Below are 57,671 nucleotides of genomic sequence, written 5' to 3'. Positions count from 1 at the left end.
CTGCACAAGCCTGAAGTCATCGGAAACACGGGCAAAAAGCTTCGGTGGCTGGAGATTGGCTCCCAGTACATGGCGGCCGACGAAAAGCGAAGGATCCGGGAGCTGTTTCCCAATGCCCGCATCGTCCAGCACTATGGACTGACCGAGGCCTCTCGCACCACCTTCCTGCAGATCTCGGACGCACCCGATGAATTGCTCGAGTCCGTGGGCCGTGCGGTTGGCAAAACCGAAGTAGGTATCTCTGCAGAGGGTCGCATCCGGATCCGCGGTCCTCATGTTTCGCAATGGCGCATCGACGGAGACCGGTTGCAACCGTTGACCGATTCGGACGGCTGGCTGGTGACAAGTGATCTGGGCCACCTGAAGGACGGATATCTCTTCTACGATGGCCGAGCGGACGACCTGATCAATACCGGCGGTGTCAAGATCAACCCCGATATCCTGGGTGAGCACATCAGCAAACACCTGCTGCACGGCGAAAAGGTGGTTGTGTCCAAGGTACCGGATGCGCTCCGCGGGGAAGGCGTATTGGTGGTGGCGGAATCACCGGACCTTGACCTAGCGAGCCTAAGGAGGGCGTCGACCGATGCGCTGAAGTTGCTGGGCCTGGATGTCGGAGATGCCCTGCATGTGAGAGCCATGCCGTCGATTCCCCAGACCGCCACGGGAAAGCCGTTGCGGCGGATTCTCACGGAGCAATTCGTTCTTGAGCGCGAAACAGTCCGCTCTGCGCCCGACAAAGCCCATGAAAACCATGAGTCGGAGGCGAGCGATGTCCTGGGGTTTTTCCAGCAGTTTTTCCCCGGACGCAAGATCACAGAAGACTCAAGCTTCGATGCACTGGGCGGTGACTCTTTGGGCTATATCCAGTTCTCCATGGGGTACGAGGATCGCTTTGGACCCTTGCCCAGTGGATGGGAGTCGCTGACTGTCGCGCAATTGCAGCGCAGCGTTCCGGAGACAGCAAACAAGAAGTCCCTCGTTCACCTGGAATCCGCGACATTGACGCGTGCATTCTTCATGATCTGCATTCTGGCCCTGCATCTGGACACCTTTGTCTACAGCAAAAACTGGGGGGCCGCCTATTTCCTTTTCCTGCTGGCCGGCTACAGCTTCATGCGATTTCAGTGGCCCGAAATCAGCCGCAGCGGAAAGGTCGGCGCAGTATTTGGAACCATCACAAGAATTGCTATACCGACCGTCTTGGTCGTTGTTGCCATGCAGCTGTGGGCACACGAAAGCGAATTGAAGCCATTGCTGCTGATCTCAAACCTGTTTGACCCCAAGCAATACCACGTTGCATATTTCTATTTTGCAGAAATATACATGCAGCTTTTGCTGCTGGTGGCAATTATTTTCTCTTTCACTGCCGTTCGAGATTCCTTTCGGCGAAGCCCGCTGGTCAGCGGCACGGTGCTGATGGTCCTGTCGATGGGATTCAGCTATATGATTGAGCTGTTCTGGGACACCAACTACATCTATCACAGGACGCCAATCTGGTATTTGTGGACCGTGGCCTGCGGAATGCTCATTGCCAGTTCCGCCTCACGGGATCTGTCAACCCAATTGAAGGTAATGGCGATTGTTTCCATCGCAGTCGTGATGCATCATGGGCTGACATCTGCCAGCTACTACATCTGCGCTGGTTGTGCCCTGTTGCTGTTCTGGCAGGAGATATCTGTGCCAGTTCCCGTGAAAAGAGTGGTTGGCGAAATCGCCGGGGCATCCATGTTCATGTACCTCAGCCACTACCAGGTGAAGTCGATCGTCACTCGCCTGTTTCACACCCCGATGCCATGGGTGGCGTTGCTCATGGCCATTGCCGTTGGCATCGGTTTTGCCCGAACCTATTACTGGGTGGAAAGCCAGGCATTGGCCTTGGGCAAAAAGAACGCTTGGTGGGGCCGACAATAGCAACCCTCAACCGCACCAGGAACAACAGTCGCCACAAGGGTCAGCGGCCGGTTCAGCGCCGCCTGATCAGGGGATACAGCAGCTTGAAAAGCAAGGGCGCGAACAACGCCGAAACCAGGATGCCCAGCACCGCGAGTTGCAGCACCGGGTGCAGTTTGGCCATCGGCCCGAACTGATACACCAAGATGAGACCAAGGGTGGATGAAGTGATCAGCATCAGAAGCATGGCCCCTTCGATGCGAAGATTTTTCAGCCCCAGCTTCCATCCCAGATAGCGGGTCACAAACGCCGAAATCAGTTCGCTCACCGAAACCGCCACGGTCGCAAACACGATCGAGCTTTCGAAATGGGACAGCAAAGCGATCAGCCCAAGGAACGACAGCACTTTCACGGCACTGACCATTGCAAGCCATCTGGGCAGGCCTTTGGCAAGAAATGCCGAACCGTACAAGCCACCGAGAATGTTGAACCAGACACCAAGGGCCAGTATGGGCAAGAACACGGCAGCCTGCGCGTAGCGGTTATCGTAGGCCAGCGAGAAGAAGCTCTTTGCTCCGACGATCAGCAAAACGATCACAAAGGTCGACACGACCAGCACAGGCTTCTTGGCCTTGTGAAAGGCTTCGGGGAGGTCCATGCCGTCCTCCAGCATGCGCGTGTACCAGGGAAAGACAATGGCAGCCTGCAAACTCCCGACCAGGCTGGGAACCATCATCGCCAGGCCTGCGGCAATGGAATAGACCCCCACCTCCGACAGCGGGTACAAGGCTGCAAATGCCAGACGATCGATCTGCATCGCAAAAAAGTACAGCAGTGTGGACAGGAAGATCCACTTCCCGAAGGAGAAGATCGAGTGCACCGCGGTTGGCTCCAGCACGAAGCGGGCCGGCGGGCCTGGCAAGAACCAGTAGGTCAATAAGGTGTGCAGTACCGAAGACACCACCACGGCGATAGCGAGGGCGTATACCGAGCGCAAGTACCAGGCCAATCCAAGCAGCACGGTTGTGTGAACGATCGTCACCGCGATTTCTATGCGGGTGATCTGGGCCACATGCATGTGTCTGGCCGCAGTTAGTACGCGGGGCGACCTCAATCCTTCGGTGAAGGCGGTCAATGCGACCAGGGAAATCAACCACCGCAACTCCAGCGCAGCGGGATCATTGGCACCGTAGAAAACGGCCATAGGCCACGCCAGCAGCGCTGCCAACAAGGCGAGAACTCCTCCCCTGATGACCTGCATGGTCCACGCCGTATCGAGGAAATCAGGCTCATCACCGCGTGGGCTCTGGGTCACGTTCTGCTGAAGTCCGATGTCCGAGAACATCGCCAGACCGGTCATGACCGCCGTGACCAGTCCCATGAGGGCAAAAGCCTCCTCGAACAGCAATCTCGCCAGCACAATGTTCATGCCCAGGCGAACCACTTGTCCGGACCCGAATGCAATCACGATCCAGGTCGTGCCGGAGCGGGCTTTCGCATTCAGCGCCGCCCGGTTTTGAGCTGGCACGGTCGCAGTCGTTGGATCGGTCACGTGGTTCCTCAAGAAACTGGAGTTTCTTTGGAGATGCGAGCCTGCTCGGCCACGAAGCCGGCATAGGCCACACTCAGTCCCAGCACCGCCCAATACACCACAGGAACGGCCGAAATGCTGCTGACCGTGTAGATGATGAACATGATGGTCAACAAAGTCGCAAACAGCGCGCGCCCAAGGAGAACGACCTTCGAACCCTGCTTCTTCGCGACGCGCACGGATTTTCGGACCTGATGGAGCGCAAACAGGAACGCACCCAGAAACAGCAGCAGACCGGTCATGCCCGAATACAGTGCCACGCTGACATAGGTATTCACCAGATCGATGATGCCCTCCCCTTGCATCATGACTTGCAACTCGGGTGCCTCGAGATAATTGTTTGAGCCAAACAACAGATTGCGTTCGATGACCGGCATGGCCGCTGTCAGGAGGCTGGCGCGGTACTCCACATTTCCCTGCTCAGCGGTACCAAAGATGGGCAGCATGTCGATCAGGAGTTGCCCGCTGGGCAGCTGACTCAGAAGGAGAAAGGACGCCCCGGCCCAAAAGCCAAGGACGAACAATTGCTTGATGGGTTTTGGTCCTGTCAACACGAAGGCAATCACCAGAAGTACCGCCCCTACCCATGGCCCCCGGGACAAAGAGGCCGTAATCCCACCAATCAGCAGAGATACCCCCAGATACCGGTGAATGCGCTTTGGAAGAAACTCCTTGAGATAGAAAAAGAATCCCAAAGCAACAACGACAACATAGCCAAGAACAATGGAATTACCCACAGATGCATTGGGCCTCAACAGGCCGGATCGCGTCAGGTAGCCTCCAAAAATGCCTTGATTGACTCCGATGGCTCCAAGTACTGCCGAATAGAGCTTCCAGCTGCGAAGCACTTCAAAGATCGCAACGATGGACAGGATCATTGCCGAGATCATGAAACCAGTCATGGCGTGCTTCAGACCATCTTCGGAGCGAATGCTTCTGCTCGCCACGTAATACGGCAGGAAGATATCGACCCAGCGCGACAAGACCGACCGCAAGCCATCGGTGACGTTGCCATCGCGAAATGCGAGCAACGACATGAGGACGAGGTAGCCCATCACCATCCAGTCAACAGGCGAACTGCCCAGGCGGGCCGTGGTGTTTCGCTGGAAAAGAGACAGCGCGGCAGGCAGCAACAAGGCCACGCCCAGCAGCCGGTAGTGGTTGACCACCCATAGGTGGTCGATGATGCCCAGGCCAGAGATCTCTGCCGGCGCTGGCGGCGCCACAAAGAGCAGGACAAAGTACATGCCCATCAGATGCGCCTCGCGGCGCCGATAGGCCAGCACGATGATGCCCAGGATCAGGAAGTACAGCAGGATGCCGTGGGAGAGGAACAGGACGAGCGTGGCCACCAGCCACAAGGCTCTCCAGCGCTTGAAGGTCTCTTCGCTCAGCAGCGGCGACAGAGCACCACGCGCCACATAGAAATAGCCGATACCGATGACCATCAACACCAGCAGAGCGCGCAAGTACTCAGCCATGGCAGTCAGACGCCATGCCAGGCTCGACAGAGCGGCACAAGGGTTGAATGTCAGTCACAGCCGTGCACCGCCGTCAATCTGGTGCATGACTAGTAGTAAGCGTTCTGGGCAGGTACCTCGTCCTTGTTCAGGACAACGCCCAGCAGGTTGGCCTTTGAGAGGCGGGTCATGGCCTCCTCGACCTCGCTCTGCGTCGACACCCCGCTGCCCACCACCATCAACACACAGTCGATGCGCGGGAGCACGGTCATCACGTCGTCGGCCGCCAGAACCGGCGGCAGGTCAAAGATGACGATGCGGTCAGCGTACCGCTCGCGCAAATCGCCAATCAGGTTGCCAACCTTGGAAGACGACAGAACCTCTGAGGCACCAGTAACCGGTTGGTTGGTCGGCAGGACAACAAATCGCTCGATGCCCGGATTGACAAGGGCTTCACCAAGGTCGACCCGGTCGCTCAGGTAGTCGTTCAGCGACAGGGGGCGGTCTAATCCAAGCGATCGGGCAACGCTGGGGCGGCGCAGATCAAAGTCAACCAGCAGGGACGTCCGGTTGGTCAGCTGAGCAATGCTGATGGCCAGGTTGATGGAGACCACCGTCTTGCCAGACTCGACGCTTGGCGATGTCACCGCCAGCGTCCTCCAGCCGTTTTCGTCCATCTTCTGCAGCACCTGGGTGCGCAGCACGTCAAAAGCCCAGCTGTCCGGATGGGACTTCTGATGCGAGATCACCCGGTGACTCTCGAGGTGCGCAGCGTCCAGCGATACCACCGTCGTCTGCAAATACCGCATGGAACCGAGATCGGCAGAGGCACCCTCACGTCTGGTCGACCCCTTGGCTGATGCTTCCGGGTCGTTGGCGTCGTGCAACTGCGACGCACCAGACCAGCCCGAATCTCCTTCCGCTGCCTTGGCCTTCTCAATCGCGAGCTTGATGCGTTCCATGTGGCAAGGGGCCTTTAGTCCAGACGGGAGAACACTGAGATCAGCAGGGTATGCAAGGGCACAACCAGGGTATGGATCAGCACCAGACCCAACAGGACCAGCCCCGCCGAGAGTGCGATCAGTCGTATGCGCAGCACCTGGGTTGCGTGGAGCTCGCTGGCCGTGGTGATGTACGGGATGACCACCATAGGCCGCAGGCCGGTGACTGCAGTCAACGAGTTGACACCCCGGACGCGCGCAAAGATCACTTCAAGCAACACCACGACGCCCGCAGCAGCGGCCAGCGCCAGAAAGAAACCCAGGGCAACGACCTTCTTGCGGCTTGGCTTGATCGGGTATTCCGGCATCAGTGCAGGCTCAAGCAGGGTGAAGCGCTCTCCTTGCTGACCGCCCTCAAGGTTCTGAACCACCTGCGCAGACATCTGCTTGGACCGCAGGTCCTCGTACTTTGCTTGAGCCGCATCGTGATCCCGCTGGAGCGCGGCCAGGTCACGCTCCACCTGCGGAGCCCGTGTCACTCTGGATCGCTGGAGGTTGATGGCATTGCGCAGGCTCGCTTGCTGGTTCGCCAGCAGGTCGGCGCGCGCACGCGCGGTGCTGAGTTGGGCCTCCAGGCGGGAAACCGCCAGCTTCGCCTGGGCAGCGGCAGCGTCCCGCGCCGGGCTGCTGGCTGAAGAATCCGACCGCAAAGAGCGCTCCAGCAGTTCGATCTTCCGTCTCTGCGCCAGCACATCGGGATGATCTTCGGTGTACACGCCACGGATGCGTGCCAATTCAGATCGAGCACGTTCCAGATCCTGCTCCGCAATGCTCGGCCCTGGCGCGGTCACGGTTCCAGGCATCAGCACACCCGCCCGGGCGCCTGCCAGTTCAACCGTCAGAGTCTGCAACTGGTCCAGTGCCAGCCGATGGTCCCTCTCGGTGGCACGGAGATCACTTTCCAGCGTCTGAATGTTTGCCAGTGCCACCGCCTGCCCGTCTTCCGTCGCACTGCCCTGTGTCCGCTTGTAGGTCTCGATGCGGCGCTCCAACTCTTCCAGCTGCGCCTTGACGCGGTCTGCTTCCTGGCTCAGAAACTGATTGGCCTGGGACGCCTTCTCCACGCGCTCCCGAACACTGCTCTCCAGGAACAATCGGAGCAGTGCATTGGTGACTTCCAGCGCCTTTTTCGGTTCTCCGTGCTGAAACGACACGTTGAACGCGAAGTTGCCAGTCGGCCGCTCCCCGTTTTGCAAGCCTCCGTTCTGCACATGAACTTCAATGCTCGCCCGCATGGCGTTTGCCACGTCGGTGTCCTTCATCACCACCCCGGACTTCGGGTCAAACACCTGATGCTCCGCAGCGATGCGCAAGAGGCTCTCCCGCGTCATGATGCGCTGGCTCAAGGCCTGAACCCGCTGCTCCACGTTTCCTGGCAAGGCAGCGTTCACCACATCGCCCGAGACGTGAGGGCTCTCCACAAGCAAGGTTCCCGTCGACTGATAGACCCGCGGCAACACCATCGCCACCACCACAGAAGCAGCAACGACAGCACCGAAGGTCAGGACAATCAACAACGCCCGGCGCCGGGCAATGGACAGGTAGTCCCGGAGACTAAGTTGGTAATCGGCAGCCATGGGTTTGCAAAGTTAGAAGTTGGGGTGTGCGTACACAAACCCCACTGCCACCGAGTTTCCGCGCGCGGTGGGTCGACCGAAGGGCTTGGCTCGCCGCTGCTCCACACCCATGGTGAATGTCCAGAACCGGGTCAGCTCCGAACGGAGCCGTGCGTATACCGTGGAGCCGACATCACGATCGGCCTCCAGTGACTGCGCGCGGTTGAACCCGAGATTGAGGGAAGTGTTGGTGGTGAACGGATATGTCAACGAAGCTTCGAAGCCTTGGGAGCGCATGTAGCCACCAAGTGAAGCACCGGCACTGACTTCCCGGGACCACCCCACCTGATAACCGATCAGCTCCCCTCGATACGTAAGACGCAACCCACCAACTGGCACGGTCTTCTTGCGCGGAACGGTAGAGCGGGCAACTCCTGCCGTCGCATTCAGCGAAAGACCTTCCCTGATGTCCACTTCGTAGCCCACCCCGAGTTCTCTCCGCGATGCGCCCTCGCCGCCACCATCCGGGTTCAGGCGCGAAGCGCTCGCGGAGAGCGAATAGCGGGAAGTGGTACTCGACTCGATGCGATAGCGGGCAGAGGTGAGCGTTTCCCTGTAGTCGACAAGCAACGGTCTGTCGTAACTCAAGCGCGCGTGCGAAGCGCCAAGTTCAAGAGCGGATCCCGCCGTCAGGTTGCGGGTCCATGTGCCTCGAACGAGGGCAGTTCGCTGCGTGCTGTCCTGAGTCACTCTTCCGAACTCAGCAAATTCGGTCTCTCGGGTTGACGCTTCCTCCAACGAGGCACGCAGCACGACCACATCCACCGGACTCGAGTGTTCCCAGAGCAACCCGACGCTGGGAAGAGAGCGACTGGCACTCAGATCGGTATTGCTGGACCGTTCAATCAGAGCGCCAAGGGACAACTCAGTGCGCGAACTGTCTTGAACGCTTTGGAGCGTGTATTGCGGGTGGAATCGATAGAGCGTGACGTTGCCGCGACTTTCGGTCCTGAGGTCAGGATTGGTGACCCGAACGATTTCCACGGGCACGGTCAATGCGTTCTGTGCCGCGGCAGGCATCCATACAAATGCCTGAGACGCCAGCACCCAATAGGCAATGAGCGGGGATTTCATTTTCAAGGAACCAGAATGGTGTCACCGGGCAACAGCATCACGTTGGTGTCGAGCTGGTTGCCCTTGACCAGATCGTCGTATCGGACCGGAAGGATGCGCGTGCCTTGCGCAGAGTGGCGCAGCACCCGAATCGAATTGCCGTCGGCGAAGCGGTCAAGACCGCCCACCTGGCTGAGCATCTGCAGAACCGTGGTCTCTGGAGAAACCAGAGGCACGGCGCCGGGACGAACCACCTTGCCCAGCACATAGACCTGATTGCCATCCGCAGCCGTGATCGCCACGGTCACCACCGGATCAGGGATGTATTTCTTGAGCTTTGCCGCAACGCGGGCTTCGACCTCTGGCGTGCTCAGGCCAACGACCTCGACGCGTCCCGCCAGCGGAAAGGTGATGCTGCCATCGGGCAGCACACGTACCTGCATTCTCAGGGCGTCGTCTCGCCAGACAGACACCATCAGGGAATCACCGTGCCGCAGTTTGTAAGCCGATTCAGTTTGCGCGAGCAGCGGCCCACTGATGGTCGCCAACAAAAAAATTGCTACGAATCGCGAAAAAAAAGACATGGTCAGCCTCCAAAGACTTGCGCCCTCACAAGAGGTCTCAGCGAACCAACCATCGGCGCCCCCTTGGACAACGCCGGGTTTCATTTTTTTACAATCACATCTTACGCCATGCACGCGGTCATTTCTCCCTGACCTCCATCCACTTGGGGATGCGCATCGACACATGTTGACACACATATTGGGTCAATGCCCCGCTGATTCCGGCTCTCGCTCGGTTCCTGGATCTTGGACCACTGTGAGATGGCAGACATGTCAGAATATTTGCAATGCTGTGGGCCTCGGACCCGGCGGCGGGAAGACAGAACAATGTCCTCTTGCGCGTTGCTTGCAACTCTATCGAGGAACTGCTTCGCATGCATGACTACAAGCTGGGTGTGGTGGCGATCGGGCGCAACGAGGGCGATCGCCTGCGGCGTTGCCTGAGTTCGGTCCTGCCCGTGGTCCCGGCCACGGTCTACGTGGACTCTGGCTCCAGCGATGGCTCGAAACAGATGGCGACAGAAATGGGCGCCGAGGTGGTCGACCTCGATATTTCGCGCCCCTTCACCGCGGCACGGGCCAGAAACGAAGGCCTTCGAAGACTGCTGCTGGCGCATCCCGACATCGACTTTGTGCAGTTTGTGGACGGTGACTGTGAGGTCGTCGAGGGCTGGCTGGATGCCGCAGGCAAGTTTCTCGAAGATCATCCCTCTTACGCGGTGGTGTGTGGCAGACGTCGGGAGCGGTATCCCGAACGCTCCATCTACAACTGGCTGTGCGACGAGGAGTGGAACACGCCGGTCGGCGACGCCCTTGCCTGTGGCGGTGACGCGATGATGAGAACCACTGCCCTGAAGGCTGTCGACGGCTACCGGGACAGCATGATTGCGGGTGAAGAGCCTGAGTTGTGCCTTCGCTTCCGCCAGAAAGGCTGGCGAATTCATCGGCTGGACCAGGAGATGACCTTGCATGACGCAGCCATGACCCGTTTCAGCCAGTGGTGGAGGCGCACCATTCGATCAGGTCACGCCTACGCGGCCGGTGCCTGGCTGCACGGCGCCACACCGGAACGGCACTGGGTCCGAGAAACGCGACGGACCTGGTTCTGGGGAATTCTTCTGCCGCTCTCGATCGCCATCGCAATGGCGATCCTGGGACCTTGGGCCGCCCTGCTGGCCTTGACCTACCCCCTTCAATGGCTGCGCCTGCTGCGGCGCAATGGTTCTGCCCGATCAAGCACTTTCCTGGTGATCGGCAAGTTTGCCGAGGCCTTGGGAGTCCTGAAATTCCACAGCAGCCGACTCCGGGGTGCGGCGGACACCATCATCGAGTACAAGTAGCTGGCCACAGCCCTGCACCCATGCACTGCCACAACGGATCCCGAACGTGAACGACCACTGCATCCTGTGCGGCCTGCCTGTTTCCCGCGCAACGACCAAACAAGCGCTGGATGGCCTGCTGGACCGCCTTGTCCGCGGAGAAGGCGCATGGCTGCTCACGCTCAACACCGAGATGCTCGCCCGCTTCACACGGGACCCTGGCTACTGGGACATGGTCGCCCGAGCGGACATCATCACCGCCGATGGAATGCCCCTCGTGTGGGCGTCGAAAGCAAGGGGCGCCAGCCAGGTCATCCCTGAGAGGACCACCGGCGTCGATCTGGTCGACGCCTTTCTGCGCCTTCCTGAGTTGCCTGCTTACGCCATCATTGGAGGGCAGGACCCGGCCACCACCGTGGCGACCTACGGTGGCACTGCACAGCAAGCCTGTCGATACCTGTTCAACGGCAAAGTCGACCTGAGCGACGATCAGGTGCAAGAGTTCGTTGGCAAACTGCGCGAGCATCGAGTCCGCTGGGTATTCGTGGCGCTGAACGTCCCGCGCGGGGACCGCTTGGCGCTCAAGATAAAAACACAGATGCCCGAACTGGTGATCATTGCCGTGGGCGGGAGTTTTGAAATTCTTGGGCCCCGGGGCGGTCGGGCACCGAAGTGGATGCAGAAGATGGGTCTGGAGTGGTTCTTCCGGCTGATGAAGGAGCCTGGCCGTCTCTGGAAGCGGTACCTGATTCACTACCCTGCAGGCATCGGGCTCCTGCTCAGGGACAGTTTCAGCCCCTTGCCCAGACGACCTCCCCGCTGACCCTCATCCATAGGAAGTACAGATCGCCTCGCGCATGGCGCAAACTTTCGGTCGCAGGCAAACTGTGACCATGCAGCCCTCCACAGGAAACCAAGTGACACGAGTAGACATCGGGGTTTTCGCGCACAACGAAGCGAAGGGCATTGAGCGGACCCTCGAAGCTCTGTTGCGCCAGGATGTCACCGGCATGGATGCCCGCATATTGGTGCTGGCCAACGGTTGCACGGACGACACTGCTCGACTGGCTCGCACGTTCGCGCAATCCACCACAATCGCCCCCTCCAACCTCAAGGTTGAAGTCATCGAGTTGACCCGGGGGGGAAAATCCAGAACATGGAACAGTTACGTCCATGAACTGAGCCGGCAGGATGCCGAAGTGCTGATCTTCACGGATGCCGACATCGAGCTGCCCGAGACCGACAGTCTGCTGCGCCTGGTCAAGGGATTGACGGCCAATCCCAGGCTGCATGCATTCAATTCGCATCCGATCAAAGACATTGTCTATCGTCCTGAAAACCTCAGCGCGATGGACAAAGTCATTGCCATGAGCAGCGAGACGCTCAACGATTGGAAAACCGCCATCTGTGGTTCGCTGTACGCCATGCCTGCGGCCAAAGCACGACTGCTTCATCTGCCCATTGGCCTGGCGGTGGAAGATGGCTTCCTGCGCGCAATGATTCTCACCGACGCGATGACCATGGAAGAGGACTTCTCCCGCATTGATGGCGGCGATGTCTTTCATGTGTTTGCGTCAGAGCGTTCCGTGTCGGCATTGATCCGGCACCAGACACGGATCGTCATCGGGTCGGCCATCAATACCGCTGTATTTGGTGCCTTGCACCGGCTCCCCAAAGACCAGCATTACAAGGAACTGGCAAGGGCTGCCAGCCAGGACAACTGGCTCAACGAGATGATTCGTTCGCAACTGCCGCGGTGGCCGGATGGCTGGATTCCGTTGCACTATTTGACAAAACGCATCAAATTCATTGCCCAACAGCCCAAAAAGCTGTTTCACCCCAGACACATCGTTGTGCTCGCGGTCGGTTTTGTTTTTGATCTTGTGGTCTATGTCAATGCGCAAATCAAGATGACCATCGGCGTTGGGGCTGGCCACTGGTAGCCCGCAGCTGCTGTCGGGAGGCTTGTTCCTCAGCAATCCGGATGCGATTTCATTTTTTTCAAGGTAAACCAAAGCGTGTACGAGTCTTTCTACGGCCTTCGCGAGAGGCCTTTCTCCATCCAGCCCGACCCGGCCTTCCTCTTCATGGGCAAGCGGCACTCGCTGGCCTACACGATGCTGGAGTACGCGATCCGCAGCCAGGCGGGCTTCACGGTCATTTGTGGTGACATCGGCTGCGGAAAGACCACGCTGATCCGGCGTCTGCTCAATGAATTGAACGACGAGGTCAAGGTCGGCTTGGTCACCAACACCCACCCCGACCTGGCCGATCTGACCGAATGGATCATGCTGGCCTTTGGCCTGCCCTACGATGGCCTTTCGCCCGTCGCCCGCTATGACGCCTTTCAGCGCTTCCTGATTGGCGAGTACGCCAAGAAGCACCGCGTCGTTCTCATCGTTGACGAGGCCCAGAATCTCAGCCCGGCGGCCATGGAATCGCTGCGCATGCTCTCCAACATCAACGCCGACAAAGACCTGCTGCTGCAGGTCGTGCTGGTCGGTCAGCCGCAACTGCGAGATCTGCTGCGGCGGCCGGAACTGCAACAGTTTGCCCAGCGGGTGGCCGCCGATTTCTTCATTTCGCCATTGAATTCGGTGGAGGTTGGCGACTACATCGAACACCGATTGAAGGTGGCAGGACGGGACCGTCACCTGTTCACGCCCTACGCCTCAGCCAAGATCGCCAAGGCATCGCATGGCATTCCCCGCAGCATCAACATCCTTTGCGATATGGCGCTTGTTTACGGTTTTGCTGCTGAAGCACCAGTGATCGACGTCGAAGTGGTCGATGAAGTCCTGCGCGACCGCAGTGAATATGGGGTGCTGGGCGACGTCAATTTCCGCACCGCCCCCCCCACCGACCTCCCGCCCGAAAAAGGTGCCTCTTCCACAACAGAGCATCCCCCAAAAGTGTGACCTCGCTCACGCGAAGTAACAAAATGTGGAGCCATAATGGTTTAACCGATAGGAGTTAGAACGAACAGCTCAACCGGAAGGATCCGCGTGACCATGCCTTCAGCCGCTTCGAACGACATTGCCATCGTAGGCATGGCGGCGCATTTACCGGGCGCGGCCACTCCCACCGTCTACTGGAACAACCTGCGCCAGGGCATCGAGTCCATCCGGAAATTGTCAGAAGCCGAGCTTCTGGTCAGTGGAGAAAGCCCGGAGCGCATGCGGCACCGCAACTACGTGCCGGCGGCAGCACCACTGGAAGGGTTCGAGCAATTCGACGCCGAATTCTTCGGTTTCAGTCCCAAGGAAGCGGCCATCATGGACCCGCAACACCGCCAGTTCCTGGAGGTGGCCTGGGAGGCGCTAGAAAGCGCCGGACACCCACCCGAGACTTTCGACGGCCGCATCGCGGTCTATGCCGGCTGCGGCATGGGCAGCTATTTCTATTTCAACATCTGCTCCAACCCCGACCTGGTCGCCAGCACAGGGATGTTCCTGCTGCGCCATACGGGCAACGACAAGGACTTTCTGTCCACCCGGGTCAGCCACGTTTTTGATCTCAAAGGCCCGAGCGTCAACATCCAGACGGCCTGCTCGACCTCGCTGGTGGCCACGCACCATGCCTGCCAGTCCCTGTTGCTCGGCGAGTGCGACATGGCCCTGGCCGGCGGTGTGACCATCGAATTGCCCCATGCACGCGGCTACATCTTCCAGGAAGGCGAGATCCTCTCCCCCGACGGACATTGCCATGCTTTTGACCACCGCGCCCAGGGCACGGTGTTCGGCTCTGGTGCCGGCGTGGTGGTGCTCCGCCGACTGGAGGACGCCCTCAAGGACGGCGACCACGTCTGGGCAGTGATCAAGGGAACGGCCGTCAACAACGACGGCGCGGCCAAGGCCGGCTATCTGGCGCCGAGCGTGGATGGCCAGGCCAAGGCGATCGCGGAGGCGCAGGCCATGGCCGGCGTGAGCGCGGAGACCATCGACTACGTCGAATGCCACGGGACCGGCACCTTCCTGGGTGATCCCATCGAGGTGGCTGCGCTGACACAGGCCTTCCGCGAAACCACGTCAGACACCGGTTTCTGCCGCATCGGTTCGGTCAAGACCAACATCGGCCATACCGACACCGCTGCGGGCGTGGCCAGCCTGATCAAGGTTGCCCTGGCCCTCAAGCACCAGGAGATTCCACCGAGCCTGGGCTATGAGCAGCCCAACCCGTCGATCGACTTCGACAGCAGCCCGTTCAAGGTCAACCACACCCTGAACCCTTGGCTGTCCCACAAAGGGCCGCGCCGTGCCGGTGTCAACTCGCTGGGCGTGGGGGGCACCAACGCACACGCGGTGCTGGAAGAAGCGCCTGCCCGGGAAGCCTCTGATCCGTCCGACTGGCCGTTCCAGCTGCTCGTGGTGTCGGGCCGCTCGCGCACGGCACTCGACGCCAACGCCAAGGCCCTGGCCACCCATCTGCGAGCCCATCCCGAACAGCCCCTGGCCGACGTGGCCTACACGCTCAAACAAGGGCGCCGGGCCTTCGAGCACCGGCGCGTGCTGGTCGCCGAGAGCCATGAAGAAGCCGCCGCATTGCTCGAAGGCAGCGATCCCCGCCGCGTCTTCACCCACAGCCACCTGGACGAGCCCGAAGTGGTGTTCCTGCTTCCGGGTGGCGGCGCGCAATACGCCGGCATGGCGCGTGAGCTCTACGCCACCGAACCGGTGTTCCAGGACTGGATGGACCGTGGCCTGGATGTGTTGCAGAAGCAGCTGGACTACGACATCCGGGCCTTGTGGTTGCCGGAACCCGAGCACCACGCCGCTGCCGTCGAAAAACTCCGGCAACCGTCGGTCCAGCTGCCGCTGATCATGATCGTGGAGCATGCACTGGCGCAGCTGTGGATGTCCTGGGGAGTCAAACCCGCCGCCTTGCTAGGGCACAGCATGGGCGAGAACACCGCCGCCTGCCTGGCCGGCGTCATGTCTTTCGAAGACTGCATTGGCCTCGTGCTCCTACGCGGACAGCTTTTCGACACTGTGCCTAGGGGAGGCATGCTCAGCGTGCCGCTGCCCGCGGATGAGGTGCGCGGCCTGCTGGGTCAGGAGCTGGACATGGCCAGCGTGAACGCGCCCGAGCTGTGTGTGGTGTCAGGGCCGCAGGATGCGCTGGACCGGCTGGAGGCCCGCTTGCGCGAGCGCGAGATTGAACCGCAACGCGTCCAGATCGACATCGCCGCGCACTCGCGCATGCTGGAGCCGATCCTGGGCCGTTTCGAGGCCTACCTGCGCAGCATCCGGCTGAGCGCTCCCAGGCTCCCCATCATTTCCAACCGCGACGGGAAGCCGCTGAGCGCGGCCGACGCCACCGAGCCGATGTACTGGGTACGGCACCTGCGCAGTACGGTGCATTTCGCCGAGGGTCTGGCCACGCTGAAGAAGGAAAGCCAGCGGGTGTACCTGGAGGTGGGGCCGGGCAAGGCGCTGGGGTCCCTGGCACAGGCCAACGGCGTTCCCGCCTCCCAGGTGATCAACTCGCTGCGCCACGCCGAACACGCCGTGGCCGACGACGTGTGGTTCCTGGGCACCCTGGGCCGGCTGTGGGCCACCGGGGTCAAGGTGGACTGGGAGCCCATCTGGGGAGAGGCACGACGGCACCGCGTGCCCCTGCCCACCTACGCCTTTCAGCGCAAGCCCTACTTCATCGAACCGAGCGCGGCCCGCTCCGCACCGGAAGCCGCGCACCAGCTGGTGCGCACCGACGACATCGGCGCCTGGGGCTACCAGCCGCGCTGGCGCCCGCGCCAGGCCAATGTCGAGATCGATGTCACCCAGGATCTGGCCAGCACCGCGCCGCAGTCCTGGCTGGTGTTTGCCGACGAGGCCGGCCTCGCCGACAGGCTGGTCGAGCGGCTGCGCAGCGCGTCTCACCGGGTCACGGTGGTGCGCGCGGGCGATCTTTTTGCGCGGCTGGGCGAGTTCGAATACTTGCTGGCTCCGGAGCGCGGCCGCGAAGGCTATGACGAACTGCTGCGCGATCTCGTGGCCACGGGCAACACGCCGCAGCAGATCGTTCACGCCTGGCTGGTCACGCAGGACGAGCGCTTTCGCCCTGGCAGCAGCTTCTTTCACCGCAACCTGGAGCAGGGCTTTTTCAGCCTGCTGTTCCTCGCGCAAGCCATGGCCGGCGAAAACCTGCCCAAGCCGCAGCACCTGACGGTGATCAGTTCCGGTGCCGCGCGGGTGCGCGGCGAAGCCCTGCCCTACCCTGAAAAGGCGACGCTCATGGGCCCGGCCCGGGTGGCGCCGCGCGAACTGCCCGGCCTGACCTGCTCGGTGCTCGATGTGTCGCTGCCGACCGTGGACAAGGGCTGGCGCGCCAGACCGGAAGCCAATGCGTTGAACGCGCTGACCGACCGTGTGCTGGAGGAACTCTTTGCAACGCCCGGGAATCGCGTGGCGGCGTTGCGCGCCGACAAGCGCTTCGAACTGGGATTCGCCCCGCTGCCTCTGGCACCCAGCCAGGAACTGTCCGGGCTGTCGCAGCGTTGCGTGTGCCTGATCACTGGCGGCCTGGGCGGCATTGGCCTGACGCTGGCCGAACGCCTGGCGCGTGAAAAGCAGGCCCGCCTTGTGCTGCTGGCGCGTCAGCCCCTGCCCGCACCGGCGTCCTGGGATGCGCTGCTGCGCAGTGGAAATCCGCTGGACCCGGTGGTGCAGCGGATTCTGGCGGTGCGGCGCCTCGAAAGCCTCGGGGCCGAGGTGCTGGTCGTCGCTGCCGATGTCTGCAACGTCAAGGACATGCAGGCTGCCGCCGGACAGGCGCAACAGCGTTTTGGACGCGTTGAAGTGGTGATTCACGCCGCCGGGGTGGTGGACGACGGTCCGCTGATGACCAAGACCTCGGGCGGCGTCGAAGAGGTGTTCGCGCCCAAGGTGCACGGGGTGCAGATCCTTCACGACCTGTTCCCCGACGGCAGCATCGACCGGCTGATCCTGTTCTCGTCGACCAGCACGGTGACCGCGCCCGCGGGCCAGGTCGACTATGTGGCGGCCAACGAGTACCTCAATGCCTACGCGCTCAGCCGCGCCGGGCAGCACACCAAGGTGCAGGCCATCGACTGGGGCATCTGGAACGAGGTCGGCATGGCGGCGAAGGCGATGGCCAGCCGCCTGGGTGAAGGGGCACCGCCACCCCGCCACCCGGCCGGCAGCCCGCTGCTGGATGAAGCGACCTTCGATGTCGCCGGTCACCGCCTGTTCACGGCGTCCTGGCAAACCCGGGACCGATGGATTCTCGACGGGCACCGCACCAGGGCGGGACAGGCCCTGCTGCCTGGCACCGGCTACCTCGAACTCGCCGCCGAGGCCCTGCGGGGCAACGGCGAGACAGGCGCTTTCTCGATCCGCGACCTGTATTTCTTCCGCCCCCTGGAAGTCAACGACGGCCAGACCCGCGAGGTGCGCGTGAAGCTGGCGCGCAGCGAGGAAGGCTACGCCCTCGAAGTGCGCAGCGACGTGCTGTTCGAGGGGCGCAAAGGCTTCCAGCTCAACGCCCAGGCCATGCTGGTCCCGGGGGTGCTACCCACAGCCCCGAGAGTGGACACCGCGGCCCTGCTGGCCCGTTGCACGCTCCGCCGCGCCGACGATCCCGAAGGGCTGCGCTCGCCGCAGGAGGAACACCTGAACTTCGGCCCGCGCTGGCGGGTGCTGCAGTCGGTGGCCTATGGCGACGGCGAGGGCATCGCCCGTCTGCAGCTGCCGGCGGCGTTCGACAACGACCTTGCAGCGGGCTACCTCCTGCACCCGGCGCTGCTGGATCTGGCCACCGGCTGGGCCATGCACCTGATCGACGGCTACAAGCCCGATCACCTCTGGGTGCCCGTGTCGTACCAGGCGGTGCACGTGCACCGTCCCTTGCCCGGCACGGTGTGGAGCTGGGTGCGCAATGCCCAGAGCAACCGCGCCGACGCGCCATTCGCGGTGTTCGACGTCACGTTGTGTGACGCGCAGGGCGAGGTCTGCGTGGAGGTGCAAGGATTCTCGATCAAGCGGCTGCAGGAAGGCGGGTTCTCCTCCTCTGTCAACCGGCTCGATGCGCGCGAACTGGTGTTCGAGGAATCCGGGGGAGCCGGCGCACACGCCAAGCTGTCGCAGGCGGAAGAGCAGCTGCAGTACACCGTGTCGCTGGGCATCCTGCCGCACGAAGGGGCTGATGCCTTCGGGCGCGCGCTGGCGACCGGCCTGCCGCAAGTGGTGATCACGTCGATGAACCTGGACGCGCTGGTGCGAAAAGCCGGCGAGGCTGCAGCGACCGACGCCGGGTCCGGACAGAAATTCCAGCGCCCCGACCTTGACAGCGCTTATGTGGCGCCCGGCAACGATGTCGAGCGCACGCTGGTAGGCTTCTGGGAAGAACTGCTGGGCGTCGATCAGGTGGGGGTGCAGGACAGCTTCTTTGATCTGGGCGGCCATTCGCTGATCGCGGTGCGCCTGTTCGCGATGATCAAGAAAGCCTACCGCGTCGAGTTTCCGATCTCGGTGCTGTTCGAGGCGCCGACCATCGCGCTGTGTGCCGCCCTGATCCGGGAGCGCATCGGAGACAGCGCTTCGGCCGATGCCACACCCGCCGCCAGCGGTGACACGGCGGTACCGGCCCGGCGCCGATTCGTGCATCTCGTGCCCATGCACGATGGCGAAGGCGGAGAACGGACGCCGTTCTTCCTGGTCGCGGGCATGTTCGGCAACGTGCTGAACCTGCGGCACCTGGCGCGCCTGCTGGGAACCGACCGGCCGTTTTACGGCCTGCAGGCGCGCGGACTGTACGGCGATCAGGCGCCGCACGAGACTTTTGAGGAGGCTGCCTCCGACTACATCGCGGAGATGCGTCAGGTGCAGCCGCACGGCCCTTACCTGCTGGGCGGGTTCTCGGGCGGCGGCATCACGGCCTACGAAATCGCCCGCCAGCTTGAAGCCGCGGGTGAAAAGATCAGCCTGCTGGTGATGCTGGACACGCCGCTGCCCGTGGGTCCGCGGCTCAGTCGCGTCGACAAGACCATCATCAAGCTGGCCGAAATGCGCAAGAAAGGCGCAGGGTTCCTGTGGACCTGGGCACGCGACCGTGTTCGCTGGGAGCTCGACCGGCGCCGCAACCGGAATGCGCCGCCACTGCAGCCCCGCACGAACCAGCTGAACAACGAAGCCATTCAGGCAGCCTTCCTGGCCGCGTTGCCCCGCTACCGGCTGCACGCCTGGAGCGGGCCTGCGGTGTTGTTCCGCCCTCCTCTGGACCGTCACTGGAAGGTTTCCGGCGGACGCTGGGTGACCGCGGACCGGGAATATGTCTATGCCGACAACGACTGGACCCGCTACATGCCCGCGCTTCGCGTGCTGGAGGTGCCGGGCAACCACGACTCCATGGTGCTGGAACCAAACGTGCGCGTGATGGCCAGCCTGATGAAGGCTTGCATCGAGGAAGCCGAACGACCCGGGACAGCCGCATGAACCAGCCTGCGGACGTCCGTGTCCTGACCATCGTGCTCAACTACCGGACTCCGGCGCTGACACTGAGGGCGGTCGAGGCCGCATTGAAGGAAATGGAAGGGCTGGCGGGCGCCATCACTGTGGTCGACAACGATTCGGGGGATGGTTCGTACGAGAGCCTGATCCAGGCGGTACAGGAACGGGGCTGGAGCCGCGTACGGGTGCTGCAGTCGGGCCGCAACGGAGGCTACGGCGCGGGCAACAACTTCGGCATCCGCCATGGTCTGCCCGACGGATCGGCGCCCGACTACATCTACATCCTCAACTCCGACGCCTTTCCGGAGCCTGGCGCCATCCGCTTGTTGGCCGAGTACCTGCAGGCCCATCCCACGGTGGGCTTTGCAGGCAGCCGCCTGCACGGCGAGGATGGTGTCTATCACCAGACGGCATTCCGGTTTCCCACCGTGTTCAGCGAGTTCGAGGGTGCCGCGAAAACCGGTCCCATTTCACGGCTTCTGCGCCGCTACATCGTGGCCTTGCCCGAGCCCCGGGAGGCACAGGAGGTGGACTGGATGGCGGGTGCCAGCCTGATGGTGCGCCAACGCACCTTTGAAGAAACCGGCGGCTTTGACGAGCGGTTCTTCCTCTATTTTGAAGAGACCGACCTGTGCCTTCGCGCACGCCGGGCGGGCTGGCTTTCCGTGTACCTGCCACAAAGCCGCGTCATGCACATCGGCTCTGTCTCCACCGGCATGAAGAGCTGGAAGCGCATCCCGCCCTTCTGGTTCGATTCGCGGCTGTGGTTCTTCACCAAGAACCACAGTGCTGCCTACGCTGCCGCCGCAACACTGGCCCATCTGGCCGGTGCCCTGATCTTCAGGACCCGGCGGATGTTCCGCAAGGGCAGCACGGATCAGCCCGTGAATTTCCTGAGCGATCTTGTTTCGCATGCCCTTCGCTGCGCCTGGCACCGACGGCTTGTCGGACGGCCCAGCACGGCATCGACCTGAACCCGAGCTTCTGTTTATCTCCGGAGTCTCCAATGAGCAATTTTTCCTGTGTGGTGATGGGCAATGAGTCCCTGCTGATCCAGTGCGCGGAGCGACTGCTGCAAAACGGCGACCGTGTCGGCGCGGTGGTCACCAGGAACCCGGACATCCGCTCCTGGGCGGTGGGCCGGGATCTGCGTGTTGAAGCGCCTGGTGAAGGGCTCGCCGATCGGCTCGCCGGCCTGCATTTCGACTGGCTGTTCAGCATCGCCAACCTTTCCGTGATTCCCCAGGCCGTGCTGGCCCAGGCGGCACGTGGTGCCATCAATTTCCACGACGGCCCCCTGCCTCGCCATGCCGGCCTGAACGCGCCGGTGTGGGCCATCCTGGCCCGCGAGCAGCAGCACGGGGTGACCTGGCACATGATCGAAGGCGGCATCGACGAAGGCGACATCGTCCAGCAGCAGCTGTTCGAGATGGCGCCCAATGAAACCGCTCTGACCCTGAACACCCGTTGCTACGAAGCCGCCATGGAGAGCTTCGCCGGCTTGCTGGCGGACCTGCACGGCCCCGGCCTGCAGCGCCGGCCACAGGACCTGAGCCAGCGCAGCTACCACGCCAGGCTGGACCGCCCGGCCGCCGCCGCGCGCATCGACCTGGGCCGGCCCGCTGAGGAGGTGGAGGCCCTGGTGCGGGGACTGGACCACGGCAGCTACTGGAATCCGATGACCTGCCCCAAGCTGGTGGTCGGCGACCGGGTCCTTCTGGTGTCTGCGGCGACCGTCGAGACCGGGCTGGCCGCTGCCGCGCCGGGCACGGTGCTGGAGGCGACCATGGGTGGCCTGGTGGTGGGCACGGGTTCAGCGCCGGTACGCCTCACGGGGCTGAAGGATCTGCAGGGGCTGGCCGTGTGCCCTTCGACCGTGGCGCAAACGGGAGACCGCCTGCCCCTGCCCGACGCCGACACGGCGAAGGCGCTCACTGAAGCCATGGCCCGTGTGGCCGCCGGCGAGGCGAACTGGCGCCGTTGCCTGCACGCACCGGAAGGCATCGATCTGCCGCTGGTGGTTGCGGCTTCGGGCGCCAGCCGCTGGCTGGGAACACCCATGACCGTTCCGCCCGGCCTGTCCGGTGACCGCCTGATGGCTGCGGTGGCGGCCTGGGTCGCGCGCGTCAGTGGCAAGACCAGCTTCGACCTCGCCTACCGGGATGCCGGCGCCCCCGTTGCACACGGCTATCTTTCGACCTGGGTGCCGCTGCGTCTCACGGCCGCTGGGGACACACCGTTCTCGGCCTTTTCCGCGCGGTGCGCGGAAGCCTTGACGGCTGCGCGGCAGGCGCCGGCCTTCGCCCTCGACCTCGTCGTCCGCGACCCGGCCATCAAGGCGCTCACCGTGCCGCAGGTTGGCCTGGCAACGGGTGGTGAAGCGGCGGGCATTGAGGGCACAGCCCTCACGGTCCAGATCACTGCCCCCGGCGCGCTGACCGTGTGGCACGACGAAGCCCGCCTCAGCAGCGAGGCCGCGTCGGCACTGACCCAACGCCTGCAGCGGGTGCTGGATGCGCTGGGCGATCCTGCGTCCCAGGAGACAACGCTTGGTCGCCTGCCGGTCATGAGCCCGGCCGAGCGAGAGCAGGTGCTCTACGGCTGGAACGACACCCGTTGCGACTACGAGCGCACGACCTGCGTGCACCAGTTCTTCGAACAGCAGGTGGGCAGAACTCCCGACGCCACCGCGGTAGTGTTCGAAGGCGAGGCCCTCAGCTACCGGCAGCTCAACCAACGCGCCAACCGGGTGGCACATCGACTGGTGGCCATGGGCGTGGTGCCTGGCACCCTGGTCGGCCTGTACACGCCGCGCTCGCTGGAGCTGCTGATCGGCGCACTGGCGATCCAGAAGGCGGGCGGCGGCTACGTGCCGCTGGACCCGGCATACCCGCCCGACCGCATCGCCCTCTACATCGAGGACAGCGGCGCCCCGGTGATCATTGCCCAGTCCACACTGGTCGACAGCCTGCCTGTCCACCAGGCCCAGGTGCTGGTGATCGACGACGACCCGGCCATTGCACAGCAGCCGGAGACCGATCCGGTCAGCGGCGTGAGCCCGTCCGACATCGCCTACATGATCTACACCTCGGGCTCCACCGGGCGGCCCAAGGGCGTGATGGTCGAGCACCGCAACGTGGCCAATTTCTTTCGCGGCATGGACGACCGCATTCGCCACGATCCGCCGGGTGTGTGGCTGGCCGTCACCAGCCTGTCGTTCGACATCTCGGTGCTGGAGCTGTTCTACACCCTGGCGCGCGGCTTCAAGCTCGTGCTCTCCAGCGACGAGAACCGCGCGCTCGTATCGTCCGGCCGCATCGCCAGCGCGCAGAAGATGGACTTCTCCATCTACTACTGGGGCAACGACGACGGCATCGGCCCGAAGAAATACGAGCTGCTGCTCGAGGGCGCCAAGTTCGCCGACAGCCATGGCTTCTGCGCCGTCTGGACGCCCGAACGGCATTTCCATGCTTTCGGTGGCCCCTACCCCAACCCGTCGGTGACCGGTGCCGCCGTGGCTGCCGTCACGAAGAACATCGACGTGCGGGCAGGCAGCTGCGTGGTGCCGCTGCACCACCCGGCGCGCATCGCCGAAGACTGGGCCGTGATCGACAACCTGACCAACGGCCGCGCCGGCCTCGCGGTTGCGTCGGGCTGGCACCCGGATGACTTCGTGCTGCGCCCCGAGAACACACCACCAGCCAACCGCCAGGCACTCTTCGACGCCACCGATCAGATCCGCCGACTGTGGCGTGGCGAGGCAGTGGACTTCCCCACCAAGACAGGCACTTTCGCCGTCAAGACGCAACCGCGCCCAGTGTCGAAGGAGTTGCCAATCTGGGTGACCACGGCAGGCAACCCCGAAACCTGGCGCGATGCCGGGCGGGTCGGTGCCCACGTGCTGACCCACCTGCTGGGCCAGTCGATCGAGGAAGTGGCCGAGAAGATCGGGCTCTACCACGAGGCCCTGCGCGCTGCGGGTCATGACCCTGCGAACTTCAAAGTGACGCTGATGCTGCACACCTATGTGGCGCGCGACCGCGAACAGGCACGCGAAACCGCCCGGGGGCCGATGAAGGACTACCTGCGCAGCGCGGCCGGCCTCATCAAGCAGTACGCATGGGCGTTCCCCGCCTTCAAGAAGCCCAAGGGCATCAACAACCCCGCGGAGATCGACATCCGTACCCTCGACGCCGAAGAGCTGGAAGGCATCCTGGAGTTCGCATTCCAGCGCTACTTCGAAGACTCGGGTCTGTTCGGAACGGTGGAAGACTGCCTGGACCGTGCCGAACAGCTCAAGCGCATCGGTGTCGACGAAATCGCCTGTCTGATCGACTATGGCATCGCCTCGGAAAAGGTCATGGAAGGGCTGTACCCGCTGGCCGAGGTGCTGCGGCGGTCCAACGAGGGCGCCGGCCCGGCTGCCGACGATTTTTCCATCGCCGCGCAGATCGTCCGCCATGGCGTCACGCACCTGCAGTGCACACCCAGCATGGCGCGCATGATCGCCATGAACGAGGAAGCCAAGTCCGCGCTCTCGCAGGTGCAGCACCTGATGATCGGCGGCGAGGCCCTGCCGGGCACACTGGTGGCGGAACTGGGTCTGGTCACAAAGGCCTCCATCGAAAACATGTACGGCCCGACCGAGACCACCATCTGGTCGTCCACCGAAACCGCCGGCGCCAACGAATCGGTCGTCAACATTGGGCGGCCGATCGCCAACACCCAGATGTATGTGCTCGATGAGCATCAGGAGCCCCTGCCGGTCGGCGTGCCGGGCGAGCTCTACATCGGCGGTGACGGTGTCACGCGCGGCTACTGGCAGCGTGCCGACCTGACCGCCGAGCGCTTTCCGGCCGATCCGTTTGTCCGCCCCGAGTGCGTGGCGCCGGGCGGCGCACGCATGTACCGGACCGGTGACCTGGCGCGCTGGCGCCCGGACGGGCGGATCGACTTCCTCGGCCGCGCCGACTTCCAGGTCAAGATCCGCGGCTACCGCATCGAACTGGGTGAAATCGAGGCCGTGCTGGAGTCGGTCGACGGCGTCCAGCAGGCCGTGGTCGTGGCCCGCGAAGACCAGCCGGGTGACGTGCGTCTGGTGGCCTATCTGCGTGCCGATCCGGGCGTGTCGACCGAGCAACTGCGCGAATGGGCCACCACCCGCCTGCCCGAACACATGGTGCCGGCGCACTTCGTGACGGTCGACGAGTTCCCGCTCACGCCCAACCGCAAGGTCGACCGCAAAGCCCTGCCCGCCCCGACACAGACCACGCAACGGGAACGCACAGAAGTGTTCGTGGAACCCGAGAACGAGATCGAGCAGAAGATCGCCGCCATCTGGTCCCGCGTGCTGGGTGTGCCGCAGATTGGCGCCAAGGACAATTTCTTTGCGCTGGGCGGCCATTCGCTGCTGGCGGTGCAGGCCCACCGCGAAATCCGGCAGACCCTGAATGCGACACGCCTGAGCATCACCGACATCTTCCGGTTCCCGACCCTGGCCGGGCTGGCCGCGCATCTCGACGACAAGCCGCGCGACACGGCGGAATCTGCCGCCGAGTCCACCGAACGCGCTCAGGTGCGTGCCGATGCCATGGCGCGCCGGCGGGCGATGCGGACCCGGCCGGGGAGCACACTTTGAACACCTGCGCCGCGCCCCTGCAGGCGTATCAAGGCATGGAGCGCACCCTGCAGGCCCTGGTGGGGAATCGTGCCGCGGCGGTCTGCTGCAGCACGACGGACGGTGATCCGGCGACGCTGACACCCGACGAATACGCGGCGGTCTCTGCCGCCATCGCGCACCGCCAGAGGGAGTTTGCCGCCGGGCGATCGGCGGCCCGCCTTGCGATGCACCGTCTGGGACGGCCTGGCGCTGCCCTGCCTGCCGATCCGGACCGCAGTCCCCGCTGGCCCCAGGGTCTGGTCGGCTCCATCTCCCACAGCAGAACCACCTGCATTGCCATCGTTGCGCTGCGCGAACACTGCCGGTCGGTGGGTGTCGACGTGGAGCCCGACCGCGACCTGCCAAGGGAGTTGTGGGACCTGATCTGCCGCCCCGATGAACTGCAACGCGTGTCCGACCTGCCCGAGGCAGAGCGCGCCCGCTGGGTGACCCGTGTCTTCTGCGCCAAGGAGGCGTACTACAAGTGGGTGTATCCACAGATCCACGCCCTGCTGGATTTTCAGGATGTGGCGATTGAAATGGCACTCACCCTCGACGACACCCGTTTTGTCGCACACCCCCTCCAGCAGGACGCCCGAGAGAGAACACCACTGGGACTGGCGGGAACGATCACCGCCACCCAGGACATGGTGATCAGCCTGGTGATTCACTGACACCCCGGGGCACCCATGAAAAGACCGCTCGTGGTGGCACCCAGTCTGACTGCCGGCATTGGCCGGCCGGACCAGATCCGGCTGACCGGCAAGTTCGTCTCGGGCATGCAAGCCCATGTGGACCACTGGGATGGTCCTGTGAAGCTGCTGATCGAACCCGACGACAACGAAGGCTCGGTCAATCTCGATGACGTCTGGGTCCGGGTGAACGACCTGCCCTTTCAGGTGGTGCTGGCGCGCTTCGACTCGGACCTGGCGAAAAGAACCATGGCGGAAGCGGCGGTCGTGATGGGTGGCCCAGACCACCGCATGAATCACGCGGCAACCACTTGTGCCAAGGCCGGCGTGCCGTTTGTGCTGGTCACCGAATACTCCCTGAAAACCCGGCTGCAGATCGTAGATGCCGACCACCCGGTTTTCTGGCGACGCTGGCGCCGGCACCGCTGGACCAACGGCCAGGAGAAGGCCATCGTGGCGACGGTGCGGCAGGCCGCCGGTCTGCAATGCAACGGCACCCCGACCTACGATGCCTACCGCGAACTCAATCCCAATACCCTGCTCTATTTCGACAGCCGGGTGTCACGGCAGATGATGCCGTCCGAGCCAGGGCTTGCCAGCCGAGAGGTCGCGTTCGGTCCCCGGCACCCGATCCGCCTGGCTTTCAGTGGGCGCCTGACACCCATGAAGGGCGCCGATCATCTGGTCAAGGTTGCGGTGGCGCTGCGGGAGCTTGGTGTGCCGTTCCGGATGGACATCTATGGAGATGGTCCCCTGGCGCCGGGCATGGCGCAGGAAATCAGGAACCACGGGCTCGGCGACCAGGTTGCTCTGGGTGGCGTGCTCGACTTTGAATCAGAACTGATGCCCCGCATCCGCAGCGAGATCGACCTGTTCGTCTGCTGCCACCGGCAAGGCGATCCCTCGTGCACCTATCTGGAAACGCTGGGATGCGGTGTGCCCATTGTTGGATATGCCAACGAAGCGTTTGCGGGCCTGCTGCAGCACTGTGATGGCGGCCGCTCCGTTCCGATGGACGACTGGAAGGCCCTGGCAGCGGAAATTTCCCGGCTCGCCGGGGATCGCGAACAGTTGCTGGCGCTGGCGCACGCCGGGCTGGCGTTTGCCTGGCGCCACCCCTGCGAATCCGAGTTCCTCGCCCGAATGAACCATCTGAAGTCCCTTCAGGAGCGATTTGCAGGGGCATTGTCGATGGCGTGATTCATCAGGATCCGCCGATTCCTTTTCTTTGACCGGCAGCCAGCAACCAGCCCAGGAGCCCCAATGCCCACGCCGCAACAGCACGAATCGCTCATCTCCAGAATCGGAAACATCATTGTCCGGTTCTGGGAAAAGTACTATCAGCACCCAAAGCGTCGCCAAGAGATCGCAGCGCTGACCTCGCCATTTGTGCATACCACCGATGGTGGCCTGCGCTTCAAGATTGATCCCGCCCAATACATTGACAAGATCATTTTCGTGGAAGGGCTTTACGAAAAGCGGTTTCTGTCATTCATGAAGAAGGTGCTTCCGGGAAACAGCGTGATCCTGGATATCGGTGCCAACACGGGCAACCATGCGATCTACCTGAGCGGTGGAGCCTCACAGATCCACTGCTTTGAACCCAACCCGGAAACCTTCGAGAGACTGGTCGAAAACATCGGGCTGAACGGCATCCAGAACATCCAGTGCCACCAGCTGGGCCTTGGCAATCAGAACAGCATCGCCTCCTTCCAGGTGAACCTGGACGGCAACCTGGGCAACAGCGGCTACGTCAGCGACACTGCCGCGCAACCCAAGAACACCAAGATCATCCAGCTGCCGATCAAGAGGGGCGACGAGCTCATGGAGCAACTGGACCTGAAGGCCATTCATTTCATCAAGATCGACGTCGAAGGACTTGAGCCGGTGACCCTGGATGGTTTGCGGCAGACGATTGCAAAACACAGACCCATCGTGGCATTCGAGTTCCACGGGCAACACGCCAAGAAGGATGATTTCCCATCCATCAGTTCAACCCTTCCTGGATATGTTTTCGCCGAAATCTGCTTTGCGCCAGAAAATGATGGTCTGATGGGCAAACTGAAATGGTGGTTGCGTCACGGGGAAGCTCCGGAACTGCATCAGATCGAGGTTCCGGAACCCAGAACCTACGAAAACATCATTGCCATACCAACCACCAATTTCCTGACATTGAACGGCCTTGATCTGAAACCACCTCGAAAACCCCTGACCGCCTGAGCGAAACCACCGTCTTGAACGCACCGGAAAATCCTGCAGCACGATGTTCGCGTGAACGCCAGTGGGCAGAGCCATTGGTTGCGAATGGTATGACCCAAGTCCTTGACCTTCGAGCACTTCTGCGTACGCGCATCGCAGAAATGCCAGCCCGCCAGGCCTATGTGTTCCTGGGGACTGATCTTGACGTCACGCACGCGCTGACCTACGAGGCACTGGGCCAGGCGACGGAAGCCATTGCCCGCAAGCTGCGTGCACACACCAGCCCCGGTGACCGGGTCTTGCTTGCGTTTGACAATGGTCCGGAGGCGGTGCAGCTGTTCTGGGCCTGCATCCTTGCCGACCTGATTCCCATCCCGGCCCCTGCGCCAGACGCGCACAACCCGCGTGGGAGCGGGTCGCGTCTGGCTGGCATCGCCTCCGATGCCAAGGTGGCACTGGTGGTGACCGATGAAGAGCACCTGTCGGCTGGACGCACCCAGGTTCCGGGCGCGACATGGCTTTCCGCGGAGTCCCTGTGGGCCGAAGCGCAGCCCTCCGCACTGGTCGGACCTTCTTCCGGCACCCCAAACCAGACCGAAGTCGCCTACCTTCAGTACACCTCGGGCTCCACCAGTGCTCCGCGTGGCGTCGAGATCACCCACGGCAATGTGCTGGCTCAATGCGAAGCGCTGAGCGGCGAAGTGCACACCGAGCATCCGAATGGCCTGATCTGGCTGCCCTGGTTCCACGACTATGGCCTGGTGCATGGCGTGATCCAGCCGCTGTATGTGGGCGGTACCGCGTTCCTGATGTCCACCGCGCAGTTCCTGCTGCGTCCCCTGAAGTGGCTGGAGGCGATCGACAGGCACCGCATCACCCACAGCGGGGCACCCGACTTTGCCTACGCGGCCTGTGTGCAGGCACTGGCCCGCGCCCCGCACTGGACCGCCGATCTCACCAACTGGCAGCTCGCCACTTGTGGCGCGGAGCCCGTCCGGGCGACCACGCTGGACGCCTTCGCGGACGCCTTTGCACGATTCGGTTTCAACCGTTGTGCGCTGGCGCCCTCCTACGGTCTGGCTGAAGCTGTGCTCGCAGTGACGGTGCGCAAGCCCCTTGGCCCACCGCTCCAGGCATCGTTCGATGCTCAGGCCTTCGAGCGCCATGAGCTTCGACTTGTCGGTGCAGGAGCCTCTGGCGCCAGAACCCTGGTGGGTTGCGGGCCGGCGTTGCCGGGCTTCCAGCTGCGCATTGTCGATCCCGACCACCGGACGCCCTGCGCACCAGACCGCATCGGCGAGATCTGGGTGGCAGGACCCAGCGTCGGCGCAGGCTACTGGAGGCAGCCCGAAGCCTCGGCCGAGCGATTCGGGGCAACGCTGGCTGACCAGGTGCCGGACGCCACACGCTATCTGCGCACCGGTGACCTGGGATTCATCCACGGCGGCGAACTGTTCATCGCGGGCCGCTGCAAGGACCTGATCATTTCGAACGGGCGCAATCTGTACCCCCAGGATCTCGAACAGTCTGCGGAGGCGGCTCACCCGAACGTCCGTGTCGGTGGCGCCATCGCCATCCCTGTTGAAAGGGGCTCGAAAGAGGCGGTCGTCATGCTGGTCGAGTGCCGCCGCAACCCCACCCCCGACGTGGTTCGGCAACTGCTCGACCGCGTGCAGAGCCAGGTGGCCATCGAGCACCAGGTGGAACTGAACGACATCGTGCCGCTGCGCACGGGCTCCCTGCCGAGGACATCCAGTGGCAAGCCACAGCGCAGCGCAGCGCGGCGCCTCTACCTGGAAGGACGGCTGGAGCCACTGCGCCTGTCCGCGCAAGCGCCATCGCATGCAGCTCGGCCATCCGCCCACGAGCCCGACGAGTCGCTCATCGACACCCTGAGCCGGCTGTGGTCCGAAGTGCTTGGGCACGAGGAGATCGACCCCGACGCCAAGTTCTTTGATCTCGGCGGCGATTCCCTGCTGGCCACGCAACTGGTGTCCCGGTTGCGCATACGTCTTGGCGTTGACCTACCCATCAGTGCACTGTTTGACAAGCCGACCGTGCGAGGTCTTGCCCAGCTGGTGGTCGCCGCGCAGGAGCGAAACGGCAATGCGCCCCTTCAACCGCTTGCCATGCCTTCCGAGGCACCCCATCTGCGTGGGCCTGGAACCCTCGTCATGCCTTCCTACTCGCAGGAGCGCATGTGGTTCATGCACGAACTGGCGCCCGAGAGCGGCGCCTACAACGTGCCACTCGCGCTTCGCCTGCGCGGTGTGCTCGAGGTGGCCGCGCTGCAGGAGGCGCTGGCGCGCGTGGTCGAGCGACACGAGGTTCTGCGTACCCGCTTCTTCGGGTCCCCCAAAGGCGTGCTGGGTGAAGTCGTTTCAGCCCCAGCTCCGGTTATCGACGAGGTCCGGCTGACGCCAGACGGCAGCGGCCCGATCGAAGACACGCTGCACCGCCATCTGGCGAAAGTCACCGGCCTCCCGTTCCAGCTCGAAAACTGTCCACTGTTTCGCGTCCAGGTCATCCATGTCGCCGAGCAGGAGTCGGTGTTGCTGATCGTGATGCACCACATCATCAGTGACCAGTGGTCGTTCGCCGAACTGGGTCGGGAACTGGCCCTTCACTACAACGCCATCTTGCGCGGAGGGCAGGCAGCATTGCCCAGTCTCCCGATCCAGTACGCCGACTACGCCAGCTGGCACCGGAGCTGGTTCGAAGGCGAGCGGCAAGCCAGCGAACTGGCCTACTGGACGCGCCGCCTGGAAGGTCTGGAGCCACTGCCGCTGAACCACGACTTTCCGCCTCCTCTGGCCCAGAGTTTCCGGGGTTCCTCGCTGCGCTTTCCCCTGGACCCCGGACACGTCGCGGCCCTGCGAAGTCTCGGTGCGGCCCACGACGCCAGCCTATCGATGGTGTTGATCGCTGCGCTCAACGTGCTGCTGCATCGGCACACGGGCAAGACCGACATTGGCATCGGCGTGCCCATCGCCAACCGCCACCACCTCGCCTCGGAAAACCTCATCGGGACCTTTGTGAACACCCTGGTGTTCCGCACCGCGCTGGACGGCGATCCGGATTTCCGCACGGTCCTCGCGCGGGTGCGTGAAACCTCCCTGGATGCGTTCGCGCACCAGGACATGCCGTTCGAGTTGCTGGTGCGCGAACTGGCCATGAAGTGCGACGGCAACCGGCAGCCGCTGTTCAACGTGATGTTCAACATGGTGAACTCGCAGGCCCGCGACTGCGCGTTCGATGGGCTGAGCTGGTCACGGCTCGATTTTGACCGGGCATGGACCCAGTTCGACCTGAGCGTCATCGTCGATGTGTTGTACGACCACGCCATCGTGATCGAGTACGCCACCGACCTGTTTGCGCCAGAAACCGTGCAGCGCATGGGTGAGCATCTGCAGCGCATCCTGCGCGCAGCGGTCAATACCCCAGAAGCCCATATCGCCGCGCTGCCGCTGCTCGGGGATGCCGAACAGGACCTCCTGAACCAGTGGTCCACCGGCCCGATCGAAGCGCCCGGGACCCGTCTGGTCACCGATTGGGTGGCCCGGGGATTGCCCATCTCCGGGCAACAGGCCGCCCTCGTCTTTGGCACCGTCCAGTTGACCCACCATGAACTGGACGCGGCGTCGAACCGGCTGGCCAGGCTGCTGCGCCAGCGCAGTATCGCTCGCGGCACCCGTGTGGGTGTGTGCCTGCCCCGCAGCCACGATCTGGTCATCGCCCTGCTGGCCATCCTGAAGGCAGGCGCGGCCTACGTGCCACTGGATCCCGACCACCCGCGCCAGCGCCTCGGCGACCAGATCGCCGATGCCGGTCTGGCGCTGCTGCTGACCCACAGCTCGGTGGGGCTTGCTTGCGAGCCTTCACTGCGTCTGCTGGTCGACCTCGACAGAGCGCAGATTGCAGCCACCGCTTCCGATCCGTTGCCGGCCGATCCCCAGCTCGATGCCCGGCCTGAAGATCCTGCGTACCTGATCTACACCTCCGGCTCCACCGGGCGGCCCAAAGGAGTGGCGGTGCCGCACCGGGCTGTGGTGAACCTGCTGGCCAGCATGGCGCACACCCCGGGATTCACGGTGCAGGACCGCCTGCTGGCCGTGACCACGCCCAGCTTCGACATTGCAGTCCTGGAACTGTTCCTGCCTCTGGGCATCGGTGGCGCCGTGGTCGTCGCCAGTGAAGCGCAGGCCACCGATGGCCGGGCGCTGGCCGAGGTGCTGGCGCGCGAGAACATCACCGTGCTGCAGGCCACGCCGTCGCGTTGGCACCTGTTGCTCGAAGCCGGCTGGTCCGGGAACCCACGGCTCAAGGCCCTGGTCGGCGGGGAGCCTCTGTCTCCCGACCTGGCCTCGCGGCTGCTGGCCCGATGTGGCGAAGTCTGGAACATGTACGGCCCCACCGAAACCACGGTGTGGTCGAGCTGCTGGCGGGTGTCTCCGGATCTCCTGCCATCCATCGACCTGGGGCGTCCGGTGTGGAACACATTGATCCAGGTGCTCGACGAACACCTTCAGCCCTGTCCGATTGGTGTACCCGGGGAGATCTGCATTGGCGGTGCCGGCCTCGCCATCGGCTACCACCAGCTGGAGGCGCTGACCGCTGAACGATTCGTCGTGCGGGCGAGCGCCACGGACCCTCTCAACCGGCGCCTCTACCGCACGGGTGACCGCGGCCGCTGGCTGCACGACGGATCGCTGGCGCATGGCGGCCGGCTGGACGACCAGATCAAACTGCGCGGGTTTCGGGTGGAGCTTGGCGAGATTGAAGCCCGGCTGCTGTCCCACGCCGGCGTGGCGCGCGCGGTGGTGATGCTGCGCGAGGATTCCCCCGGTCAGCCCAGGCTGGCGGCCTACGTGGTCCCCAACGGACCCATGCCTTCACGCGAAGATCTGCGAGACCATTTGCGGCGCTGGCTCCCCGACTACATGGTGCCCGGCATGTTTGTCGAACTGGCCACGATCCCCGTGCTGCCCAACGGCAAGACGGACCGGCGGGCGTTGCCGGTGCCGCCGAGCGAACTCCAGGGTGGGAGCGCATCATCCGCCGCTCCGCGAAATCCCACCGAGGACACCATCCTGGCGATCTGGCGCGCAGCGCTGCAAACCGATCAGCTGGGCATCCACGACAACTTCTTCGATCTCGGGGGGCACTCGATCCTGGCCGTGGGCGTGGTCAACCGCATCGAGTCGACACTCAAACGCCCTTGTGCGCTGGCCCTGCTGTTCAAGCACCCCACGGTCGCAGAGCTGGCCACGGCGCTCATCCAGACGCCGGCAGGGGAAACGAGGGACGTCCCGGTCGCCGTGCTGCAGCCGCATGGGAGCGAACCGGGACTGTTTCTGCTGGCGGGCGCGGAGATGTACCGGCGCCTGGCACAACAACTGGATCCGGCGATGCCGGTGTACGGGGTGTTCTCGCAAACCGAGATCGACTTGCTGGACTGGCCATCAGAAGTTGCGCTGCCTGATGTGACGGTGGAGAAGCTGGCCACGGAATATCAGGCGCTGATCCGCGGGGTTCAACCCCATGGTCCCTATTTCCTCGGCGGCTTTTCGATCGGCGGCCCGATCGCCTTCGAGGTGGCCCGGCGGTTGCGGCAGGAGGGCGAAGAGATCGGCCTGATCGCCCTGCTCGACTCCAGGCTGCCCGGTCACGGGCCCAGACACCTGGTCGCCGGTGTGGTCAGGCGCCTGCGTCTGCTTCGTCGCCAGGGGGTCAGACACCTGCTGCACATCTACCGCGTCTACCGGCACCAGTCCGAGCACCGCGGCGAGCCAGGCAGCCGACGCATCCAGGCCTACGCGCAGGCCATACGGACCCACAAGGCCACGCCAAGCAGCGACCTGCCTGTCGTGTTTCTGCAGGCGGGTGACGACGCATCCACCGCGCCGGCGTACGGCTGGCGCTCGCTGGCGCCCGGCTTGACCGTGGAACGCGTACCCGGCAAGCACATGGACATCCTGGAGTCACCCAACGTCGAGGTGTTGGCATCCTTGTTGCGTGTGCACATTGCCAATGCCATCGCCACGGTCGCCCGCAAGGGACAGGCATGCCAAACGGGCCAGACAGCACATACCAAACCCCAACCGGTGTCCTCCACATGTTCCTGAGACATTCGCTGAAGGTCGCACTCGCCTGCATCCTGACTGCCTGCAGCGGGGAGAAGTCCCTGGGGCCGGCCGAGCTCGCAGCGATGTATGCGCAGCCGCTGCCCCCTCCCGACAAACCCCTGCGGGTCTTCTACATCGGCCACAGCCTGGTCAACAAGGATGTCCCGATGATGCTGGAGCAGGTGGCAGGAGCCGGTCATGACCACCGTTCCCAGTTGGGGTGGGGAGCATCCCTGAGGTCCCACTGGGAGCCCGACGTGCCGGTCAACGGATTTGATGTGGAGAACGCCCATCCACGCTATCAGGACGCCCGCGAGGCGGTCGACGGTGGCCAGTTCGACGTGCTTGTGCTGGCCGAGTCGGTCGAAATCAAGGACGCGATCAAGTACCACCAGAGCCCCAGGTACATCCGCCAGTGGGCGCGGGCTGCCCGCACGGCCAATCCACAGACGCGCGTCTACCTCTACGAGCTCTGGCACGAACTCAATGACCCCAAGGGCTGGCTGGAACGTCTGGACGAAGACCTCGCGCTCTACTGGGAAGGCGAGCTGCTGGCAAAGGGAATGGCGCACGGGGACACCGGCGGACCGGTGTACGTCATTCCAGCCGGACAGGTGATGGCCCGCCTGGTCCGCGAAGTGGAGTCCAGAGGAGGTGTTGACCGCCTCCGTTCCCGCGAGGATCTCTTCAACGTCAACGACAAGGGGGAGCGGGACATGATCCACCTGAGTCCGCTCGGCAACTATCTGGTCGCCCTGACCCACTACGCTGTGCTCTACCACCGACCGCCCCCCACGGAGCCGTTCGCCGTCAAGCTGGTCGACGGCACTCCATGGCAACCCATCTCTCCCGAACTGGCGCAGCTGATGAGCCAGGTGGTCTGGGCGGTGGTGACCACCTACCCCAAGACCGGCGTCGCCCAGAGCAAGTCATGAAACATCATTCACATGTGGTACGACGCCACCGCAGCTGACCGTTTCGTCTGCGCCTGAAGCCCATCGCACTCCTATACTTTCCGCCATGGTCCTCCCCAAGCGACCCCCGAGATCCATCCTCAAACGCCGAGGCAGCATCTCCACGGCGGTACAGACATTGGTGGACCTCGCCGCCGTCATGGGACTGGCCGTGCTGCTGGTCAGCCAGCAGGTCGGCGGGCTCAACGCCGACTATTCGGTGCTGCTGCTGCTGCTGGCCATGGGCATGCTGTTTGCCTACGACCAGTTTGGCGTCTATCGCAGCAACAGCAGCTTCACCCAGAAGGCCCTGACCCACTTCAAGGCATGGTCCGTGGCGTTCGGATTCCTTCTGGTGGTCGGTTTTGCGACCAAGCAGACCGAGGCGTTTTCCCGCCTGCTGCTGCTGCAGCTCTATGTGGCTGGCTACCTGCTGCAGGTTCTGCTGCAGTACGTCAGCCGCCAGGTGCAGACCCGCGTCATGCTGCATGCGGTTCCACAAGAAAACGTCTTGATCGTCGGTACGGGAAAGCTTGCCCGTTACCTTCAGCACAAGATTTCCGGCAATCCCTGGTTGAACCAGAACGTGATCGGCTGCCTGCAGCTGCCCTCGTCCATCCAGAGCCGTGGTGCCAGCGCGCCCCTCTACGAAGCCACCAACTTTGGACCGCTCAAGGAGCCCGACATCATCGGAACACTGGACGACCTGCTGGACGTCATCGACCGCCACGAGGTGCGCACCGTCTACTTTGCGGTTCCCCTGAGCAAGTCAGATCTGATCGAGGACATGTACTTCCAGCTGCTGGATCGCCATGTGGCGGTGCACTGGGCGCCCGACATCTTCTCGCTGTTGCTGGTGAACTATGGAGTACGTGAAATCGCCGGGCTGCCGGTCCTGACCCTGTCGGAGACACCCCTGACTGGAACCCGGCTGTTGCTGAAGGCGCTGGAAGACCGCGTGCTCGGCGTGCTCATCCTGCTCCTGATTTCGCCCTTTCTCCTGCTCATCGCCCTGGCCATCAAGCTGGACAGCCGGGGCCCGGTGTTTTTCCGCCAGGCGCGCAAGGGTTGGAGCGGTCGGGTCTTCCATATCTGGAAATTCCGCAGCATGTTCGTGCACAAGCCAGCCGACGGCGTGATCCAGCAGGCCACCCGCAACGACCCTCGTGTCACCCGCGTCGGCGCCTTTCTCCGCAAGACCAGCCTGGACGAACTGCCCCAGATCTTCAACGTGCTGCAGGGGGAAATGTCGCTGGTCGGACCACGCCCGCACGCGGTCCAGCACGACGAGCAGTACTCGAAGGGGATCAATGCCTACTTCGCGCGCCACAACATCAAGCCCGGCATCACCGGTCTGGCCCAGGTGCGGGGCCTGCGCGGGGAAACCACCGAGATCGAGCGCATGCAACAACGCATCGAGGCGGACATCGAGTACATCAACAACTGGTCGCTCTGGCTGGATTTCTCCATCCTCTTGCGCACCTTTGGCGCACTCTCGGGCAAGAATGCCTACTGAGCCTGTTCGTCCGGTTCCTGGTGTCCAGACCTACTGGAACTACGTGGACAGTTCCCCCCGCTGGAGCATCGTCTGGCGTCGCTGGTCAGCCCGCCGGACACGCCAGCGCGCTCCTGCGTGGAGGGTGCTGACCCCTCCGTCCGCGGAGGGCCCCTGGCTGCTGTACTTCATGTTCCTCCCAGACGGACAGCTGTCGGCGCAACACCGGTTTACGCTGGAGCGCCTGGCCGCAGAAGATGCCCGGCTCATGATCGTGTGCAGCTGCCCACCTGGTCACCCCGTGCTTGAAGTGCTGAAGAACCATGGCGACGCGCTGTACTGGAAGGCAATGGAGGGCTTCGACTTCTCTGCCTACGCGATCGGTCTGGCGGAGCTGGCGCGGCATGTTCCCGGCTCGGACGTGATGCTGCTCAACGATTCGATGCTCGGTCCGTTCTCGCCTTTGACTCCTTTCATCCAGCAATCGCCCTGGCGCCTTGCCGGGCTGAGTGCCAGTTCGATGGAGGAGAACCACCTCCAGTCCTTTGCCCTGATCGTTCGCCAGCTCGACGCCAGCTTCCTGGAGGCGGTCGCTCCCGTTATTTCCACCGACTGGTGCTACAACGCTTCGGCTCCGGTCATCCTGCTGCAGGAAACCCGTCTTGCCAGGGTCGCCAGCGGCCACATGACGGTGGGCGCGTTCTGGTACAGCGACGGCTCGACCTACCAGGACCTGTGCCTGAACTGTCCCGAGCAAATGCTGGAAGCTGGCTTTCCGCTGCTCAAGCGCTCCCTGTTCGGCAAGTTCGCGCGTCGCTTTCAGGACCCGGCCGCGATGAGTGCACTGCTGCAGCGTCTGGGGCACCCGGAAATGCCCGACGTCAGCACCTGAAGCAATGGTGCCGAACCCAGACGAGGGTCAAGCCGGCGTTCCGCTGTAGGGATCGCGTTTCGCCCCGGTCAGTCCCGGGTGCAGGCCGCTCATGCGCCACGCCAGCCTGGCCTCGGAAAAGCGGCCCCGGCGGTCCTTTGCATGCTGCGCATTCATGTTGAATCTTTGCAACCGATAGCGATCGTCCGCACGGGCATTGCTCCCCCACTGCGTGGTCACTGCAGCCCGATAGCCGGCCTCGCGGACCTGCGCCACCGCTCGCAGATCGGTCGATCCGTTGGGATAACAGAAGGTGGTGATGGGTGCACCAATTGCCGCTTCCAGCGCCTGCTTGGACCCGGCAATTTCTGCGCGCAGTTCATCGTCCGTGCATTGCGGCAGCAGTGCATGGGAGTGGGAATGACTGCCGATCTCGTGCCCACGCGCCATCAGGTCTTTCATCTGCGCCACATTCATGAACCCGTCCCAGACGGGTTGGACCGTTGTGGGCAGCACTCCGCGGGCCTGCGTCAGCCATTCCTCGCGCTGCGAGGGACCCCACTGCTTGGTGACTTCCAGTGCCGCTTCGACAGCGGAGTGGCCAGCCAGTGGCCGGCGGTCCCCATCGGGCTGCAATGCGGCCAGCAACCGACCAGCCTCAGCGCGCCGTGCCGGGTCAAGCAGCATCGATTGGCTGCTCGACGGATTGGTCAGCCAGGCCACCGCAGCCGCCATGGCGTCGTGCCAGAGCGGCGCCGTGTTGTCCAGAACCAGGCTGGGAACATAGAAGCTCGCGGTCACCCCATTCCGTTCCAGAACAGGGAGTGCGTTCTGGTAGTTGTCGAGCTGGCCGTCATCGAAGGTGACCGCCAGCAGTGGCAAACCGGAAGACCGATCCTGGTCCCAACGGTCGAGGGCGGCATTGAGCGACAGACATTGAAAATGACCGGTCAGGAACTTCAGATGGGCATCCAGTTCGTCCGGCGTGACCGCCAGTCCCGGCAAAGGATAGTGCTGGCGTTGGGACTCGGTGAGAACCCGGTGAAAGGTGACGATGGACAGTCTCTGACGCAGTCGCGTTTGTGGAGCCGTCAGGCGAGACAGGGAGAGCAGCTGGCCACACGTGTCTCGGGCCAGGGCCTTGAAGGCAGCGGCGGCGCTCATGCCGTTGTCCCGGCAAGTGACGCGAAAACCTGTTTGAGCTGCAACGCCGAACGATCCACGTCATGCCGCTCCATCGCCCGCGACCGGGCTGCCACTCCCATTGCTTGCAGCTGCGAAGCGTCGGCCTCAAGGCACCGTTGCATGGCCGCGGCCAACTCCTTCGCATTGCCCGGCGACACGAGCCAGCCGTCCTGCCCGTCGCGCACCAGTTCGGGAATGCCGGCCACACGCGTGGCGATCACCGGTCTCTGGCAGGCCATGGCCTCCATCAGCACCACCGGCAGTCCCTCGGCAAAACTGCTGAGCACGAGTGCGCGCGCGGCATTGATCTCCTCGCGGACGGTGGCGCCGGAAATCCATCCCGTGATGCGCACAAGATCGGCCACACCGGACTGCGCGCTCCGCTGTTCGATCGCCGATCTCAGTTCCCCGTCGCCCGCGAGAACGAGTTCGGCGTCCAGTCCCTGGCGGCGCAGTTCAGCCAGGGCATCGATCAGCAAGAACTGTCCTTTTTCCGGACTCAGCCGCCCCACGCAGACGAAGCGCCGCGCCTCGTTGTACTGCTGGACAGGCGCGTCACGGTATATCGCGTCGAGTCCACAGTGCACGACCGAGATCTTGTCCCAGTGGACCGGCTCGACCCAGCGACACAGTTGGCTCCTGCCGTATTCGCTGACGGCGATGACATGGGCGGCGCGCCGGACCTTTTCGGGGATTCCGATGAACTGTGCGGCATCCGTCTCCACCGTCCCGTGCGCCGTGAAGCTGAACGAGCAGCCGTTCAACTGCCCGGTCAGCATCGCCACCGTCGCCGGATTCGAGCCGAAGTGCGCATGCAGATGCGACACCTCGCTCTCGTGCATCCAGTTCCCGACCACGCAGGCTTCCACAAAGTAGGCGATGTGGTGCACCAGGCTGCGCTCTGCGCGGCGCGACAGCCGCAGCGCGCTGTGCACAGCCCGCATGAAGGCCACGGGGCGCCGTACAAAAGCCCGCAGCACATGCGCGACCGTGGGTACGACTCCTGCGCCAAGCACGTAGCGCGTGCGGTTCAGCTCCTGGACATCGGCCGCATCCGGGCTCCCATCGGAAGGCCCGCGGATCGCGAACCGAAGGACTTCGACACCCTGCCGTTCAAGCGCGGCGATTTCGCGGCGGATGAAACTGTGGCTGACCTTCGGGTACTCGCTGATGAGGTACGCAACCTTCACGCGGCCTCCATCGAAAGCCCCTCCCGGCGCGCCCACACCGCCAGCGTATAGAGGCACCAGACTCGCGTCCAGTACAGACCTGGCGACCCAGCCTGGTAAGCCCGCCAGAGCTCCCCGACCACCTGCGGCGAGAGTCCGACACTCGCCATCAGCGCGCCGTCGCCAAGCACCGCGCCCACCTCTGCACCCAGTGGTCCATGCAGCCAGTGATCGAAGGGCAACTCGAAGCCCGACTTCGGCCGATCAAACAGTGCCGGATCAAGCCCTTGAAGGCCTGCAGCGCGCAACATCGCCTTCGACCGAACCGGGTAAAACCGGGCACTGTCGGGCACTGCAGCAACGACCTCCAGCAATTGCTGATCGACGAGAGGCAATCGGGTCTCGATCGAGGCAGCCATGCTGGTCGAATCGGTGTCCCGCAGAAGGCGCTCCCCCAGAAACAGCCGCTGTTCGAGAGCGGCGATCGACGCCAGATCGCTCCGACCCGCAGTTTCCGTATGCAGTGCCGCGACGACCTCTGCCGAAAGCCCCCGGTAGCCTGCCCCCAATCCGTCGGCGGCTTGGCCGAGCAAGCGGCGGTGCGTTTCGGGCAGGAACAAGGCATAGGCGCATTGGTACAGCGCGAGCAGGTCGTCGCGCGCGGCAACCATCGTCGGCAGCTTCGCCCAGCGTGTCTGGGGCGGGAAGCTGCCAACGCCCGAGGCCTTCCATTGGGCAAATGCTCTCGCTGCAAGATTGCGGGCACAGTCCGGAACGAAGCCCAGACGTCTTGACCACGCCGCCATCGCGGGAAGGTCCCGAAACGAGGTATAGCCGCCAAACAGCTCGTCACCGCCGCTCCCCACGAGAGCGACCTTGAAACCTGCCTGCGCCACCGCCTGCGAAATGAAGAACGAGTTCAGGCCGTCGAAACTCGGCTGGTCGAGGCTGCCGATGGCGTCATCCAGCCGATCGAGAAAATCCTCCTGCCGCAGCACGATTTCGTGGTGCTGCGTGCCAATCGCGCTCGACACGGCTCGCGCAATGTCTCCCTCGTTGCGCTCCTGCTCAGTGAATGCCAGCGTGAAGGTATGGACCGGGTCTCGCGAGACGCGCTTGGCCACATTGGCAATGGCGGAGGAATCGACTCCACCCGAGAGGAACACCGCCAGTGGAACATCGGAAGCGAGGTGGCGCCGCACGCTGTCTTCAAGCGCCGCAGACACATCACGGGCGTTCGCAGACCCGGGGCGCGGGAGTTCAGCCTGGGTCCAGTAACGCTGGCGCTGCCTCTCAAGGCCGTCCTGCGCATAGACCCGCATTTCGCCCGGCAAGAGGGATTCGATACCTTCGACAATGGTTTCCGGCGCCACGGTGAAACCATTCCAGACCACGCTCGTCACGGCAGACGGCCGCAGCCGGGGTTGGCGCAGCAGACCCGAGCGCAGCAGCGCACGCACCTCCGACGCGAACGCGAAAGACCATTCGCCGGCCGGGTCCGGATTGCGTGCAAAGTACAGAGGCTTGATGCCCAATGCATCGCGCGCCAGCAGCAGTTCGCGGCGGCGCGGGTCCCACAGCGCGATCGCAAACATGCCGCGCAAATCGCTGACCGCACCAAATCCTCGAACGCTCAACAGACGCAGCATGGCCGCCGTGTCGCCGGTCGACCAAAGGGCGTGTCCCTGCGATTCAAGCGCGTCCCGGATCTCGACGTAGTTGTAGATCTCGCCGTTGAGCACGGCGACATCGCCACGCTCTGGATCCACCATCGGCTGCGAGGCGGCGGACGAAAGGTCGAGGATCGACAGACGCCGGTGCCCAAGCATGACACCCCAGCCGCGGTCGTCGGCCGGCCCCATCCACAGGCCGTCGCCGTCGGGCCCGCGGTGCGCCATGGCATCGGTCATGCGTTGCAGCGCGGCGCGATTGACATCGCCAACACGGCCGACAATGCCTGCCAGGCCGCACATCAGGCGCGCCCCGTCATGTCGCGAGCGGCACGGGCCTTGCCAACGAGCAGCGCGCGCAGCTGATAGGCGCGCAGGAACCGCCGAAACTCCGGGTTCTCATAACGTGGCTTGCGCTGCAAAGCCGCCTTCACCCAGCCCCAGAGCATCGCCGCACTGCCAAGCACATAGGGCCGCTGATTCACCCGGGACAACGCACTGGCTGCCATGAACAGAAAGCCGGTGCCCATGAAGTACTGGCCGTAGCCATGGCGCATCCGGCCGGTGTAGATGCTGTCCTGGCTGGATCCCATCGGCCGCAGGTGAACGAAGCGCAACTCCGGATCGTCCCAGCTGCAGGCCGTCCAACCCTTCATGCGGCACTGATGGCAGTCGATGCCATCCCACATGACCTCGCGCACGAAACCGCCGATCGCCTCGAAACAGCTGACCCGGTAGAACTTCGTCATGCCGAGTGAGGTTTCATCACCATGGCGCTCGGGAATGAGGCCGCCGTCCTGCTCCACATAGGCCTTGCCGCTGCAGGTGGCGATGTTCGGATCTTCGGACATGCGCTGCATCAGGATCTCGAAGTACCGCGGCGGTAGCCGCAAATCCAGATCGAGCTTGCAGACAAACTCATAGTCTTGAGGGCGGATCGCTGCGTACCCCGAATAGAACGCGTCGACGACACCAGGGCCTACCGCGCGATGTCCGCGGTCCGCCCGCGTGACGATCTCGATCCAGGGATGCTCAAGTGCATATTCCGCCAGGATCTGCGGTGTCGCGTCGGTCGAACCATCGTCGACGATGACCCAGCGGGCAGGTCTCACAGACTGGCCGATGACGGTGTCCAGCGTTTGTCGCATGTACTGCGCCTCGTTGCGGCACGGCGAAATCAGTACATAGCGCTGTGTCATGTCAGCCCAGCGAGGAGTACGGCAAACCGGATCGGCGTGGATCCGAGCCCCCAACGCAGCCGCGCCTCCCCGGCAGCTGCGTCGAACACCAGAAAAAGGACTTCAATCGCATGAATTCAAGTATGCCATCCAAACCTCTTGCGGGCAGGCATCTCAACGGCAGCGCACCTCAAGGGAGGGAGGTGGCCATCCAAGGCTCAGGCAACGAACAGTCAAGAAAAAGCCCCGCAAGTCACTGACCTGCGGGGCTTCTTGTTGGTGGGCGGTGCAGGTTTCGAACCTGCGACCCCGTCCGTGTGAAGGACGTGCTCTACCCCTGAGCTAACCGCCCAAATGATCCTGTTCTTGCGATCCGGTCATTCGGAAGCCTCAGATTATAGCCTGATTTTTCAGGCTTTCCGATTGGTCCGCAGTCATACGACCGACAACTGGCGCCATAAGGTCTTGCCCTTGCTCGCCTTGTCCAGGTCGGCCAGCACCGCCTCATGGGCGCCCGCCTCCTGCTCGTTGGCACACAGCACCGGCAGGTCCAGAGTGCTCAGGTCGATGCGAACTACCTCTTGTCCGACCTTGCTGACCTCTGAAGGGCCCACGTCCATCAACAGCGCGTCCTGTCCCCGCGTCATGTTGATGTAGACATCGGCCAGAAGCTCAGCATCGAGCAGGGCGCCGTGCAGCGTGCGGCCCGAGTTGTCCACCTCCAGCCGGTCGCACAGGGCATCCAGGCCATTGCGTTTGCCCGGGAACATTTCCTTGGCCATCACCAGCGTATCGATCACGCCACCGATGTGGGCCTTCAGCGGCGGGCGGCCGATGCGCTCGAGCTCCTTGTTCAGGAAGCCGATGTCGAACGGAGCGTTGTGAATGATGAGCTCGGCACCCTGCAAATACTCCAGCAGCTCGTCGGCGATCTGCGCGAATTTGGGTTTGTCCCGCAGGAACTCGTTGCTGATGCCGTGCACCTTGAGCGCATCCTCGTGGCTGTCGCGCTCGGGGTTGACGTAGTGGTGCAGGTTGTTGCCAGTCAGCTTGCGCGCGACCAGCTCCACGCACCCGATTTCAATGATGCGGTCACCGCTCTCGGCCGAGAGACCGGTGGTTTCGGTGTCGAGAACGACCTGTCTCATCAGTGGTTCTCTTTGGCATGGTTGATCGAGTACTTGGGGATCTCGACTGTCACGTCCTGCTGCGCCAGGATCGCCTGACAAGACAGCCGGGAATTCGGCTCCAGACCCCAGGCCCGGTCCAGCAGGTCTTCTTCGGTTTCATCGAGCTCGTTGAGGCTGTTGAAGCCTTCACGCACCACCACGTGGCAGGTCGTGCAGGCACAGCTCATGTCACAGGCGTGCTCGATCCTGATGTCATTGTCGAGCAGGGCCTCGCAGATCGAGGTGCCAGCGGGCGCGCTGATCGACGCGCCCTGCGGGCAGTATTCGGGATGGGGCAGGATCTTGATCGTGGGCATTGGGTGTTCTTGTGGTGCTCAGACTTCTTCGAGCTTGCGGCCAGCCAGCGCCTGCTGGATGCCGCGGTTCATGCGTTGGGCCGCAAAGGCCTCGGTTCCCTTGGCCAGCGACTGGGTAGCGGCTTCGATATCGGCCGCACTACCGCTGACAGCCACGCCCGCCAGCGCGGTAATGAGCGCGTCGATGGCTTCGCGCTCGGCGTCGGCCAGCAGGTCGCCATCGGCCGCCAGCGCGCTGCGGGTGGCGGCGATCATGCGGTCAGCGTCGACCCGTGCCTCGACCAGCGCACGCGCTGCCATGTCCTGTTGCGCCGTGGAGAAGCTGTCTTGCAGCATCGCTGCAATCTGCTCGTCCGACAGACCATATGCGGGCTTGACGTCGATCTTCGCCTCGACACCGCTGCCCTGCTCTTTGGCTGTCACAGCCAGCAGGCCATCGGCGTCCACGGTGAATGTCACACGGATGCGCGCGGCGCCGGCCGCCATGGGCGGTATGCCGCGCAACGTGAAGCGGGCCAGGCTGCGGCAGTCGGCCACCAGATCGCGCTCTCCCTGGACCACATGCAGTGCCAGTGCCGTCTGGCCATCCTGGTAGGTGGTGAAGTCCTGGGCGCGGGCGGTGGGAATGGTGCTGTTGCGCGGCACGATGCGCTCGACCAGGCCGCCCATGGTCTCGATACCCAGCGACAGTGGAATCACGTCCAGCAGCAGCAGGTCACCCTCCTTGCTGTTGCCGGCCAGCGCGTTGGCCTGGATGGCGGCGCCCAGCGCAACCACTTCGTCGGGATTCAGGTTGGTCAGGGGTTCGCGGCCAAAGAACTCACCTACCGTGCGCCGGACCACTGGCATGCGGGTCGAGCCGCCCACCATGACCACGCCCTGCACTTCGTCTTTGGTCACACCCGCGTCGCGCAGCACCTTGCGCACCGCGGTCATGGTGCGGGCGGTCAGCGCCGAGGTGCAGGCCTCGAAATCCTCACGACGCAAGGTCTGCTCGACCTGGCGCCCCACGATCTCGCTGCGAAAGACCGCTTCGGTCTGGCTGGAGAGCTGCTCCTTGACGCGGCGGGCTTCGCGGTGCATGGCGGCGCGCTCGGCCGCGTCGGCCACCGGCCCCAGGCCTGCCTGCTGCAGCACCCATGCGGCCAGCGCCTGGTCATAGTCGTCGCCGCCCAGGGCCGAATCGCCGCCGGTGGCCATGACTTCAAATACGCCGCGCGTCAGGCGCAGCACCGAGATGTCGAAGGTGCCGCCGCCCAGGTCATAGATCGCATAGACGCCTTCCGAACCGTTGTCCAGTCCATAGGCGATCGCAGCTGCGGTGGGTTCGTTGATCAGGCGCAGCACGTTGATGCCGGCCAGTTCGGCGGCGTCCTTGGTGGCCTGACGCTGGGCGTCGTCAAAATATGCGGGCACAGTGATGACCGCGCCGAACAGCTCGTCGTCGAAGCTGTCTTCGGCACGGAAACGCAGCGTGGCCAGGATTTCCGCGCTGACTTCCATCGGCGTCTTGCGACCGGCCACCGTCTCCACCACGGCCATGCCGTTCTCGTCCACCACTCGGTAGGACAGCTTGTCCACGTCCCCTACCTGCGCGCGGGTGCGGCCCATGAGGCGCTTGACCGAGCTGATGGTGTTGGCCGGGTCGGTGATCTGGGCAGCCAGAGCATCGAAACCAATCTGGCGCCCCGCCCCACCCTGTTTCTGGTCGAGGTACCGCACCACGCTCGGCAGGATCACCTTGCCATCAATGGCTGGCAAGCATTCGGCCACACCGTGGCGCACCGCGGCCACCAGCGAATGGGTGGTGCCCAGGTCGATGCCAACCGCAATCCGCCGCTGGTGCGGGTCGAGGGACTGGCCGGGTTCGGAAATCTGCAGGAGCGCCATGGAGATGAAGGGAAAAAACGGGCGGACGGCGGGAGCAACCCGCTATTGTCCCAGTTGATCGAGGCGGGCTTCCACGTCGCGGGCAAAGCGCTCAACAAACATGAGGGCTCTGACTTGTCCGGCCAGGGCCGCAAAATCGCGGCGCTCGTCAGCAGTGGTCTGCAGGTCCGCCAGCATCGTCTTGCGGGCCGCGGCCACTTCGTCGGCCATGTCTTCGAGTTGGTCACCGCTGCGGGCTTCGTCGAGCGCCTCGCGCCACTCCATCTGCTGCATCAGGAACGCCGCCGGCATGGCCGTGTTGTTTTCGGCCTCTACCGGCGCACCGTGCAGCTCACACAAATAGGCCGCGCGCTTGAGCGGATCTTTCAGCCGCTGGTAGGCCTCGTTGATGCGGACCGACCATTGCATCGCCTGGCGCTGGGTCTGGGCGTCGGCAGCAGCGTGGCGATCAGGGTGCACCTCGCGCTGCAACGCCTTCCAGCGCTCGTCGAGCCGGGCAGCGTCCACGGCAAACGCCACCGGAAGTTCAAAAAGCTCAAAGTCGTTGGATTGCAGGTTCATTCCCGGATTAGACCCGGAAACTTTCCCCGCAGCCGCAGCGGTCGCGTTCGTTGGGGTTGTGGAACTTGAAGCCTTCATTGAGGCCTTCGCGCACGAAATCCAGCTGCGTGCCATCGATGTAGGGCATGCTTTTCGGGTCCACCAGCACCTTGACGCCGTTTTCCTCAAACACCACGTCTTCGGGCGCGACCTCGTCGGCATACTCCAGCTTGTAGGCCAGGCCGGAACAACCGGTGGTCTTGACGCCCAGGCGCACGCCGACGCCCTTGCCCCGTTTGGCGAGGTAACGCGTGACGTGCCGGGCGGCGGCTTCAGAAATCGTGACAGACATGGCAGTGGCTCAGTTCGCGTGCTTCTTGCGGTAGTCGTCCACGGCCGCCTTGATGGCGTCTTCGGCCAGGATCGAGCAATGGATCTTCACCGGCGGCAGCGCCAGTTCCTCGGCGATTTCGCTGTTCTTGAGCGCCGCGGCCTGGTCCAGCGTCTTGCCCTTGACCCATTCGGTCACCAGCGAACTCGACGCAATCGCCGACCCGCAGCCGTAAGTCTTGAACCGGGCATCCTCGATCACGCCGGTGGTCGGGTTCACCTTGATCTGCAGCTTCATCACGTCGCCGCAGGCGGGCGCACCCACCATGCCGGTGCCGACGGACTCGTCGCCCTTGTCGAAGGAACCGACGTTGCGGGGGTTTTCGTAGTGGTCAACGACTTTTTCAGAATAGGCCATGGTTGTTCTCCTTCAGTGCGCTGCCCACTGGATGGTGGACAGATCGACGCCGTCCTTGAACATTTCCCACAGTGGGGAGAGTTCGCGGAGTTTGGCGACGTTTTCCTGGATCGTCTGGATCGCGTAATCAACTTCTGCTTCGGTCGTCCAGCGACCGATCGTCATGCGCAGGCTGCTGTGCGCCAGTTCATCACTGCGGCCCAGGGCACGCAGCACATAGCTGGGCTCCAGACTGGCCGACGTGCAGGCCGAGCCCGACGACACCGCCAGACCCTTGATGCCCATGATCAGCGACTCGCCCTCGACGTAGTTGAAGCTCATGTTCAGGTTGTGCGGCACGCGTTGCGTCTCGTGGCCGTTGATGAACACTTCTTCGATGCCCTTGAGGCCGGCCAGCATGCGGTCGTGTAGCGCGCGAATGCGCCGGTTTTCTTCGTGCATCTCGGCCTTGGCGATGCGGTAGGCCTCGCCCATGCCCACGCACTGGTGCGTCGGGAGCGTGCCCGAGCGCATGCCGCGCTCGTGACCACCACCATGCATCTGCGCCTCGATGCGGATGCGCGGCTTGCGGCGCACAAACAGTGCTCCGATGCCCTTGGGACCATAGGTCTTGTGGCTGGTCAGGCTCATCAGATCGACCGGCAAGGTTTGCAGGTCGATGTCGACACGGCCAGTGGCCTGCGCGGCATCGACGTGGAAGATCACGCCCTTCTCGCGGCAGATCGCGCCGATGGCAGCGATGTCCTGGATCACGCCGATCTCGTTGTTCACGAACATGACCGAAGCCAGAATCGTGTCGGGGCGGATCGCGGCCTTGAACGCATCAAGGTTGACCAAGCCGTCGGCCTGCACGTCGAGGTAGGTCACCTCGAAGCCCTGGCGCTCCAGCTCGCGGCAGGTGTCGAGCACGGCCTTGTGCTCGGTCTTGACCGTGATAATGTGCTTGCCCTTGGTCTTGTAGAACTGGGCAGCGCCCTTCAAGGCCAGGTTGTTGGACTCGGTCGCGCCGCTGGTCCAGACGATCTCGCGCGGATCGGCATTGATCAGGGCAGCCACCTGTTCGCGGGCGGTCTCGACGGCCTTTTCAGCTTCCCAGCCCCAGGCGTGGCTGCGCGAAGCCGGGTTGCCGAAATGTTCGCGCAACCAGGGAATCATGGCATCCACCACCCGCGGATCGCAGGGATTGGTGGCGCTGTAGTCCATGTAAATGGGGAAATGCGGCGTGCTCATGTCGGCATTCAATCGTGGGTTTCTTGTTGTGGACTGACTCTGGTCAGACACCCGGGCAAGCGGCGGCCCACCGGCACCAGGTCACACCTGGCACCGGCGACAGCCATTCACTTGCTCAGGGCTGCGCCTCCGAGGGCAAAGACCGAGTTCGGGGCATTCACGCGAATCGGCTTGACCACCGGCGCGCTGGAAATCGCGCGTTTGATCATGGGCGCGTTTTCAACCACCACGCCCTTGGCAATCTGGTCATCGACCAGCGACTGCAGCGACACGGAGTCGAGGAAATCGACCATCTTCGCGTTGAGCTGGGCCCACAGTTCGTGGGTCATGCATCGGTTGCCTTCACCGTGGCAGTTTTCCTTGCCGCCGCACTGCGTGGCGTCGATCGGCTCGTCGACCGACACGATGATGTCGGCGACGGTGATGTCGGTGGCCTTGCGGCCCAGGGTGTAGCCGCCGCCGGGGCCGCGGGTGGACTCGACCAGCTCGTGGCGGCGCAGCTTGCCGAACAGCTGTTCAAGGTAAGACAGGGAAATCTGCTGACGCTGGCTGATGGCCGCCAGGGTGACGGGGCCGTTGTTCTGGCGCAGGGCCAGATCAATCATCGCGGTGACCGCAAAACGGCCTTTGGTCGTGAGGCGCATGGGATGCTCCTGTTCGTGAGGTTTGGCTGTCGTTTCAGGACCGGCACAGGCCTTCAGAGTGCCCGACCGACCGCTTCTCCACCCACCCCAGCCACCTCTCGGTGACTGCAATTTCGACTCTGTATCCGAGTGTTTTGATCGAGTATACACCAATAGCCCACTGATTCGCTCGGACTTGGCAACTCCGCGCCCGACAGGCTCATTGCGGCATCGGATCGGTTGGCTGCAGCGGGAAGGTGAAACGCACACAGGTGCCCGGTCGCGCGTCCTCGAACGACACCGCCACACCCAGTTCGGCCGCACGAAGGCGGATGTTGCCCATGCCGCGGCCGCCACTGCCCGGCGCACTGGCCTTGCGGATTGCTCCCAGTCCGACGCCGTCGTCGCGCACGCAGAGCTCCACCTGGCACCCCAGATCGCGGGTGATCACTGTCACGCGCCGCGCGTTCGCGTGCTTGAGGATGTTGGCGAACACCTCCTGCAGGCAACGGAACACATGCAGGACCCCGCGGGCCTCGAGCCCGGGGATTGGCGGCACCTCTTCCACCTGCCAGTCCAGCTCGACGCTCGCGGCCTGCAAGGCGGGCGCTATGCGCTGGCGCAGGGTGCCGAGAATCGTCGGCAGGTCTCCGTCCATGGGTTCGAGCGAATCCAGCGTCATTCGCAGGTCTTCGAGCGCGTGGTTGAGCATTGCCGCCACGGACGCGCTGTCAAGCTGCTGGCCGCCGCGCACGACGTTGAGCGCCTGCACCAGCTGACTGCCCAGGCCGTCGTGCATGTCCCGCGTCAGCCGGCGCCGCTCGGCCTCCAGCACGCGCTGGCTCTCGACAAGACGCAAGCGCTCGAACAGGCGCTGCAGCTCGTCTTCCCGCTCTCCCACCTTGCGCGACAGTTCGGCATTGAGCAACCTCACCTGTTCCATCGCCGACGAGACCCGCCGCACCAGCACCCAGCCCAGCGCGTACATCAGCATCAATGAGCCCACGGTCATCCACCGGATGTCCGCGTCACCCGGAACTCCCAAGTTCACCACCGCGAAGTCGCGCACGCCGGTGGCCATGGTCGCTGCACCAAACACCACCATCAGCCGCTGGTTGGCGTCGAGTCCCCAGCGCGCCCGGTGGAACAGCTTGACCAGCGCCACCACCGAAGTCAGCGTGATGATCGCCATCCAGAGCTGGTACATGGCGTAGCTGTTGACGTACACCGTGACCGCCAGCCAGACCGGTCCCACGACCAGCAGACCGTTGACGAAACTGCGGATGAAACCCTGGCGGTAGTCGAACAGGTCCCACATGAACAGGTAGAGGCAGCCGCAGTAGACGGTGAACGACAGCTTCTGCAGGTAGTACCAGACCTCGAACGACATCGGCGGGGTCTCCAGCGGCGTCAGTACCAACCGGATGGTCCAGGCGAACGTGGCGGCAGCCAGCAGGCCGAACAGCCGTTCGTGTGTATTCAGCCACAGCAGCAGCGCCATCAAACCCAGCATCAGCGAGCACGCCGCCACCATCCAGGTCGCGTAGACCTGCCACCACATCAGCTGGGCATGGCGCTGCTTGAGCGCGTCGTGATCCCCGACCTGCACCAGCGACAGGCCGCTCTTGCGCAGCGGCTGCCCCCTGACCTCGATCTCCAGCCGGTTGGCTTTCGGATCGGCCACCAGCCAGGCGCGTGGCAGCGACACGATCTGCGGCACCAGCGACGCGTCCGCGAAGCCGTCATAGGTCCAGAACCGGCCGGCCACCTCCTGGCCGTTGAGCCAGACGCGATAGCGCGCACCGACCCGCGGCAGCAGCAAGCCCAGCGGTCGGGCATCACCCTGCCCGACCACAAGGGCTTCCGGCCAGGCCAGTCTGTAACGCGCCTCGCCCTCCCACCGCGGGGACTGGTCGTCCCAGACGTGTGGAAGGTCGACCGAAAACACCCGGGGCACGCCCGCCTGTTCATGCTCGACAACCGCCTGACGGATGGCATAGGCCCCGGCAACAGGGTCGGTCCGTGACACCCAGAGCAGTCCGCCGATCAACACCACCAGCAACATCCCGGCCCACCAGTACGCCGGCGTGACCAGCAGCCGTCGGGTCAGGGACGCCGTCCAACTCACAACAAGCCCCGCTCCTGTGCCGCGCGAACCACCTGCACGCGGCTGTGCACCGCCAGCTTGCGGTAGAGGTTCTTGATGTGCGAGCCCACGGTCGCGGGGGAAATCGCCAACCGCAGCGCGATTTCCTTGTTCACGTAACCCTGGGCCACCAGCTTGAGCACCTCGGTCTCGCGCTCGGAGAGCATGACTTCGTGCAGCGCCTGCACCAGCACCGGGGACTCCTGCGCCACCCGGAACTGCCGCAGCAGCATGCGGGCCAGCAGCGGCGAGATCGGTGCGCCCCCTCCGCGGATCTGTTCGATGGCGTGCACCAGCTCTTCGCTGCTGCAGCCCTTGAGCACGTAGCCGGTTGCACCGGCCTGCAGGGCGCCCACCAGACGGGATTCGTCGCCGAACACCGTGAACACCAGCAGCTCCGCGTCTGGCCGCACCTCAGCCAGCCAGCGCAGCAGCTCCTCGCCACGACCGTCCGGCAGTCCGAGGTCGACCAGAAAGACGTTGGCCTCCCCGCTCAGCGCGTACTGCAGGGCATGGCTGCGACTGTCGGACACACCCTCCAGCTGCCAGTTGGGCCGGGACAACATGGCCTGCTGGACAAACTGCAGGATCGAGGGATCGTCTTCGATCAGGTAAATGCGCGTGTCGACGTCCGTCTGCGCGGACTGTCCTGGCGCTCGCACTGCGATGGTCATGCGTCAATGTTCTGGATGGTTTCTGGTGGTCGCACGTCCCGGCAATGTCTTGCCGACCCCTCGTGCAACCTGGCCGGGTATTGTGCGGCAGTTTGTCAGGCCACATTGTCGCGGCCGGGCGCTCCGAACAACCGCTCTTTCAGGCGCGAGAGCTGGTCCCGGATCGAGGCGGCCTTTTCAAATTCCAGATTGCGCGCGTGCTCCAGCATGGCCTTCTCCAGTCGCTTGATTTCGCGCGCCATGTCCTTCTCGTCCATCTCGTCGGTGCTGCTCTGCAGCGCGCGCTCGGACGCCAGGCGATCGGCCTCCCGGCCCGCCTTCTCGCTGTAGACGCCGTCGATGAGGTCGCGCACCCGCTTGACCACGCCCTTGGGCGTGATGCCGTTGGCCTCGTTGAAGGCCACCTGCTTGATGCGGCGCCGTTCGGTCTCGCCCATCGCCTTCTTCATCGATTCGGTGATGCGGTCGGCATACAGAATGGCGCGGCCATTGAGGTTGCGCGCCGCCCGGCCGATGGTCTGGATCAGCGAACGCTCGGCGCGCAGGAACCCCTCCTTGTCGGCGTCCAGGATCGCGACCAGCGACACCTCTGGAATGTCCAGACCTTCGCGCAGCAGGTTGATGCCCACCAGCACGTCGAATGCGCCCAGCCGCAGGTCGCGAATGATCTCGACCCGCTCGACCGTGTCCACGTCGCTGTGCAGGTAGCGCACCTTGACGCCGTTTTCCGTCAGGTAGTCTGTCAGCTGCTCGGCCATGCGCTTGGTCAGCGTGGTGATCAGCACACGTTCGCTCTTCTCCACACGGATGCGGATCTCCTGCAGCACGTCGTCGACCTGGTGCGTGGCGGGCCGAACCTCGACCTCCGGGTCCACCAGACCGGTCGGGCGCACCACCTGCTCGACCACGTTGCCCGAGTGCGTCTTCTCGTAGTCGGCCGGCGTGGCCGAGACGAAGATGCACTGGCGCATGCGCTGCTCGAACTCCTCGAACTTCAGCGGCCGGTTGTCCAGCGCACTGGGCAGACGAAAGCCATATTCGACCAGCGTGGTCTTGCGCGAGCGGTCGCCGCTGTACATGGCGTTGAGCTGGCCGATCATCTGGTGACTCTCGTCCAGGAACATGATCGCGTCGCGCGGCATGTAGTCCGTCAACGTGGCCGGTGGGTCTCCCGGCGCGCTGCCGGCCAGGTGGCGCGAGTAGTTCTCGATGCCCTTGCAATGGCCGACCTCGCTGAGCATCTCCAGGTCGAAGCGCGTGCGCTGCTCCAGCCGCTGCGCCTCGACCAGCTTGCCCATGCCCACCAACTGGCCCAGGCGCTCGCGCAACTCTTCCTTGATCGCCTCGACGGCATGGAGCACCTGCTCGCGCGGCGTCACGTAGTGGCTGCTGGGGAACACGGTGAAGCGCGGGATCTTCTGCCGCACCTTGCCGGTGAGCGGGTCGAACAGCTGCAGCGACTCGATCTCGTCGTCGAACAGCTCGATGCGGATCGCGACCTCGGAGTGTTCGGCCGGAAACACGTCGATAGTGTCGCCGCGGACCCGGAACTTGCCGCGCGAGAAATCCTGCTCGTTGCGGCTGTACTGCATGCGCACCAATTGCGCGATCAGGTCGCGCTGACCGACCTTGTCGCCCACACGCAGCGTCATCACCATCTGGTGGTAGCTCTCAGGCTTGCCGATGCCGTAGATGGCCGAAACCGTGGCGACGATCACCACGTCGCGCCGCTCCAGGATGCTTTTGGTGCAGGACAGCCGCATCTGCTCAATGTGCTCGTTGATCGCGCTGTCCTTTTCGATGAACAGGTCGCGCTGCGGCACATAGGCCTCGGGCTGGTAGTAGTCGTAGTAGCTGACGAAGTACTCCACGGCGTTTTTCGGGAAGAACTCGCGAAACTCCGAATACAGCTGCGCGGCCAGCGTCTTGTTGGGTGCAAAGATGATCGCCGGCCGGCCCAGGCGGGCAATCACATTGGCCATGGTGAAAGTCTTGCCCGAGCCGGTCACGCCCAGCAGGGTCTGGAACACCTCGCCGTCCTGCACGCCCTCCACCAGCCCGGCAATCGCCGTGGGCTGGTCGCCAGCCGGCGGATACGGCTGGAACAGCTCGAAGGGCGAATCCGGAAAGCGGACGAAATTGCCTTCGGGAGGCGTCTCGTCCAGGACCAGTTCCAGGGGCTCGGAAGATGCGGTGACCATGGCGGATAAAATTGCGGGCAATCTGACAGCCTAACGCAATCCGGGGCCCGCTGCCAGAACCATCACCGCCCCACCCGTCTTCCCGTTTCCAACCTACTCTGGACCCTTGTCATGTCCCTGTTTTCCGCCGTCGAAATGGCCCCCCGCGACCCCATCCTGGGTCTGAACGAACAATTCGCTGCCGACACCAACCCCAACAAGGTCAACCTGGGCGTGGGCGTGTATTTCGATGACAACGGCAAGCTGCCGCTGCTGCAGTGCGTGCAGGCCGCCGAAAAGACCATGATGGACAAGCCCACCGCGCGCGGCTACCTGCCGATCGACGGCATTGCCGCCTACGACGCCGCCGTCAAGGGTCTGGTGTTCGGCGCTGACTCCGACGTCGTCAAGAGCGGCCGCGTCGCCACGGTGCAGGCCATCGGCGGCACCGGCGGCCTGAAGATCGGCGCCGACTTCCTCAAGAAACTCAGCCCCAACGCCACCGTGCTGATTTCCGACCCGAGCTGGGAAAACCACCGCGCGCTGTTCACCAACGCCGGCTTCAACGTCGACACATACCCCTACTTCGACCAGAGCGCCAACGGTGGCCTGGGCGGCATCAACTTCGACGGCATGCTGACCAAGCTCAACGCCGCCGCCGAAGGCACCATCGTGCTGCTGCACGCCTGCTGCCACAACCCGACCGGCTACGACATCACCCCGGCCCAGTGGGACCAGGTGATCGCTGCGGTCAAGGCCCGCAACCTGACCGCCTTCCTGGACATGGCCTACCAGGGCTTTGGCTACGGCATCGCCGAAGACGGCGCCGTGATCGCCAAGTTCGTGGCCGCCGGCCTGAACATCTTCGTGTCCACCAGCTTCTCCAAGAGCTTCAGCCTGTACGGCGAGCGCGTGGGCGCCCTGAGCGTGGTCGGCAGCAGCAAGGAAGAAACCGATCGCGTGCTGAGCCAGCTCAAGATCGCCATCCGCACCAACTACTCCAACCCGCCGACCCACGGTGGCGCGATCGTGGCCGCGGTGCTGGGCAACCCCGAGCTGCGTGCCCTGTGGGAAAAGGAACTGGGCGAGATGCGCGTGCGCATCAAGGCCATGCGCCAGAAGCTGGTCGACGGCCTGAAGGCGGCCGGTGTGAGCAAGGACATGTCCTTCATCACCACCCAGATCGGCATGTTCAGCTACTCGGGCCTGTCCAAGGACCAGATGGTGCGCCTGCGCAGCGAGTTCGGCGTGTACGGCACCGACACCGGCCGCATGTGCGTCGCCGCGCTGAACAGCAAGAACATCGACTACGTCTGTCAGGCGATTGCCAAGGTCGTTTGATTTTTCTCACGCCCTGCTTCGGAAAGCCGCTCATCGAGCGGCTTTTTTTCGCCTGTCCGTGGCATCACCCTGAAATGGCCGGTCAAATCCGGTCTGAACGGTCCGTCGATTCCTTTCACCAAGGTGACAATCCGGGGCTGCACATTAGGTGTTTTTCCCCTCTGGACACCAGTAACCACCTGTTATATTGCACTGCAACATCACCTTCTCCACAGCCATGCTCTACCAGATCTACGAAACCCAGCGCTCGATCATGGAACCCTTCGCCGACCTGGCCGAAGTGACCGCCAAGCTGTTCAACAACCCCCTGTCGCCACTGGGCCAGCTGCCGATGGCGCAGCGCATCTCGGCCGGCTACGACCTGATGCACCGCCTTGGCAAGGACTACGAGAAGCCAACCTTCGACATCCCTACCGTGGACGTGGACGGTGTCGAAGTCGCGATCTACGAGCGCGTCGAAATCGACAAGCCGTTCTGCGAACTGCGCCGCTTCAAGCGCTTCTCCGACGACACCGCCACCCTGGCCAAGCTCAAGACCCAGCCTGTGGTGCTGATCGTCGCGCCGCTCTCGGGCCACTACGCCACGCTGCTGCGCGACACGGTCAAGACCATGCTCAAGGACCACAAGGTCTACATCACCGACTGGAAGAACGCCCGTCTGGTGCCGATGTCCAAGGGTGAATTCCACCTGGACGACTACGTCAACTATGTGCAGGAGTTCATCCGCTACCTGCAGAAGACGTATGGCAACTGCCACGTGATGAGCGTCTGCCAGCCGACCGTGCCGGTGCTGGCCGCCGTGTCGCTGATGGCCTCGCGCGGCGAAACCACGCCGCTGTCGATGACCATGATGGGTGGCCCGATCGATGCCACCAAGTCACCCACCGCGGTGAACAACCTGGCCACCCAGCGCAGCCACGCCTGGTTCGAGAACAACGTCATCTACCGCGTGCCCGACAAGTTCCCGGGAGCCGGCCGCCGCGTCTACCCTGGTTTCCTGCAGCACACCGGCTTTGTGGCCATGAACCCCGACCGCCACGCCAGCAGCCACTACGACTACTTCCAGGACCTGATCAAGGGCGACAACGAAAGCGCCGACGCCCACCGCAAGTTCTACGACGAGTACAACGCTGTGCTCGACATGGACGCCGACTACTACCTGGAAACCATCAACACGGTGTTCCAGGAGTTCAAGCTGGTCAACGGAACCTGGGACGTCAAGAACGAGGCCGGCAAGACCGAGCGCGTCTGCCCGCAGGACATCAAGACCTCCGGCCTGCTGACCGTCGAAGGCGAACTGGACGACATCTCCGGCTCCGGCCAGACCGCCGCTGCCCACAACCTGTGCACCAGCATCCCCAAGAGCCACCAGATGCACTACGAGGCCAAGGGAGCCGGCCACTACGGCATCTTCAGCGGCCGCCGCTGGCGCGAGATGGTGTACCCGGTGGTCAAGAGCTTCATCCTGGCCCACCAGGGTGCCAAGGCTGAAGCTGCACCGGTTGCTGTGGTTGCTGCTCCAAAAGCTGCTCCAAAAGCCGCCCCCAAGACCGCCGTCAAGGCGGCCCCTGCCAAGCGCGCAGCGGCGCCGGTGAAGCGCCCTGCCGCGAAAAAGACCACCGCCCGCAAGGCGTGATTGGCGCGGGGGGCAGGC

The 57,671-nt window shown here is 63.7% G+C and carries 38 protein-coding genes and 1 tRNA gene (1 of these 39 running past the window's edge); 17 read left to right on the top strand and 22 right to left on the bottom strand.

The window, feature by feature from the left end:
* On the top strand, positions 1–1,914 hold the 3' portion of the coding sequence (locus tag ACLIJ1_RS23210; RefSeq protein WP_411367949.1) for an AMP-binding protein. 558 nt of this gene lie to the left of the window's left edge; the window shows 1,914 of its 2,472 coding nt (coding positions 559–2,472); its start codon lies beyond the left edge, outside the window; the stop codon is at positions 1,912–1,914.
* A 52-nt stretch (positions 1,915–1,966) separates the two neighbouring features.
* Here the strand turns inward: ACLIJ1_RS23210 and ACLIJ1_RS23205 are convergent, their stop codons facing one another.
* From ACLIJ1_RS23205 to ACLIJ1_RS23180, 6 genes are all read right to left on the bottom strand, one after another.
* Entirely contained in the window at positions 1,967–3,445 is a 1,479-nt protein-coding gene (locus tag ACLIJ1_RS23205; RefSeq protein ID WP_411367948.1) for an oligosaccharide flippase family protein, read from the bottom strand.
* 8 nt (positions 3,446–3,453) lie between these two features.
* A complete protein-coding gene (locus ACLIJ1_RS23200; protein ID WP_411367947.1) occupies positions 3,454–4,965 on the bottom strand; it encodes an O-antigen ligase family protein in 1,512 nt (503 codons plus the stop codon).
* 89 nt (positions 4,966–5,054) lie between these two features.
* Entirely contained in the window at positions 5,055–5,906 is an 852-nt protein-coding gene (locus ACLIJ1_RS23195; protein WP_411367946.1) for a CpsD/CapB family tyrosine-protein kinase, read from the bottom strand.
* Positions 5,907–5,920: 14 nt separating this feature from the next.
* Positions 5,921–7,522 carry a GumC family protein gene (locus ACLIJ1_RS23190; RefSeq protein ID WP_411367945.1) on the bottom strand — a complete coding sequence of 534 codons (1,602 nt, stop codon included), beginning with the start codon at positions 7,520–7,522 and terminating at the stop codon, positions 5,921–5,923.
* Positions 7,523–7,534: 12 nt separating this feature from the next.
* The gene (locus tag ACLIJ1_RS23185) at positions 7,535–8,641 is read right to left on the bottom strand and encodes a hypothetical protein (RefSeq protein ID WP_411367944.1); all 1,107 of its coding nucleotides are present in this window, start codon (positions 8,639–8,641) and stop codon (positions 7,535–7,537) included.
* Positions 8,638–9,198, bottom strand: coding sequence for a polysaccharide biosynthesis/export family protein (locus ACLIJ1_RS23180; protein ID WP_411367943.1), 561 nt, complete (start codon positions 9,196–9,198; stop codon positions 8,638–8,640). The genes ACLIJ1_RS23185 and ACLIJ1_RS23180 overlap by 4 nt, the downstream gene beginning before the upstream one ends.
* A gap of 266 nt (positions 9,199–9,464) precedes the next feature.
* Between ACLIJ1_RS23180 and ACLIJ1_RS23175 the strand changes: the two genes are divergently transcribed.
* The 14 genes from ACLIJ1_RS23175 to ACLIJ1_RS23110 all read left to right on the top strand — a co-directional run bounded on the left by ACLIJ1_RS23175 (position 9,465) and on the right by ACLIJ1_RS23110 (position 37,978).
* Positions 9,465–10,517 carry a glycosyltransferase gene (locus tag ACLIJ1_RS23175; protein WP_411367942.1) on the top strand — a complete coding sequence of 351 codons (1,053 nt, stop codon included), beginning with the start codon at positions 9,465–9,467 and terminating at the stop codon, positions 10,515–10,517.
* 46 nt (positions 10,518–10,563) lie between these two features.
* Entirely contained in the window at positions 10,564–11,319 is a 756-nt protein-coding gene (locus ACLIJ1_RS23170; RefSeq protein WP_411367941.1) for a WecB/TagA/CpsF family glycosyltransferase, read from the top strand.
* A 34-nt stretch (positions 11,320–11,353) separates the two neighbouring features.
* Positions 11,354–12,439 carry a glycosyltransferase gene (locus ACLIJ1_RS23165; RefSeq protein WP_411367940.1) on the top strand — a complete coding sequence of 362 codons (1,086 nt, stop codon included), beginning with the start codon at positions 11,354–11,356 and terminating at the stop codon, positions 12,437–12,439.
* Between the two features lie 75 nt (positions 12,440–12,514).
* Complete coding sequence (locus ACLIJ1_RS23160; RefSeq protein WP_411367939.1) at positions 12,515–13,414, top strand: ExeA family protein; 900 nt, start codon at positions 12,515–12,517, stop codon at positions 13,412–13,414.
* Between the two features lie 93 nt (positions 13,415–13,507).
* The gene (locus ACLIJ1_RS23155) at positions 13,508–19,948 is read left to right on the top strand and encodes a type I polyketide synthase (protein ID WP_411367938.1); all 6,441 of its coding nucleotides are present in this window, start codon (positions 13,508–13,510) and stop codon (positions 19,946–19,948) included.
* Entirely contained in the window at positions 19,945–20,937 is a 993-nt protein-coding gene (locus ACLIJ1_RS23150; RefSeq protein WP_411367937.1) for a glycosyltransferase family 2 protein, read from the top strand. The genes ACLIJ1_RS23155 and ACLIJ1_RS23150 overlap by 4 nt, the downstream gene beginning before the upstream one ends.
* A 32-nt stretch (positions 20,938–20,969) precedes the next feature.
* Positions 20,970–25,601, top strand: a complete 4,632-nt coding sequence (locus tag ACLIJ1_RS23145; RefSeq protein WP_411367936.1) for a MupA/Atu3671 family FMN-dependent luciferase-like monooxygenase — start codon at positions 20,970–20,972, stop codon at positions 25,599–25,601.
* A 35-nt stretch (positions 25,602–25,636) separates the two neighbouring features.
* Positions 25,637–26,296: a 4'-phosphopantetheinyl transferase family protein gene (locus ACLIJ1_RS23140; protein WP_411367935.1), complete on the top strand. Its 660-nt coding sequence runs from the start codon at positions 25,637–25,639 to the stop codon at positions 26,294–26,296.
* A 15-nt stretch (positions 26,297–26,311) separates the two neighbouring features.
* Positions 26,312–27,514, top strand: a complete 1,203-nt coding sequence (locus ACLIJ1_RS23135) for a glycosyltransferase (RefSeq protein ID WP_411367934.1) — start codon at positions 26,312–26,314, stop codon at positions 27,512–27,514.
* A 63-nt stretch (positions 27,515–27,577) separates the two neighbouring features.
* Positions 27,578–28,534, top strand: a complete 957-nt coding sequence (locus ACLIJ1_RS23130; protein WP_411367933.1) for an FkbM family methyltransferase — start codon at positions 27,578–27,580, stop codon at positions 28,532–28,534.
* Positions 28,535–28,623: 89 nt separating this feature from the next.
* On the top strand, positions 28,624–34,638 hold the full coding sequence (locus tag ACLIJ1_RS23125) for an amino acid adenylation domain-containing protein (RefSeq protein WP_411367932.1): 6,015 nt from the start codon (positions 28,624–28,626) through the stop codon (positions 34,636–34,638).
* On the top strand, positions 34,629–35,573 hold the full coding sequence (locus tag ACLIJ1_RS23120) for a hypothetical protein (RefSeq protein WP_411367931.1): 945 nt from the start codon (positions 34,629–34,631) through the stop codon (positions 35,571–35,573). The genes ACLIJ1_RS23125 and ACLIJ1_RS23120 overlap by 10 nt, the downstream gene beginning before the upstream one ends.
* Positions 35,574–35,658: 85 nt before the next feature.
* Entirely contained in the window at positions 35,659–37,107 is a 1,449-nt protein-coding gene (locus tag ACLIJ1_RS23115) for an undecaprenyl-phosphate glucose phosphotransferase (RefSeq protein ID WP_411367930.1), read from the top strand.
* A 169-nt stretch (positions 37,108–37,276) separates the two neighbouring features.
* Positions 37,277–37,978 (top strand): hypothetical protein, encoded by a 702-nt coding sequence (locus ACLIJ1_RS23110; RefSeq protein WP_411367929.1) that lies wholly within the window; start codon positions 37,277–37,279, stop codon positions 37,976–37,978.
* A gap of 27 nt (positions 37,979–38,005) precedes the next feature.
* Here the strand turns inward: ACLIJ1_RS23110 and ACLIJ1_RS23105 are convergent, their stop codons facing one another.
* From ACLIJ1_RS23105 to uvrB, 16 genes are all read right to left on the bottom strand, one after another.
* Positions 38,006–39,121, bottom strand: a complete 1,116-nt coding sequence (locus ACLIJ1_RS23105; RefSeq protein ID WP_411367928.1) for a polysaccharide deacetylase family protein — start codon at positions 39,119–39,121, stop codon at positions 38,006–38,008.
* Positions 39,118–40,332 carry a glycosyltransferase family 4 protein gene (locus ACLIJ1_RS23100; RefSeq protein ID WP_411367927.1) on the bottom strand — a complete coding sequence of 405 codons (1,215 nt, stop codon included), beginning with the start codon at positions 40,330–40,332 and terminating at the stop codon, positions 39,118–39,120. The genes ACLIJ1_RS23105 and ACLIJ1_RS23100 overlap by 4 nt, the downstream gene beginning before the upstream one ends.
* A complete protein-coding gene (asnB, locus tag ACLIJ1_RS23095; protein ID WP_411367926.1) occupies positions 40,329–42,284 on the bottom strand; it encodes an asparagine synthase (glutamine-hydrolyzing) in 1,956 nt (651 codons plus the stop codon). The genes ACLIJ1_RS23100 and asnB overlap by 4 nt, the downstream gene beginning before the upstream one ends.
* Complete coding sequence (locus tag ACLIJ1_RS23090) at positions 42,284–43,180, bottom strand: glycosyltransferase family 2 protein (protein ID WP_411367925.1); 897 nt, start codon at positions 43,178–43,180, stop codon at positions 42,284–42,286. Before ACLIJ1_RS23090 ends, asnB begins: the two co-directional genes overlap by 1 nt.
* Positions 43,181–43,436: 256 nt before the next feature.
* A tRNA-Val gene (locus ACLIJ1_RS23085) sits at positions 43,437–43,511 on the bottom strand.
* A gap of 82 nt (positions 43,512–43,593) precedes the next feature.
* Positions 43,594–44,307 (bottom strand): DNA polymerase III subunit epsilon, encoded by a 714-nt coding sequence (gene dnaQ / locus ACLIJ1_RS23080; protein WP_411367924.1) that lies wholly within the window; start codon positions 44,305–44,307, stop codon positions 43,594–43,596.
* On the bottom strand, positions 44,307–44,645 hold the full coding sequence (gene fdx, locus ACLIJ1_RS23075) for an ISC system 2Fe-2S type ferredoxin (protein WP_411367923.1): 339 nt from the start codon (positions 44,643–44,645) through the stop codon (positions 44,307–44,309). Before fdx ends, dnaQ begins: the two co-directional genes overlap by 1 nt.
* Before the next feature lie 18 nt (positions 44,646–44,663).
* Complete coding sequence (hscA, locus tag ACLIJ1_RS23070; protein ID WP_411367922.1) at positions 44,664–46,535, bottom strand: Fe-S protein assembly chaperone HscA; 1,872 nt, start codon at positions 46,533–46,535, stop codon at positions 44,664–44,666.
* Between the two features lie 42 nt (positions 46,536–46,577).
* Complete coding sequence (gene hscB, locus ACLIJ1_RS23065; RefSeq protein ID WP_411367921.1) at positions 46,578–47,096, bottom strand: Fe-S protein assembly co-chaperone HscB; 519 nt, start codon at positions 47,094–47,096, stop codon at positions 46,578–46,580.
* Between the two features lie 7 nt (positions 47,097–47,103).
* A complete protein-coding gene (gene iscA / locus ACLIJ1_RS23060; protein ID WP_411367920.1) occupies positions 47,104–47,427 on the bottom strand; it encodes an iron-sulfur cluster assembly protein IscA in 324 nt (107 codons plus the stop codon).
* A gap of 9 nt (positions 47,428–47,436) precedes the next feature.
* A complete protein-coding gene (gene iscU, locus ACLIJ1_RS23055; protein ID WP_411367919.1) occupies positions 47,437–47,823 on the bottom strand; it encodes a Fe-S cluster assembly scaffold IscU in 387 nt (128 codons plus the stop codon).
* A 12-nt stretch (positions 47,824–47,835) separates the two neighbouring features.
* Positions 47,836–49,053, bottom strand: a complete 1,218-nt coding sequence (locus tag ACLIJ1_RS23050; RefSeq protein ID WP_411367918.1) for an IscS subfamily cysteine desulfurase — start codon at positions 49,051–49,053, stop codon at positions 47,836–47,838.
* A 107-nt stretch (positions 49,054–49,160) separates the two neighbouring features.
* On the bottom strand, positions 49,161–49,697 hold the full coding sequence (iscR, locus tag ACLIJ1_RS23045; protein ID WP_411367917.1) for a Fe-S cluster assembly transcriptional regulator IscR: 537 nt from the start codon (positions 49,695–49,697) through the stop codon (positions 49,161–49,163).
* Between the two features lie 199 nt (positions 49,698–49,896).
* Positions 49,897–51,804 (bottom strand): sensor histidine kinase, encoded by a 1,908-nt coding sequence (locus tag ACLIJ1_RS23040; protein WP_411367916.1) that lies wholly within the window; start codon positions 51,802–51,804, stop codon positions 49,897–49,899.
* On the bottom strand, positions 51,801–52,496 hold the full coding sequence (locus ACLIJ1_RS23035) for a LuxR C-terminal-related transcriptional regulator (protein WP_411367915.1): 696 nt from the start codon (positions 52,494–52,496) through the stop codon (positions 51,801–51,803). The genes ACLIJ1_RS23040 and ACLIJ1_RS23035 overlap by 4 nt, the downstream gene beginning before the upstream one ends.
* A 95-nt stretch (positions 52,497–52,591) precedes the next feature.
* The gene (gene uvrB / locus ACLIJ1_RS23030; protein ID WP_411367914.1) at positions 52,592–54,697 is read right to left on the bottom strand and encodes an excinuclease ABC subunit UvrB; all 2,106 of its coding nucleotides are present in this window, start codon (positions 54,695–54,697) and stop codon (positions 52,592–52,594) included.
* Between the two features lie 111 nt (positions 54,698–54,808).
* On the opposite strand from uvrB, the gene ACLIJ1_RS23025 reads away from it, so the two are divergent.
* Both ACLIJ1_RS23025 and ACLIJ1_RS23020 read left to right on the top strand, forming a co-directional pair.
* On the top strand, positions 54,809–56,017 hold the full coding sequence (locus ACLIJ1_RS23025; RefSeq protein WP_411367913.1) for an amino acid aminotransferase: 1,209 nt from the start codon (positions 54,809–54,811) through the stop codon (positions 56,015–56,017).
* A gap of 217 nt (positions 56,018–56,234) precedes the next feature.
* Positions 56,235–57,653 carry a polyhydroxyalkanoate depolymerase gene (locus ACLIJ1_RS23020; RefSeq protein ID WP_411367912.1) on the top strand — a complete coding sequence of 473 codons (1,419 nt, stop codon included), beginning with the start codon at positions 56,235–56,237 and terminating at the stop codon, positions 57,651–57,653.
* Positions 57,654–57,671: the final 18 nt, after the last annotated feature.

It is taken from the genome of Hydrogenophaga sp. RWCD_12 (assembly GCF_046604225.1).
GTDB lineage: Bacteria > Pseudomonadota > Gammaproteobacteria > Burkholderiales > Burkholderiaceae_C > Hydrogenophaga.
Note: the sequence above shows the minus strand (reverse complement) of the source record. Positions and strands in the feature narration are given on the sequence as shown.

What these genes read in the sequence shown, in the direction of transcription:
- ACLIJ1_RS23190 (WP_411367945.1), bottom strand. Translation starts at nt 7,522, where the DNA reads ATGGCTGCCGATTACCAACTTAGTCTCCGGGACTACCTGTCCATTGCC.
- uvrB (WP_411367914.1), bottom strand. Translation starts at nt 54,697, where the DNA reads ATGGTCACCGCATCTTCCGAGCCCCTGGAACTGGTCCTGGACGAGACG.
- ACLIJ1_RS23050 (WP_411367918.1), bottom strand. Translation starts at nt 49,053, where the DNA reads ATGAGCACGCCGCATTTCCCCATTTACATGGACTACAGCGCCACCAAT.
- ACLIJ1_RS23175 (WP_411367942.1), top strand. Translation starts at nt 9,465, where the DNA reads ATGCTGTGGGCCTCGGACCCGGCGGCGGGAAGACAGAACAATGTCCTC.
- iscU (WP_411367919.1), bottom strand. Translation starts at nt 47,823, where the DNA reads ATGGCCTATTCTGAAAAAGTCGTTGACCACTACGAAAACCCCCGCAAC.
- dnaQ (WP_411367924.1), bottom strand. Translation starts at nt 44,307, where the DNA reads ATGAGACAGGTCGTTCTCGACACCGAAACCACCGGTCTCTCGGCCGAG.
- fdx (WP_411367923.1), bottom strand. Translation starts at nt 44,645, where the DNA reads ATGCCCACGATCAAGATCCTGCCCCATCCCGAATACTGCCCGCAGGGC.
- ACLIJ1_RS23145 (WP_411367936.1), top strand. Translation starts at nt 20,970, where the DNA reads ATGAGCAATTTTTCCTGTGTGGTGATGGGCAATGAGTCCCTGCTGATC.
- ACLIJ1_RS23110 (WP_411367929.1), top strand. Translation starts at nt 37,277, where the DNA reads ATGTTCCTCCCAGACGGACAGCTGTCGGCGCAACACCGGTTTACGCTG.
- ACLIJ1_RS23125 (WP_411367932.1), top strand. Translation starts at nt 28,624, where the DNA reads ATGACCCAAGTCCTTGACCTTCGAGCACTTCTGCGTACGCGCATCGCA.
- ACLIJ1_RS23025 (WP_411367913.1), top strand. Translation starts at nt 54,809, where the DNA reads ATGTCCCTGTTTTCCGCCGTCGAAATGGCCCCCCGCGACCCCATCCTG.
- ACLIJ1_RS23120 (WP_411367931.1), top strand. Translation starts at nt 34,629, where the DNA reads ATGTTCCTGAGACATTCGCTGAAGGTCGCACTCGCCTGCATCCTGACT.
- ACLIJ1_RS23130 (WP_411367933.1), top strand. Translation starts at nt 27,578, where the DNA reads ATGCCCACGCCGCAACAGCACGAATCGCTCATCTCCAGAATCGGAAAC.
- ACLIJ1_RS23035 (WP_411367915.1), bottom strand. Translation starts at nt 52,496, where the DNA reads ATGACCATCGCAGTGCGAGCGCCAGGACAGTCCGCGCAGACGGACGTC.
- ACLIJ1_RS23165 (WP_411367940.1), top strand. Translation starts at nt 11,354, where the DNA reads ATGGCGCAAACTTTCGGTCGCAGGCAAACTGTGACCATGCAGCCCTCC.
- ACLIJ1_RS23020 (WP_411367912.1), top strand. Translation starts at nt 56,235, where the DNA reads ATGCTCTACCAGATCTACGAAACCCAGCGCTCGATCATGGAACCCTTC.
- hscB (WP_411367921.1), bottom strand. Translation starts at nt 47,096, where the DNA reads ATGAACCTGCAATCCAACGACTTTGAGCTTTTTGAACTTCCGGTGGCG.
- iscA (WP_411367920.1), bottom strand. Translation starts at nt 47,427, where the DNA reads ATGTCTGTCACGATTTCTGAAGCCGCCGCCCGGCACGTCACGCGTTAC.
- ACLIJ1_RS23090 (WP_411367925.1), bottom strand. Translation starts at nt 43,180, where the DNA reads ATGACACAGCGCTATGTACTGATTTCGCCGTGCCGCAACGAGGCGCAG.
- iscR (WP_411367917.1), bottom strand. Translation starts at nt 49,697, where the DNA reads ATGCGCCTCACGACCAAAGGCCGTTTTGCGGTCACCGCGATGATTGAT.
- ACLIJ1_RS23105 (WP_411367928.1), bottom strand. Translation starts at nt 39,121, where the DNA reads ATGAGCGCCGCCGCTGCCTTCAAGGCCCTGGCCCGAGACACGTGTGGC.
- asnB (WP_411367926.1), bottom strand. Translation starts at nt 42,284, where the DNA reads ATGTGCGGCCTGGCAGGCATTGTCGGCCGTGTTGGCGATGTCAATCGC.
- hscA (WP_411367922.1), bottom strand. Translation starts at nt 46,535, where the DNA reads ATGGCGCTCCTGCAGATTTCCGAACCCGGCCAGTCCCTCGACCCGCAC.
- ACLIJ1_RS23155 (WP_411367938.1), top strand. Translation starts at nt 13,508, where the DNA reads ATGCCTTCAGCCGCTTCGAACGACATTGCCATCGTAGGCATGGCGGCG.
- ACLIJ1_RS23140 (WP_411367935.1), top strand. Translation starts at nt 25,637, where the DNA reads ATGGAGCGCACCCTGCAGGCCCTGGTGGGGAATCGTGCCGCGGCGGTC.
- ACLIJ1_RS23180 (WP_411367943.1), bottom strand. Translation starts at nt 9,198, where the DNA reads ATGTCTTTTTTTTCGCGATTCGTAGCAATTTTTTTGTTGGCGACCATC.
- ACLIJ1_RS23115 (WP_411367930.1), top strand. Translation starts at nt 35,659, where the DNA reads ATGGTCCTCCCCAAGCGACCCCCGAGATCCATCCTCAAACGCCGAGGC.
- ACLIJ1_RS23135 (WP_411367934.1), top strand. Translation starts at nt 26,312, where the DNA reads ATGAAAAGACCGCTCGTGGTGGCACCCAGTCTGACTGCCGGCATTGGC.
- ACLIJ1_RS23150 (WP_411367937.1), top strand. Translation starts at nt 19,945, where the DNA reads ATGAACCAGCCTGCGGACGTCCGTGTCCTGACCATCGTGCTCAACTAC.
- ACLIJ1_RS23200 (WP_411367947.1), bottom strand. Translation starts at nt 4,965, where the DNA reads ATGGCTGAGTACTTGCGCGCTCTGCTGGTGTTGATGGTCATCGGTATC.
- ACLIJ1_RS23195 (WP_411367946.1), bottom strand. Translation starts at nt 5,906, where the DNA reads ATGGAACGCATCAAGCTCGCGATTGAGAAGGCCAAGGCAGCGGAAGGA.